The sequence below is a fragment of the Flavobacterium sp. KMS genome (genome assembly GCF_000813005.1).
Taxonomy (GTDB): domain Bacteria; phylum Bacteroidota; class Bacteroidia; order Flavobacteriales; family Flavobacteriaceae; genus Flavobacterium.
This window is the reverse complement of sequence record NZ_JSYP01000018.1, coordinates 57,672-110,583: the sequence shown is the minus strand read 5'-3', so window position 1 is coordinate 110,583 and position 52,912 is coordinate 57,672. Positions and strand designations below refer to the sequence as shown.

The window sequence follows — 52,912 nt, the reverse complement described above, 5'->3', positions numbered from 1 at the left end:
CCTACTACTTTAATGGCGAACTAACCAAAGCCGCCAAATGGTATCAGGCCCTTTTTGAAATGAACCCAGAACAAGAACCCGAGTACTACTACCGCTACGCACAAACCCTAAAAGCCACAGGAGATTATGCCAAAGCAGATAAAACCCTCGATACCTTCAACAAAAAAAAGGCAGCCGACAAAAGAGGAGAACTATTCGAAAACAATAAAAACTACCTCGAGCAAATAAAAGCCAACTCAGGGCGATACGAAATAGCCGACGCAAAAATCAACTCCACCCAAACCGATTACGGAAGCGCCTATTACGACAACAAACTCGTATTTGCATCCGCCAGAGATACCGGAGGCATAGCCAAAAAAACATTCAAATGGACCAATAAATCCTTTACCAACCTATACACCGCCGAAATAAAAGCCGATGGAACACTAGGAACACCAGAGCGATTCCAAAAGAACATCAATTCCAAATTCAATGAATCCACACCCGTTTTCACCAAAGACGGAAAAACAATGTACTTTACAAGAAACAACTACCTGGAAGGAAAAAGAGGCAAAGACAACCAAAAAATCACCCTGTTAAAACTCTATAAAGCAGAACAAATCGATGGCAAATGGACCAACGTAAGCGAACTACCATTTAATAGCGACCAGTACAGCACCGCACATCCCGCACTAAGCAATGACGAGAAAAAACTATACTTCGCCTCCGATATGCCAGGAACCCTGGGCCAATCCGATTTGTATAGCGTAACAATAAACAGCGACAAAAGCTTTGGAAAACCAGAAAACCTAGGAAAAACAATCAATACCGAAGGCAGAGAAACCTTCCCGTTTATAGCAAACGACAACCAGCTATATTTTGCCAGCGACGGACGACCAGGACTAGGCGGACTCGATGTATACGTTGCCAAAATCAATGATAACAACAACGATAACACCTTTACAACAGTACAAAACGTAGGCGCACCAATAAATAGCAAACAAGACGACTTTGCATTTATCATCGATAGCGAAACCCAAAAAGGATACTTCACCTCCAACAGAGAAGGAGGAAATGGTAATGATGATATTTATAAACTAACCCAAACAAGAAAACTAAACTGTGAGCAAACCCTAAAAGGAATAGTAAGCGACAAAGAAACCAACGCTATACTAGACAATGCCAAAGTAACCCTGCTCGACGAGCAATTTAAAACAATAGGCGAAGAAACAACAGCAGCAAACGGAACATATAGCTTTAAGGTAGATTGTAACAAAACCTATCATGTAAGAGTAGCCAAAGAAGATTATGAAACCATAGAAACTCCAGTAATCATAAAAGAACAATCAGGAGAAACAGAGCTAAATATAAAATTAGAAAAACGCATCAAACCAATCACAGTAGGAACCGATTTAGCTAAAACACTAAATATTCCTATCATCTATTTTGATTTAGATAAATCCATCATCCGCAAAGATGCCGCCTTCGAACTAGAGAAAATCCTGGCAGTAATGCAGCAATACCCAAAGATGAAAATCGATATTCGCTCCCATACCGATAGTCGTCAAACAGCCAAATACAACCTGGCATTATCAGACAGAAGAGCTAAATCAACCCAACAATGGTTGATAAAAAACGGAATTAAATCTAATCGATTAACCGCCAAAGGATATGGCGAGAGTCAATTAGTAAACCACTGTTCCGATGGAGTTTCTTGCACCGAAGCAGAACACCAATTGAACAGAAGAAGTGAATTTATCATCATCTCGATGGAATAATATTCAGTACATCTAAATAATAAATACCATATTTAAAAGCAATGCTCTTTTTGAAATTTCAGAAAGGGCATTGTTTGTTTTATATTTAGATAGTTAGTGTTGAGTAAATATTTACTAAATGTGTTATAAAAATAAATAAAACTCTTTATTTTTCTGGTTTTGACAGCTGATTAAATAATTTTTTAAGTTAAAAAGATAAAGTAATGTTATTCGTAACTTGTTTTTTTTTAAATTTATAGTTCTTAAAAATATCAGATATGACTGTTAATCAAATACTAAGCACGAAAGGAAAAGAAGTTTATTCAGTACTTTCATCAACTACCGTTTACGAGGCTTTAAAAGTAATGGGAGAAAAAAACATTGGTGCCATCTTAGTAATAGATGGAACAGAGCTAAAAGGTATATTGTCAGAAAGAGATTATGCACGAAAAATTGTCTTAAAGGATAAATCTTCAAAAGAGACATTTGTTCATGAAATCATGGAAAGCAATGTGATTACAATAAGTTTGTCTGATAATTTAGACTCCTGTATGGAGTTAATGAGTAGTAAAAGAATTAGACATTTGCCTGTTGTAGATAATGGTATTGTGGTAGGAATTATTTCTATAAGTGACGTTGTGAAATCAATAATAGAAATTCAAAAGGACACCATTAATCACTTAAATTCCTATATATCACAATAGAATATGGTATGAAAGAATAGCAAAAAATAGCCTAATTAATTTCAGGTTATTTTTTTTGGATTAAAAATAAAGCTGGTTTTTTGAAAAAAGAGTAATATAAAAGAATAAAAGAATAATATAAAAGCTTCCTTTTTAAGCCAAGTCTTATATCTTTGTAAGCTAGAATAAAATCTAAAAACAATGAATAAAGATAGTAAAAGAAGCGAGGCGTTATTGTACCATTCAAAGCCTACTCCAGGTAAGATTCAAGTAGTTCCAACCAAAAAATATGCAACCCAAAGAGATTTATCTTTGGCATATTCACCAGGTGTTGCCGAACCATGTTTAGAAATTGCAAGAGATGTAAACGAAGTATATAAATACACTGCAAAAGGGAATCTTGTTGCTGTAATCACTAATGGAACCGCGGTTTTAGGCTTAGGAGATATTGGTCCTGAAGCATCAAAACCAGTAATGGAAGGGAAAGGATTGTTATTTAAAATATTTTCTGATATCGATGTTTTTGATATTGAAATTGGAACAAAAGATATTGAAGAATTCATTCAAACCGTAAAGAATATTGCTCCAACTTTTGGGGGTATTAACTTAGAAGATATTAAGGCACCAGAATCTTTTGAAATAGAAAGAAGATTGGTAGAAGAGCTTAATATTCCGGTAATGCATGATGATCAACACGGAACTGCAATTATATCTTCGGCAGCTTTGATAAATGCTTTAGAGTTAGCAGATAAAAAAGCAGAAGATGTAAAAATGGTAGTTTCAGGCGCAGGATCTGCTGCTTTGGCTTGTGCTGATTTGTATGTTTTATTAGGAGTAAAAATTGAGAATATCTTAATGTATAACAGTAAAGGGCTTTTAACTAAAAATAACCCTGCATTATCTGCTTTACAATTAAAATATGCTAAAGATATTGAACCAATTGGTTTAGAAGAAGCTTTAAAAGGAGCGGATATATTTTTAGGATTATCATCAGGAGATATCATGACAGCTGATATGTTATTGGGAATGGCTGAAAATCCAATCGTTTTTGCAATGGCAAATCCTGATCCGGAAATCAATTATAACCTAGCTATTACAACTCGTAAGGATGTTATTATGGCTACGGGGCGTTCTGATTATCCTAACCAAGTAAATAATGTATTAGGATTTCCTTATATTTTTAGAGGAGCTCTTGATGTAAGAGCGACTAAAATTAACGAAGCAATGAAAATGGCTGCTGTTAGAGCGTTAGCTTCATTAGCAAAAGAGTCAGTTCCAGAGCAAGTAAATGTTGCTTACGGAGCGACTAAATTAGGATTCGGAAGAGAATATATAATTCCAAAACCTTTCGACCCAAGATTAATTACTGTAGTTGCACCGGCAGTAGCCAAAGCAGCAATGGAGTCTGGAGTAGCTTTAAATCCAATAACTGATTGGGAAAAGTATGAAGAAGAACTTTTGGCTCGTTTAGGAAATGACAATAAAATGGTTCGTTTGATTACAAACAGAGCAAAAATGGATCCAAAAAGAATCGTTTTTGCCGAAGCAGACCATTTAAATGTATTAAAAGCGGCCCAAATTGTATATGAAGAAGGTATTGGTTTTCCAATCTTATTAGGAAATAAAGAAATCATTCTAGAGCTTAAAGCTGAATTAGGATTTGATGCAGATGTTGAGATTATTGATCCTAAAACGAAAGATCAAGAAGAAAGAAGAAACCAATTTGCATCTTCTTACTGGTCAACAAGAGAGAGACGTGGAATATCTTTGCTAGATGCTCAAAAATTAATGCGCGAAAGAAACTATTTTGCTGCAATGATGGTTAATGAAGGAGAGGCAGATGCATTGGTAACAGGTCATTCTAGAAGTTATCCATCGGTTGTAAAACCAATGTTACAGCTTATAGAGAAAGCACCTGGTGCTTCACTTGTAGCTACGGCAAACATGATGATGACGAATCGTGGGCCAATGTTCTTATCAGATACTGCGATTAATATCAATCCATCAGCAGATGATTTGGCTAAAATAGCTGTTATGACAGCTAAAACAGCTAAAATGTTTGGAGTAGAGCCTGTAATTGCAATGGTTTCATATTCTAATTTTGGTTCTTCGACAAATCCAGGAGCTGCCAAAGTGAGAGAAGCAGTAGCTTACTTGCATAAAAATCATCCTGAATTAGTTATTGACGGAGAAATTCAAGCTGATTTTGCTTTGAACCCAGAAATGCTACAAGAAAAATTTCCTTTTTCTAAATTAGCAGGAAAGAAAGTTAATACACTTATTTTCCCTAACTTAGAATCGGCAAATATTACTTATAAATTATTGAAAGAATTGAATAAAGTAGATTCAATAGGACCAATAATGTTAGGTATGGGTAAACCAGTACATATTTTCCAATTAGGGGCAAGTGTAGAAGAAATGGTTAATATGGCAGCTATTGCTGTTATTGATGCTCAGGAAAAAGAAATTAAAAAGAATAATTTGATTAAATAATTTCAGGTAAAAAAGTATTGTTTAAAAATTGTGGTATTTTTACTTCAAATTTTACTATATTTGGCGCTGTTAACATTATATTATGATTGCACATTTGCAAGGAAAATTAGTTGAAAAGACGCCTACCGAAGTTGTTATCGATTGTGGTGGAGTAGGATATCATGTAAATATATCTTTACACACTTATTCGTTAATACCAAATAGTGATTTTATAAAATTGTATACGCATCTTCAAATAAAAGAAGATGCGCATACATTATTTGGTTTTATAGAAAAATCCGAAAGAGAAATCTTCAGGATGTTGTTATCGGTATCTGGAATTGGAGCTAATATTGCCAGAACAATGTTATCTTCATTAGATCCGAAACAAATTATTAATGCAATAGCATCGGGAGATGTGGGTGTAATTCAGTCAATAAAAGGAATTGGGAACAAAACTGCCCAACGAGTTATCCTTGATTTGAAAGAAAAAATTGTTAAATTGTACGATTTAGATGAAGTTTCAATGCTTCAAAACAATACAAACAGAGATGAAGCGTTATCTGCTTTAGAAGTTTTAGGATTTGTCAGAAAAACATCTGAAAAAGTGGTTGAAAAAATCATAAAAGAAGATCCTGAGGCGACTGTTGAGTCAATAATTAAGAAGGCTTTAAAAAGTTTATAAAAAAAACGTACTTTAAAACACACGGACTATATGCATAAAATTTGTATTTTTTTGCTGGTTTTATTTTGTGGGTTTGTATCGGAAGCTCAGGTAAAACAGGAAGCTCAAGATACAACTAAAACAGGGTATTCTGTTGGTAAAATACAAATAAAAGATCCACAAAGTATTCTTTCCGCATATACTTACGACCCTATTACAGATCGCTATATCTATACCAATAGCGTAGATGATTTTTCGATTAATTATCCTATTATTTTAACGCCAGAAGAATACGAAGCTTTAATATTAAAAGAGTCTAGAAGAGATTATTTTAAGAAAAAAGCAGATGCTATTGATGGTAAAAAAGATGGAAGTGAATTAGCCAAAAAAGATTTACTACCTAGATATTATATTAGATCTGGACTTTTCGAATCTATTTTTGGAAGTAATACCATCGATGTAAAACCAACTGGTTCTGTCGAAATAGATTTAGGAGTTCGTTATACCAAACAAGACAATCCTTCCTTTTCTCCTAGAAACAGATCAAATCTTTCTTTTGATTTTGATCAGCGTATCAGTATGAGTTTACAAGGGAAAGTGGGTACTCGATTAAATGTAAATGCTAATTATGATACTCAATCAACATTTGCATTCCAAAATTTAATAAAATTAGAATACACACCATCAGAAGACGATATCATTCAGAAAATTGAGGTTGGTAACGTAAGTATGCCGCTTAATAGTACTTTAATAAGAGGAGCACAAAGTTTATTTGGGGTAAAAGCTCAATTACAATTTGGTAAAACTACAATTACGGGAGTTTTCTCAGAGCAAAAATCTCAAAGTAAAAGTGTAGTAGCCGAAGGTGGAGGTACAGTTCAGGATTTTGATTTGTATGCTTTAAATTATGATAATGACAGGCACTTCTTTTTATCTCAATACTTTAGAGGTAAATATGATTCGTCTTTAAGAAAATACCCTTTTATAGATAGTAGAGTTCAAATAACAAGATTAGAAGTTTGGATTACTAATAAACAAAATAGAGTAAGTACTACAAATAACAATTTAAGAAACGTTATAGCACTTCAGGATTTAGGTGAGGCACAATTATCAGGAGTTCCAGATAGTGAAGTTGTGGTGCTTAATCCTTCAGCGGGAATGTTTCTTAATCCAATAAATTCACCAGCGAATAATAGTAATAATAAATATGATCCAAAATTAATAGCAGGAGGAACAGGTTATTTGAATAGTAATATTCGTGAAATTGTTACTTCAAGCTCAGGATTTAATGGTATTACAGTAAGTGAAGGACAGGATTATTCGAAATTAGAAAATGCAAGAAAATTAAATTCTAATGAATATACTTTTAATCCACAATTAGGATATTTATCGTTACAACAACGATTGGCAAATGACGAGGTTTTGGCAGTTGCTTATGAATATACAATGGGAGATCAGGTATTCCAAGTAGGGGAATTTGGTAATGATGGTGTAGATGGTACAGTAGTAACAGGTAACAATCCTTCAAATCAAGCAATCATAACGCAAAGTTTGATTTTGAAAATGCTTAAAAGCAATTTGACAAATGTTAAGAATCCGGTTTGGAATTTGATGATGAAAAATATCTATCAAATTCCTGGAGCATATCAAATAAAACAAGAAGATTTCAGGTTTAATATTTTATATACAGATCCGTCTCCTATAAATTATATCACGCCAGTTTCAGGAACACCATTTCCTCCAAATCCTATACCAGATAATAAAGTAGAAGAAACACCTTTGCTTAAAGTGTTTAATTTGGATAAATTAAACTACAATAATGACCCACAAACGGGTGGTGATGGTTTTTTTGATTTCTTACCAGGATTAACAATGGATGCTCAAAATGGTAGAATTATATTTACAACTAAAGAGCCTTTTGGAGAATTGTTATTCTCTAAATTATCAAATAGTACAGGAGAGGACTATCGTAATACAAGTACTTATAATCCTAATCAAAGTAAGTATGTATTCCGTAATATGTATGCTAGTACACAATCTGCAGCTTTACAGGATAGTGATAAAAATAAATTCTTATTAAGAGGTAAATATAAATCAACAGGAGGTGACGGAATTCCTATCGGAGCTTTTAACGTTCCTCAAGGTTCTGTAGTTGTTACTGCTGGAGGACGTGTTTTGGTTGAGGGGATTGATTATAGTGTAAACTATCAATTAGGAAGAGTTCAGATTTTGGATCCTTCGCTTCAGGCATCAAATACACCAATAGAGATTTCATTAGAGAATAATTCTATTTTCGGACAACAAACCCGAAGATTTATGGGAATAGATGTACAACATAAAATTTCAGAGAATTTTACTGTAGGAGGTACTTTTTTACAAATGACAGAGAAACCGTTTACACAAAAATCGAGTTATGGACAGGAATCTGTAAATAATATGATTTATGGTTTTAATACAAATTTCTCTACCGAGATTCCTTTCTTTACCCGATTAGTAAATAAATTACCATTTATAGATACGGATGTTCCTTCTAATCTTTCGTTAAGAGGAGAAATAGCCTTCTTAAAACCAGGTACTCCAAAAGCGGATAATTTTGAAGGAGAATCAACTATTTACGTAGATGATTTTGAAGGGTCGCAATCAACAATAGATATGCGTTCGGCATATGCATGGAGTCTTGCATCTACGCCAGAGGAGAATGCTGTAAGTACCTATAATTTTAATGCCAAAGCCAATGATATGAGTTATGGTTTTAAAAGAGCAAAACTAGCATGGTACACAATTGATCCGGTTTTTTATTCTTCTAAACCATCAGGGATAAGTAATGATGATTTATCATTAAACTCGACCCGTAGAATTTATAGTGATGAGTTGTATCCATTAACTGATATTGCACAAGGACAATCGCAAGTGGTAAACACATTGGATTTAACTTACTACCCATCAGAAAGAGGACCTTATAATAATAATTTAAATTATGCCACAAACCCAAAAGATAATTTTGGAGGGATAATGCGTGCTTTGAGCTCAACCGATTTTGAACAAGGAAATGTTGAATATATTCAGTTTTGGGTATTAGATCCATTTGTGGGAGCAGGAGAAACAGATCAAACCAATACAGGTAAGGTTTACTTTAACTTAGGAGAGATTTCAGAAGATATTTTAAAAGATGGAAGAAAACAATATGAAAATGGTTTAGGACCAGGTCAGATTGTGGTTAATCCTCAGCCTATGTGGGGAGATGTTCCAGCATCGCAATCTTTAATTTACGCATTTGACAACGATAGCGGTAATAGAGCCAATCAGGATGTAGGTCTTGATGGTTTACCAGATGCTAGAGAAGGGGCAGTTTATAATAATTTTGCCTCAACAAATGACCCAGCCGCGGATAATTATACCTATTACTTAAATGCTGATGGTGGTGTTTTAGATCGTTACAAGAATTATAACGGTGTTGAAGGAAACTCGAATGTAAATATAAACGACGCAAATAGAGCTTCGACAACACTTCCTGATGTTGAGGATATCAACAGAGATAATACCATGAATACGATTAATGCTTATTATGAGTATAGCATCGATATTAAGCCAAATATGGAAATAGGGCAAAATTATATTACAGATATAAAAAATACCCAAGTGACTATGGTAAATGGAGCAGTAACTGCTGCTAGATGGATTCAGTTTAAAATTCCAGTTTCGCAACCTCAAAATACAATTGGTAATATATCAGATTTTAGATCAATCCGTTTCATGAGAATGTTTATGACAGGATTTGAAAGTGATGTTACAGTTCGTTTTGGAGCATTAGATTTGGTAAGAGGAGAGTGGAGAAGATATACAAATACATTAGATCCTGCTGATGTTAATGTAGAAGATGATAATACGACTTTCGATGTTTCTGCTGTAAATATTGAAGAAAATAGTACTAGATGTCCAGTAAATTATGTTTCTCCTCCAGGAGTAGCGCGTGAGCAATTATATAATAATAATACAATTATTAATCAAAACGAACAGGCATTAGCATTACGAGTTGCTGGAAATGGATTGCAACCAAAAGATTCCAGAGCTGTATTTAAAAACGTAAGTGTTGATATGCGTCAATACAACAGATTGAAAATGTTTTTACATGCTGAATCATTACCAAATGAACAGGTGTTGCAAAATGGACAAATGGTAGGTTTTATCCGTTTTGGAAATGACTTTACTCAGAATTTCTACCAAATAGAAATTCCTTTAAAAGTTACTATTCCGGTTTCTACGTCAGGTTCAGATTGTTCTCCTTTAAGCCCAGAAGTTGTTTGGCCAGAAGAAAATAATATTGATTTGGCATTGTCATTATTGACACAAATGAAAATTGAGGCGATGAAAATTGACCCAAATACACTTCCTCTTGATGGAATTTATTATCCGGATGATGATATAACCAAGCCAGATGGTGATGGAGATAGTACTTTGCGATTAGGGATAAAAGGAAATCCGAACTTTGGATTGGTTAGGAATTTAATGGTTGGTGTGAAGAATACAGAAACACATCAGGATATTAAAGGAGAAGTTTGGTTTAATGAGTTGCGTCTTGCCGAGATGGACAATAAAGGAGGTATGGCCGCAATCTTAAATTTAGATACTAATTTTGCCGATTTTGCTACGGTTTCTGCAACAGGTAGAAAAAGTACTATAGGATTTGGATCTCTGGAACAAGGACCGAATGAAAGAAGTAGAGAGGATATACAACAATACAATATCGTAACTAATTTGAATTTAGGTAAGTTATTACCGCCTAAATGGGGAATTAATTTACCATTTAATTATGCTGTTGGAGAAGAAGTAATTACGCCAGAATATGATCCATTTAATGAAGATATTAAATTGAAACAGTTATTGGATGTAACGACAGATGCTGCCGAAAGAGATAATATAAAAAACCGTGCAATTGATTATACAAAGCGTAGAAGCATCAACTTTATTGGAGTTAGAAAAGATAGAGCGCCAGAGCAAAAACCACACGTTTATGACCCTGAAAACTTTACATTCTCGCAATCATATAATGAAGTGCAACGTCATGATTATGAAATTGCGAGTTACCGAGATCAACAGTCTAGTACAACTGTAAATTATGCATACAGCTTTCAGCCAAAGACAATTGAACCGCTTAAGAAAAATAAATTCTTTAAGAAGAGTGACTATTGGAAATTGTTAAGCGATTTTAATTTTAATTATTTGCCATCTAATATCTCGTTTAATACTAATATTATAAGACAATATAATCGTCAGGAATTTAGACAAGTAGAAAATGTTGAAGGTATTGGATTGGATCCAATGTATAGAAGAAACTTTGCTTTTAATTATCAGTATGGTTTTAATTTTAATCTTACGAAATCATTAAAAATAAATTATACAGCATCATCTAATAATATTGTTAAAAATTATATGAATGCTGATAATGAGCCAATTGAGAACTTTAGTATTTGGGATAGCTATTGGGACATGGGTACGCCAAATCAGCATATGCAACAATTGATTTTAAATTACGAAATTCCATTATATAAGATTCCTGTATTAGGATTCTTAAAAGCAAATTATTCCTATACGGGAGATTATAGCTGGCAACGTACTTCAGAGGCATTGTCTAGTTATGAGGATGGAAGTGGTAATTTTTATGATTTAGGGAATACAGTTCAGAATGCAAATTCGAATACATTTACGGCGACCATGAATATGAATACGCTTTATAAGTATTTGGGGCTTAATAATAAGGGAGGTGCAAAAGTTCCTAAGGCTAAACCAACTGTACCAAAACCAGGAGAGAAAGTAGTAAATACAAACCAACCATTGGTTGTAAATAGTGCATTTCATGATGGTTTAATGGGAGTACTAACTAGTATAAAAAATATTCAGGTAAACTATACTATTAATAGCGGAACTGTTTTACCAGGGTATACACCAAGCGTTGGATTCTTAGGTTCATCTCGACCATCTTTAGGTTTTATTTTCGGAAGTCAGGATGATGTGCGTTATGAAGCTGCTAAAAATGGTTGGTTAACAAACTATCAGGATTTTAATCAGAACTTCTCGCAAGTAACAAACAAGATGTTTAAAGCTACTGCGAATATTGATTTATTGCCAGATTTAAAAATTGATTTGAGTGCAGATCGTGCCTATTCAGCAAATTTCTCTGAACAATATGATGTTGATGAAACAGGATTATATCATGCAAGATCGCCGTATAATTATGGTATTTTCTCAATCTCGACGATTTTAATAAAAACATCATTTGCTACAAGCGATGAAAATTCATCATCGGCATTTGATGATTTTAGAAGTAATCGTTTAATAATTGCAAATCGTTTGGCAGAGGGCTACTATGGTTCAGGAGTTGAAATTCCAAGATATGGAGATGCAAATAATCCTATTCCAACTAACCCAACAGATCCTAAATATCCTTTGAGGAATATTTATATGTCAAATGAGGGATATCCAATAGGATATACAAAAAGTAATCAGGCAGTTTTACTTCCTTCGTTTTTGGCAGCCTATTCAGGAGGTGATGCATCAAAAAGCTCGACGGGTATTTTTAGAAACTTTCCACTTCCAAACTGGAGTATAAAGTACAATGGATTGATGCGTTATAAGTACTTTAAAGATAAATTTAAGCGTTTCTCTTTACAGCATAATTATAGAGCATCTTATACGATTAACCAATATCGTTCTAATTTTAAATATGATCAACATCCAGGAGAAAAAGATCCAGATACTGAGAATTTCTATAATTCGACAATTATGTCTAATGTCAATTTAGTAGAGCAATTTAGTCCGCTTATTAGAATGGATTTTGAGTTGAAAAGTTCGTTGAAAGTACTTACTGAAATTAAAAAAGACAGAGCATTGTCGATGAGTTTTGATAACAATCTATTGACCGAAGTTAAAGGGATGGAGTATATAATAGGTTTAGGATATCGTATTAAAGATGTGATTTTTTCATCGACATTGGCTGATAGTCCTACAGGAGTTATAAAAAGTGATATTAATATAAAAGGAGATTTGTCATATCGAAATAACAAGACCATGGTGCGTTATCTAGATTATGATAATAACCAACTTGCTGCAGGACAGAATATTTGGTCTGTAAAAATTACCGCAGATTATTCATTTAGCAAGAATCTAACGGCAATTTTTTATTATGATCATTCATTTTCTAAAGCAGTTATTTCGACCACGTATCCTTTAACGAATATTCGATCAGGATTTACAATTAGATATAATTTTGGAAATTAAATTTCAGATTCTAAAGTGGATTTGATTAGAAGATTGTTACATTTGCCCTATTAAAATTCAATTATCAATTATCAATAAGTATTTATTATGAATATACCAACAAGTTTAAAGTACACAAAGGATCACGAATGGGTTAGCATTGAAGGTGACGTTGCAACAGTAGGAATTACTCATTTTGCTCAAAAAGAATTAGGAGACATTGTTTATGTTGAAGTAGAAACTTTAGATCAAACGCTTGATAAAGACGAAGTTTTTGGAACAGTTGAAGCTGTAAAAACAGTTTCGGATTTATTTTTGCCATTATCAGGAGAGATTATTGCTTTTAATGACAGTTTAGAAAGTGCTCCAGAAACAGTAAATTCAGATCCTTACGGAGCTGGATGGATGATTAAAATTAAAATTTCGAATACATCAGAATTAGATTCTCTATTATCTGATGAAGCTTATAAAGAATTAATAGGTGCTTAAACAAATATTTTTTTTATGTTTGGCTTTATTGTGGACAGGGATTATCGTTTTTCTTTGTTTAACAGAGTCAAGTAATATCCCAACAATAAAAATTCCTTACATAGATAAATTAGTTCATTTTTGTTTTCATTTTGGTTTTACAATACTATGGTTTTTGTTTTTTAAAAAACAATTTAATAGCATAGATAATTATAAGCCGTTACTTGTTTCTTTTGTTTTTTCGATTTTTTTCGGACTTGCAATAGAGATTTTGCAAAGTAGATATACTTTAACAAGAAGTGCCGACATGATGGATTTTTTAGCGAATGCAATTGGAGCAACATCAGCAATAATTGCGGTGCTACTATTTAATAAGCTAATCTCTAAAATAGTAAATTAATAAATCCCACTTCGGTGGGATTTTTTGTTTTTAATGTTTTTGGTAATGTAATATTTATGTTAGTGATTGTACTTTGTTTAGGCTTAATTAAAAGTAACAGTTTATACCAAACTTATCTCAATATAAAATGTATTTTTGCCAACCAGGATTTAATACAATTAATTTATTATACCCATGAATATTAGACAATACTTAGATTCAACATATTTAAAAACTGCTGAGCAAGCTAATTTGACTGAAGCAGAAAATACACAGATAGTTAAAGATGCAATTGAAGAGGCTATAACTGAGCGTTTCAAATTGATAATGATTCGTCCGGATAAAGTTAGTTTGGCGAAAGAAATGATCTCGAAGGCAGAATCAAATCTCTTGATAGGTACTGTGATCGATTTTCCTGAAGGGAAATCAAATTTAGAAGCAAAGCTTGCGGAAGCAAATGTAGCAATACAAAACGGAGCTGATGATTTAGATTTTGTATGTAATTATGAAGCTTTTAAAAACGGGGAAATTGATTTAGTAAAAAATGAGATTTTGCAATGTACACGTTTGGGATTGACCAATAAAAAAGTTGTGAAATGGATTATAGAAGTCGCAGCACTTAACGATACCGAAATTATACAGCTGTCGGCATTAATAAAAAACATAATCATTCAAAATTTTGATGAAAATGATTATTTTTCTGTTTTTGTAAAATCATCAACTGGCTTTTATAAAACAGAAAATAATTTGCCAAATGGAGCAACAGTTCCAACAATTATAATGATGCTTGAAAATGCTTCGCCGCTTCCTATAAAAGCTGCTGGTGGGGTAAGGTCATATAATGAGGCTGTCGAAATGATTAATCTTGGAGTGAAGCGTATAGGAACTTCAAATGCCAAAGCAATTGCAAACGGAGAAACTTCACAAAACCAATATTAAATTCACAACCAAAACCACCGTATGAACAAAGGTTTTTTGACTTTTATTATAGTATTTTACTCTTTAATGGCTGCTTCTCAAGAAGCAAATAATTTAACTGTTAAGTCTAGTTTTACTTCTGAAGAATTTCCAATTTTTCCAACTTGCGAGAATTTAAAATCAAAAGCTTTAGAAAATTGTTTCTATAGCGAGGTTCAGGATTTTGTATTTAAAAATTTTCAAATTCCTTCAAATTTAAAACAGAACAATTATAAAGGTGATGTAAAAGTCCTTTTTGAAGTGGATAGAAATGGAGAATTTAAGGTTATATATGTTAATGCTAATAATGATGAATTAGTTCAGGAAACAAAACGTGTTTTTGCTACATTTCCTAAAATTAAGCCGTCTACTTATGATGGAAAGCCAACGTATTCTAAATATACGATCGTAATTAATATACCATTAAAAACGGCAGGGCAAATTTCTGAGGAAGCGATAGCAGCGTCAAAAATTATTAAACCTGATACTGCACCTATGACAGAATTGGATAGTATTGTTTATAAAAAATATACAAATCCAGAGTTTGAAAGTAATTTAAATATTCCTTTTTCTCATAGTTATTACGCCCAATTTGATGGTGCTTTAAATAAAGTGGGGAGTAATAATCACACAGCTTCAAAGCCATACACATATGCCGAAGTTTCAAAATATTATAATCTTAAAGCGGTGAATGAATCGCTTAAAAAGAATGTTTCTGGTTGGTGGGGGCGTAAACTTTGGAATGAAAGTTTAGTCGAAATAGAAGGAGAGGGATATTGGTTTACATTAAACGCTATTGTAGATTTACAAGTAGGTAAGGATACAAAAAGTGATATTTCTTATACTTATGTAAATACAAGAGCGCTTAATTTTAGAGGTGGTCTAGGTAAGCATCTTAATTTTACTACGACAGTTTTTGAAAGTCAGGGAAGATTTGCAGATTATTATAATAGTTATGCTGAATCAATAAAGCCTTCGGGTGGGAATCCTGCTGTAATTCCTGGAATTGGAATTGCTAAAGCTTTTAAAACAGATGGCTATGATTTTCCTTCTGCGGAAGCAAATTTGACTTATAAGCCAGGTAAAATTTTTGATTTTCAATTAGGTTATGGAAGAAATTTTATAGGAGACGGATATCGTTCTTTATTAGAGAGCGATGGAGCAAGTCCATATCCGTATTTTAAAATGAATACTACTTTTTGGAAAATAAAGTATACCAATACTTATATGTTTCTTAAAGATGTTAGACCCGACGCAACAGTAGATAAAACTTATGCCAGTAAATATATGGCAAACCATTATTTGAGTTTAAATGTTACAAATAGATTAAACTTAGGTTTCTTTGAATCTGTAATCTGGACCAATAGTAATGACCGTGGTTTTGATATGGCTTTTGCTAATCCGATTATTTTTTACAGATCGGTTGAGTTTGCTTCTTCTTCTAGAAGCGGTAATGCTTTACTTGGTTTAACTGCAAAGTATAAATGGAATAATCAAATTAATTTGTATGGACAATTTCTTCTGGATGAATTTTCAGTTGGTGATATGGGAAGTGGAGAAAAAAGCTGGAAGAATAAATTTGGATATCAGTTAGGAGCTAAGTATTATAATGCATTTCATGTGCCTAATTTATTGATGCAATTAGAGTATAATCATGTGCGCCCATATGTGTATTCTCATAGCGCTGTTATAACAAATTATGGTCATAATAATCAAAGTATTGGGCATCAATGGGGAGGTAATTTTAGCGAATTTATAGCTATTGCTCGTTATCATAAAGGAAGGTATTTTGCAGATGCAAAAATTACGGTTGGAACCAGAGGTTTGGATTTTGATACTGCGGAAGATTCATTTAATTATGGATCGGATATTTATAAGAGTTATGATGTAAAAAGACCTTATAATACAGGTGTAGAAGTTGGGCAAGGGAATAAAACATCGGTTTTTATTACCGACATTCAGGCGGGTTATTTAGTTAATCCAGCTACAAACTTAAAATTCTTTGGAAGTTTAATTTATAGAAACTTTGATCCGACTAAAGATACTGCGGCAAATTTTAAACAAAGTACAACATGGTTTACTTTAGGATTAAGAGCAGATGTCTTTAATTGGTATTTTGATTATTAAAATATTTAGTAAGATTTTTTGCAGATGATTCGGTTTTATCGTGAAATTGAAGCATGTTTAGTGCTTTCTATTGAAAAAATGTAATTTTATCGTCCTAAATTCTGCAATCTAATTTGTACATTTGCACCAGTTTTGAAAAAACCAAAATAACAACGCATTGGACGCAACACAAAATACACTTTCACTCAAATCTATTTTTAATGATTTCAAAGAAATCACAAAAGCAGGACTCGCCGTAAGTGTTTTGTTCTCTTCGATAGCTGGTTACCTACTTGGTTTTGATGATCAACATCCATTTCAATGGTCGGTACTTTTAGTTTTAGCAATTGGAGGATATTGTATGGTAGGAGCTTCAAATGCTTATAACCAAGTTATCGAGAAAGACCTTGATGCTTTAATGGACAGAACAAAGAATCGTCCAGTTCCTTCAGGAAGAATGTCGCCTAAAGTTGCTTTGCTTGTAGCGTCTTTACTTACAATTATTGGATTAACTTTACTTTATACAATCAATCCTAAAACAGCAATGTTTGGTGCGATTTCGATTTTTTTATATACCAGTGTTTATACACCATTAAAAACAGTGACTTCTTTGTCTGTTTTTGTAGGTGCTTTTCCAGGAGCGATACCATTTATGTTAGGATGGGTTGCAGCTACAGGAGATTTCGGTATTGAAGCAGGAACATTATTTCTAATTCAGTTTTTTTGGCAATTTCCTCATTTTTGGGCTATTGGTTGGTTCTTGTATGAGGATTACGAAAAAGCGGGATTTTTTATGCTTCCAACAGGGAAGAAAGACAAAGGAACTGTATTACAGGTTATATTATATACGATTTGGCTTATTGTAGCATCGCTTTTGCCATCTTTAGGATATACAGGTAAATTGTTTATTACGCCAATAGCGGCAATTTTAGTGTTCTTATTAGGGCTTTGGATGTTGTTTTATGCAGTTCGTCTGTATAAATTAAGAACGGCTAAAGCAGCTAGAACATTGATGCTGGTGAGTGTTTCTTATATTACCTTGTTGCAGTTGATTTTTATATTTGATAAATTTTTAAGATAGTTATGGAAATGACAATGACAAAAGATGAAGATAGAGCAAGAAGCGCTAAGTCATCTAAATTGATTTTATTGTTCGCAATGGTTAGTATGACCATGATGTTTGCTGGGCTTACCAGTGCGTTTGTGGTTAGTAAGTCAAGAACCGACTGGTTGAAGGATTTTCAGCTGCCTTCAGCGTTTTATTATAGTACTTTAGTGATTATTGGTTGTAGTGTTACTTTTTATTTAGCTAAAAGAGCTATTCAAAAAGACAATAGAAAAGCGACAACTAACTTACTTTTGACTACTTTAGCATTAGGAATTTTATTTGTGGTTTTACAGTTTGCAGGATTTGAACAAATCGTTGCAGATGGCTATTATTTTACAGGAGCGGAGAGTTCTATAACGACTACTTTTCTTTATGTTGTAACGGTTACACACTTGTTTCACCTAGCTGGAGGGATTATTTCTCTTTTAGTTATTATTTATAATCATTTTAAACAGAAATACAATTCGACTCAAACTCTTGGAATAGAACTAGGTGCAATGTACTGGCACTTTCTTGATTTCTTGTGGGTCTATTTATTTTTATTTTTATATTTCTTTAAATAAGAAAAAAACGTAAATTTGGGAACTTTTTAACGAATATCTTTTATGGAAGCGACAGTTACTACTGCAAATAACGAAGAAAAAACTTGGGGAGGCGGCAATGAGCCATTAGGAGCAAGTTATGGTAAAATGATGATGTGGTTTTTTATCGTATCGGATGCCTTAACGTTCTCTGGATTTCTTGCGGCTTATGGTTTTTCTAGATTTAAATTTATTGAAACTTGGCCATTGGCTGATGAAGTGTTTACTCACTTCCCTTTTATGCATGGTGTTCCTGCACCTATGTATTATGTCGCATTAATGACATTTATTTTGATTTTTTCATCTGTAACAATGGTTTTGGCTGTTGATGCAGGACATCAAATGAAAAAAAGCAAAGTTGCAGTATATATGTTTTTAACTATTATTGGAGGTTTGATTTTCGTTGGGTCACAAGCTTGGGAATGGAAAAATTTTATCAAAGGTGAATACGGAGCTGTTGAAACAAAAGGAGGAAGTTTACTTCAGTTTGTTGATAAAGACGGGAAACGTGTTGCTCTTGCAGATTTTGCAGTAAAATTACCAGAAGGTAGAGAAGCATTAACTAGAGACAAAGGAAAATGGTTTATGAGCGATGCAGAAACATTGCCAACATATTCTGTTGCCGAAGTTCAAGCGGGTTTTAAAGCACATCCTGAATTGTTAGTAAGAACAGAAGTCCTTACTAAGGAAAAGAAAAAAACTGTTCTTTCTAGAGAAGAGTCTGAATTGAGATTAAGTCAGGCACATTACGTTGTAGAAGGTGCTAATTTGGTTAGAAACGAATACGGAAATAAATTATTTGCTGATTTCTTTTTCTTTATTACAGGTTTCCACGGATTTCACGTGATTTCTGGGATTATTATCAACATCATTATCTTTTTTAATGTATTGTTAGGTACTTATGAAAAAAGAAAGAGCTACGAAATGGTAGAGAAAGTTGGTTTATACTGGCACTTTGTCGATTTAGTTTGGGTATTTGTATTCACGGTTTTCTACTTAGTTTAATTTTAGATCTATATTATTATGTCACACGAATATGTATCACATACAAAAAGAATCTGGTTCGTTTTTGCACTACTATCAGCTGTAACAACAGTAGAGGTTATTTTAGGAATCTACAAGCCAGGAGTATTAGAGTTTAATCATTTTATAGGTTTAAATTTATTGAATTGGATATTTTATATCTTAACAATATATAAAGCTTATTATATAGTATGGGCATTTATGCACATGGAAGGTGAAAAAAGCAGCCTAAGATGGTCTGTAGTTTCAACGGTTATTTTCCTAGTTTTATATTTATTGTTTATTCTTTTAACTGAAGGACATTATATTTATGGGGTTTTTAAAGATTCTACTATTAAATGGAATTTTTAACATGATATTAATTCAAAAAGAGGGTACGCATTGCGTACCTTTTTTTATTTTTGTACTTTAAATTTTTCCCTTCTATAATGAAAAAAAATATAGTCCTTTTCGTTCTCTTCGTTTTGCCTATAGTTGCTTATCTCTTTTTTGCTTCTGGCGTGAATGGTTTTACTACTTTGCCTGTTATAACACCTAAAGTTGCCGACTTAGGAAACTGGGAATCCTTGAGAGGTGAAAAAGTAAGTCTGGATAACAAAATAACAATACTCGGTTTTTCTGGAACTGAGATTTTAAAAAATCGTGGAAATTATTTTAATTTAAACGAAAAAATTTACCAACGCTATCACACTTTTCAAGATTTACAATTTGTTGTAATTTGTCCTTTGGGAACTGAAGAAGATACTCGTAAAGTAGTAGATGCTTTAGCAGCATTTACAGACGTATCACAATGGCATTTTGTTTTTGCATCTCCAGACGAAATCAATACGTATTATAATCAATTGCATTTAGTTGGAAAACTAGATCAGCATCTAGGTACGCCTAATGTCTTTATTGTTGATAAGGGACGTAATTTAAGAGGTAGAAAAGAAAAGAAAGATTACAAGGAAGGATATAATACTTTTCATCCATCTGAACTAAGTAACGAAATGCTCGATGATTTTAAGATAATCCTTTACGAGTATCGTGCGGCCCTTAAGAAGAATCATAATGCAACCAAACAACTTTAAAATTATATTGCCATGTTTAAAAACAAATCATATATCGGAATCTCATTTATAATATTGATTTTTGGTATTTATGCTATTCCTAAAATTATCGATAGAGTAAAAAATGATACTGTTGTAAAAGGGAGTCGTTTGGATAGTGTTAATGCAAAAGAAGTGAAGGATGATGGTAAATTAGTAAAAATTGGACCAGCTCCTAAATTTGAATTAACAAATCAGGATAACGTTAAAATTTCAAATGAAACGTATAAAGGAAAGGTATATGTTCTGGAGTTTTTCTTTACCACTTGTCCATCAATTTGTCCTAAGATGAATTTGAGTATGTTAGAAATCGAGAAAAAGTTTTTCGGGAATCCTAACTTCGGAATAGTATCTATAACTATTGACCCTGCTCATGATACGCCGCAAGTATTAAAAGATCATGCTAAAATGCTTGGAGTTAAATCTTCTAATTGGAATTTTTTGACAGGAGATAAAAATGTTATCATGGATTTATCTAATAAAGGATTTAATCTATATGCTGGAGCAAATAGTAAAGTAAGCGGAGGATTTGAACATTCTGGTTTATTTGCTTTGATTGACAAAAACGGTAATATTCGTTGTCGTAAAGATGATTTTGGAAATCCAATTCTTTATTATGACGGATTAGATAAAAAAGGAGTTAGAGATATACAACAAGACATTAATATATTATTAGAAGAGTAAGATGGAGGATAATTCATTAGAAAAAAAATACAATAAGTATATCATACTTGTTTCAATCGTAATTCCAGTTGTAGTTGCTATTTTATTTGGAGTTAAACTTAAAGATTTTGGATATAATGTTGAGCCGCTTTCTTTCTTGCCGCCTATTTATGCTACAATAAATGGTATTACAGCATTAGTTTTGATTATTGCTGTAATGGCTATCAAAAAAGGAAATCGTAAGCTTCACGAACGTTTAATGACTATGGCAATTGCACTTTCGTTAGCGTTTCTGGTAATGTATATTGCATATCATATGACATCAGATTCTACCAAATTTGGTGGAGAAGGTGCAATTCGATATGTATATTTCTTTATTCTGATCTCACATATTTTATTATCTATTGCAATTGTTCCATTGGTTTTAATAACGTATGTTCGTGCAATCGCAAATACATTTGACAAGCACAGAAAAATTGCAAGAATCACATACCCGCTTTGGTTATATGTTGCTATTACCGGAGTAATTGTTTATTTAATGATTTCCCCTTATTATGTTTAATATAAATACAAACAACAAGAAACAAGGTGTTTCTAGACTAGCAAAGATTAGTTTCTTGTTGGTTATTTTTTTCTTTAATTTATCTGTCAATGCACAATGCGCAATGTGTCGCGCTGCTCTGGGCGGAGATGAAAATACTAAGCAAGCTGAAGCAGTAAATGATGGAATTGTTTACCTTATGGTAGTTCCTTATTTACTTGTTGCTGTAATTGGCTATTTGATTTTCAGAATGTATCAGTCTAAAAAGAAGAACGCGTAAACTAGAATTTATTTCAATCCATTTACTGAAACATTCACAGTTCCGTTAACTTTTATAAAAGCAATAATGGCTTGATTTGTCAGTTCTACTTTTTGGAATTCTATGTCTTCCATTTTCCCATTTACATAAACACCAGGCATAGGCGAATAGTTCTTAAGATAATTAAGCATACTTTGTTTTCCTTCTTCTAAATTAGGTTGAATAGAATAACGGCAGCTTTCTTTCATTTTGTTTAAAATAAATCCTTGTAATAGCCAGTTGGCAGTACGAGTTAGTCTGCTTTTTGTATCAAGAACATAGTCTAGTTGGTCAAAATAAAGTTCCTTAGTTTGCGGGTTGTATTTAGGGAAACCATTTAGATATAAAGTTCCATTTACAGCACCTAGGACATCTAAGGCAATAATCATTTTACCATCTTTGTGCCAGATTTCAACATTCTTAACAGTTATTTTTTTGCTTCCAGTACCAAACTCTTGCCCTGCAAAATTTTTAGTCATAATTTTAGATGCGTCTTTGTAACTAGACACAGCAGCAATATTAGCTGTAATTTGCTTGGGGATTTTAGATACTGGTTTTAAAACTATTTTAGAAGCACTAAATTTGGTTTCAGGTTGTTTACCAATTATAGTCTCCATATTACATTTCATTCCCATTTCTAGTAAAAAAGAATCATTTTTTAGCTTAGCGTCAGAAGAATATATTTCGACAGGTACAATTCTTAGCCAGCTGTCATATTCTTGATTCATCTGGAATGGAGTACATATTTTTTCTAAGGCAGCCAAAACATTTGGTTTAAAGTCCATAGACTTTTCTATTGCAGCATCGATACTTTTTTCTAATTTTGATTTGAAAATAGAAATGGCTGGATTTATAAGATAAGTTACAGGCATATTCTTTCCAAAAACACTCATAGTTGGGCTCTCATTCCAATCTAATGATTTTAATTCGGTTTTAGTGTTCAATTTCCAATTGGTCAGCCCCACTGAGCTAACTAATGTAATTACCCCATTTAAATTAAATTCTCGAGTATCATATAGTTCTACGCCTAATTGTTTGGTTCCGATTCGATATTTTACAAGTGCTTTTAGAGGTAAAATAGTCTTGATTTTCTTGTCAGGATTTGCAGGATCATTCTCAATTCTTATAGGAGCCAATTTCCATATTTTGATTTCGATATCGTCATCTTCAATATTGTTGTCTTCGTAAATTAAACCAGTAAGTAAAGTATTAGTTTGGTTTTCAATGTCTTTTAGCTTTACGGTAATAGGCAAGTTTATGAATGAAGGAGTGTTATCGTATATTAATGGGCTAGCATCATCGGGCTCAGGCTTTAATGTTGCTAATTTTTGAGAAGAAGAACAGCTAGTTATAAAAGTGATAACTATTGAGAGGGCTAGAAACGATATTAATTTCTTCATTGTATTTTTTTTAAGATGCAAAATTAAGAAAACAAATATATTTTAAGATTAAAGTGTAACATTTTGATAGAGATTTAGTCTTATTAGTGTAATAGGTTAAAACTATTAACATTTCGTTATATTGAATTACTTGGCAAAATAAGTATTATTGTTTTAAAATTAACAAACCATGATTGAAATTAAAGACTTACATAAATCCTATAAAATGGGAAAATCTGAATTACATGTGTTGAAAGGAATTAATTTCAATATTAAAGAAGGAGAGTTGGTTGCTATAATGGGGTCATCTGGTTCGGGAAAATCAACATTGCTAAATATTTTAGGAATATTAGATGAAGCCGATTCAGGAGAATATATTCTGGATAATGTGCCAATTAAAAATCTTAATGAAACAATTGCATCTAGATACAGAAATAAATTTTTAGGTTTTGTTTTTCAATCCTTTAATTTAATTAATTATAAAACGGCATTAGATAATGTTGCTATGCCATTATATTATCAGGGTATAAAAAGAAAAGAACGTTATGAAATTGCCTTGGCTTATTTAAAAAAAGTTGGTTTGGATTCGCATTCACACCATTTACCAAGCGAACTTTCAGGAGGGCAAAAACAGCGTGTGGCAATAGCCAGAGCATTGGCTTCAAACCCTAAAGTATTATTGGCAGATGAACCAACCGGAGCTTTGGATACAAAAACATCATATGAAGTAATGGAACTGATTCAGGGAATCAATGACGAAGGAAAAACAATTTTGATTGTAACACACGAGCCAGATATTGCAGCAATGTGTAAAAGGAATGTAGTCTTGAAAGATGGACTAATTATCGATGATAAATACGTAGAACAAGTAAGAGCATCAGCTTATGTTTAATATTGAGCGTTGGCAGGAAATATTTGAAGCAATTTCCAAAAACAAATTAAGAACCTTTCTTACAGGGATTTCTGTAGCTTCAGGAATTTTTATATTGGTTATTCTTCTAGGTGCGGGTAAAGGACTTCAGAACGGAATCGAAAAACAATTCGAACGTGATGCTGCAGGTATTATTGAGGTTTGGACAGGTGTTACTACAAAACAATATAAAGGACTAAACCCAGGAAGACAAATTCAGTTTAGAAATAGCGATTATTCACAATCAGTTCAAAAATTTGAAAATCAGTTAGATAAACGAGCTTCAACTTATAATTTTTGGGGTGCATCTGTAACTTATGGTAAAGAATCTTCAAGTTATCAGTTTAGAGGTGTAGATCCGGATTATTTAGGAATCGAAAATGCTACCATTGTAATGGGAAGATTCATAAATAGCAAAGATTTGGCTAATTATGAAAAAGTCGCAGTAATTGGGATGAAAATAAAAACAGACTTATTTAAGGATAAAAACCCGCTTGGAGAACAAATTTCTATAAACAATATCAATTTTAAAGTTGTTGGAGTTTTTACTGATCCGGCTGGAGAAAGAGAGGAAACCAGAGTTTATTTGCCAATGACTACAACTCAAAGAGCTTATGGAATTGGTGACAAAGTAAGTAATTTGTTTTTTACATTAAACAAAAAAGCTTCATATGAAGAAGCATTGGCAGAATCTGAAAAATTTACTGCGGATTTAAAGCAACTTTTAAAGACTAAAAATGTTGTAGCTCCAGATGATGATAATGGTATTGGGGTTTACAACTCAGTTAAAGATGCAAAACAAGTTTATGACTTGAATCTTTATATCAGACTGTTTTTTTGGTGGGTAGGGATTTGTACTATAATAGCAGGTGTTGTGGGAGTTAGTAATATTATGCTAATTATAGTAAAAGAAAGAACGAAAGAAATTGGGATAAGAAAAGCACTTGGAGCTTCGCCAATATCGATAGTTGGAATGATATTACATGAGTCTATTTTTATCACTACAATTGCAGGTTTTATTGGTTTATTGGCAAGTTTATTATTGCTAGAAGTAGTAGGGCCAATGATAAAAAGTGAATTCTTTTTAAATCCAGAAGTTGATTTTAATGTGGCGTTGACCACTTTAGTTTTGCTCGTATTTGCGGGAGCAATGGCTGGTTTTTTTCCAGCATACAGAGCAGCAAAAATAAGACCTATTGTAGCACTTAGAGACGAATAATTATGTTTGATAGAGATAATTGGGAAGAGATTTTAGAAGCTTTAACGGCTAATGTGTTTAGAACAGTGCTTACCGCTTTTGGTGTGTTTTGGGGAATATTTATTTTAGTAATCTTACTCGCAGCAGGAAATGGTTTAGAGAATGGTGTTAAAAAAGGATTTGATGGTATTGCAACAAATACCATGTTTATGTGGAGTCAAACTACATCAAAACCCTACAAAGGATTGCCTAAAACACGACGTTATGATTTTAAAAATAGTGATGTCGCAGCTTTAAAAGAAGCTTTGCCAGACTTATTATATGTGTCTCCTCGTAACCAATTAGGAGATTCTAATGATGGTGTTAATAATGTTGTTCGAGGTACAAAAACTTCTGCTTTTACTATTTTTGGTGATTATCCTGAGCTTATTAAACAACAGCCTATGGATATTATAAAAGGGCGTTTTATAAACCAACAAGATATTAAAGAAAATAGAAAAGTTGCCGTTATCGGGAAAGGAGTTATAAGTGGACTTTATGGAAAAGCCGAAGAAGTTATAGGAACATACATTAAAGTGAATGGTGTAAATTTTATGGTAGTAGGGGTTTATTATTCTAAAAATCAAAATAATGGAAACGCTGAAGCGGAACAAAAAAATATATTTGTGCCATTTACTACCTTTCAGCAAGCCTTTAATTACGGAGATAAAGTAGGATGGATGGCGCTTACCGCAAATGATAAAGCCTCTATAACTGATTTAAAACCAAAGATTATAGAAATAATAAAAGAAAGGCATTCTATTAATCCTATTGATGATAGAGCAGTTGGGAATTTCGATTTGTTTGAACGATTTAATCAAGTGCAAGGATTGTTTACAATCTTAACATTCATTGCTTATTTTGTAGGTACCTTAGTTTTAATTTCTGGAGTTATCGGAATTTCTAATATTATGCTTATCGTGGTAAAAGAGAGAACCAAAGAAATAGGAATACGTAGAGCATTGGGGGCAACACCTGGAGCTATTCGCAGACAAATACTTTCGGAATCTATATTCTTAACTATTATATCTGGAATGTTAGGTATTGCTGTTGCAACTGGAGTTATTGCAATTCTTAATATGGTATTGGCTTCGATGCCTCAAGAAGGAGAAACGATGTTTGCGAATCCAACGGTAGATTTAAGAGTTGTTTTTGTGGCATTATTAATATTAGTAGGGTCAGGTTTGCTGGCAGGATTTATTCCGGCACAAACTGCAATAAATGTAAAGCCAGTAGATGCTTTGCGAGCAGAATAAATTATCAATCAATAAAATAATCGATTAAACAAAAAACAAAATGAAAAAAGGAGTAACCATAACCGTTTTAATTTTTATCGCAGTAGTTTTCTTCGGGGCTTTGTATTACTTGTATGCAAAAAATCAAGAGTCGCCAATTGTTTATCAAACAGAAAAAGCTGAGATAAAAACGATAGTTAAAAATACAATTGCGACAGGGAATATTCAGCCTGATGAAGAGGTACTTATCAAACCTAATATTTCGGGAATTATTGAAGCTGTTTATATAAAAGCAGGAGAGACTATAAAAGCAGGAGACATGATTGCTAAGATTAAAGTTGTTGCAAATGTTTCGAATGTAAGTAACACTCAAAATCAAGTTCAGACAGCTAAGATTGCATTGGATAATCAAGAAAAATTATATCAAAGACAAAAAACATTGTTTGATAAAGGGGTAATTTCTGCAAATGATTTTGATGCTGCACAAGTGGCTTACAAACAAGCAAAACAAACTTATTTATCTTCTAAACAAAGTTTTGATATTGTAAAAACAGGAACTACATCTGGATTAGGAAATTATGCTAATACTTTAATTCGTTCAACAGTAACGGGAATGGTACTAGATGTGCCTGTAAAAGTAGGTAATCAGGTTATCGAAAGTAATAACTTTAACGAAGGAACTACAATTGCAAGTGTGGCAGATGTGGGAAGAATGATTTTTGTTGGAAAAATTGATGAATCTGAAGTTGGAAAAATCAAAGAAAAAATGCCAATTGAAATTACCGTTGGAGCCATAGAAAACAAAAAATTTGATGCAATTTTACGTTATATTGCACCAAAAGGAGTGGTAGAAAATGGAGCAATTCAGTTTCAAATAAAAGGGTCGCTTGAAAATAGAGATGATACATTTATTAGAGCAGGTTTAAGTGCAAATGCATCGATTATATTAGATAAAGCAGAAAAAGTTTTGGCTATAAAAGAATCATTGGTACAATTTGATAAAAAAACTCAAAAGCCATATGTTGAAGTAGAAACTGCGCCACAAAAATTTCAGAGAAAAGACCTTGTTTTAGGCGTTAGTGATGGAATTTATGTTCAGGTGAAAAGTGGTATTACAGCTACAGATAAAATAAAAATTTGGAATCAAGGCTTGATAAAAGAAGAAGAGAAAAAATAAGTAGCAGTTAGAAAAAAAGAATTTTTGGTTTTTAAAGAATGTTAAATTTGTATAGTATCTTTGCTATGCTTTGATTCAAAGTTTATGAAAAATAATAAATATATTTATTTTGTTTTTGTCTTGCTATTTGGAGCGTCAATTCAGGCGCAATCTAAAAAATGGACGTTAGAAGAATGCGTAAAGTATGCATTGGATAACAATATTTCGATTAAACAATCGGAATTAGATACCAGAAGTGCTACTATTGATAAAAAATCTGCTATAGGAAATTATTTGCCTACAGTAAATGCCAATGCTTCACACTCCTGGAACGTCGGTTTAAATCAGAATATTACAACGGGATTACTTGAAAATCAAACCACACAATACTCTTCTGTTGGAGCAAGTGTAGGTGTTGATATCTATAAAGGATTACAAAATCAGAATACATTACGTAAAGCTAATTTATCTATTGTTGCATCAAAATATCAATTGCAAAAAATGCAAGAAGATATTTCTCTTAATGTAGCAAATGCATTTTTGCAAGTACTTTTTAATAAAGAAAATTTAAAAGTACAACAAGAGCAACTTGCAATTAGTGAAAAACAATATACACGTTCAGACGAATTGGTAAAAGCAGGAACAATCCCAAGAGGAGATTTATTAGATATTAAAGCTACTGTTGCAACTGGTAAACAAAATGTTATCATTGCAGAGAATACGTTGCTAATTTCTAAATTAAGTTTGGCACAGTTGTTACAACTAAAACAATTTGAAGATTTTGATGTTGTTGACGATACCAATATAAATGATGGAAATTCTATTTTGTCACAGTCGGCAAGTACAATTTATGAAAAAGCAAAAGAAGAAAGAACAGATTTAAAAATTGCTAAAACGAATCTGGAAATTGCAGAGAAAAATGTCTCTATTGCCAGAGGTGCTTATCAGCCTACTTTAAGTGCATTTTATAATTTTAATACCAGAGCAAGTTACTCAGATATTGTTACAGGGGCAGTTCCGGATGCAAATAATCCTACCAAGCAAATTGGTTTTGTACAAGGGACAAATCAAAGTGTATTGCAAAATAATTTTTCGCCAGTTTTAGGAAATGCAGCGCCAATTTTGGATCAGTTTAAAGATAATAAAGGACAGTCGTTTGGTTTCCAGTTATCAGTGCCAGTTTTTAATGGTTTCTCTGCAAGAAATAACGTAGAACGTTCAAAAGTAAGTTTAGAGAAATCTAAGATCGAATTAGAACAAAAAAACTTAGATTTACAGCGTAATGTTTATACTGCTTTTACAGATGCAAAAGGAGCGTTAAATGCACATGAAGCATCGGTTGTGGCATTAGAATCAAGACAAGGAGCCTATGATTATGCTAAAGAAAAATTTGCAGTAGGATTAATGAATGCATTTGATTTTAATCAATCACAAACATTACTTACTAATGCACAGTCGGAAGTTATTAGAACGAAGTACGACTATATATTTAAAATTAAAATATTAGAATTCTATTTTGGAATTCCAATTGTTAAAAACTAGTTCATTATGTCAAAAAAAACAATTTATTTCTTATTAGGCGGCGTAATAGTTGTCATTGCAGCATTAGTTTGGTTTAAGAAAGAAGGTGTAATAGGAAATAAAGATGCTGGTACAGAAATAGAAGTTGCAAAAGTAATGGCATCGACTATTGTAGAAACTGTTTCGGCAACAGGAAAAATTCAGCCAGAAATTGAAGTAAAAATTTCATCAGAGGTTTCAGGAGAAATTATTGCACTAAATGTAAAAGAAGGGCAAGTTGTTAAAAAAGGAGATTTATTGGTAAAAATAAATCCAGATTTATATACATCCAGTTATGATCGTACCGTTTCTAATTTATCTGGAGCCAAAGCTGGTTTAAGTCAATCAGATGCTTCTTTTAAAGAGGCAAAGGCTAGTTATGAAAGAAATAAAAAGTTATTTGAAAAAGGAATTATTTCCAAGTCAGATTGGGATAAAGCAATAGCTTCTTTTGAAGTTGCCAAAGCAACCAAGCAAAATTCTTATTTTGCTGTACAAAGTGCTTCAGCATCTGTAAATGAAGCTAAAGATAATTTAAGACGTACTACTATCTATGCTCCTGCAGATGGAACAATTTCTGTGCTTAATGTAGAGCTTGGAGAGCGTGTTTTAGGAACCCAACAAATGGCTGGAACTGAAATTTTAAGAGTTGCCAACCTGAACAATATGGAAGTTGAAGTTGATGTAAACGAGAATGATATTGTAAAAATAAAAGTTGGAGACGAAGCAAATGTTGAAGTTGATGCTTACTTAAAAAAACAGTTTAAAGGTGTTGTAACAAGTATCTCTAATTCAGCGAGCAGTACATTAACATCTGATCAGGTAACAAACTTTAAAGTTAAAGTAAGAATTTTAAAAGAATCTTATCAGGATTTATTGGAAGGGAAGCCAGAAGCATATTCGCCTTTTAGACCAGGAATGACAGCAACAGTTGATATTATAACAAACACAAAAAAGAATGTGTTGGCGGTGCCAATAAGTGCTGTAGTTGTAAAATCTGATACTACAGCTGTAAAAGAAATTAAAATTGAAGATCCAAATGATAAAAAAGTAGCTCCTAAAAACGACAAAAAATTCGAATGTGTTTTTGTAAAAGTAGGAGATAAAGCTAAAATTAGAATTATCAAGACAGGAATTCAAGACGATACAAACATCGAAGTAATGTCTGGACTGAAAGCCGGAGATGTGGTAATTACAGGGCCATACACAACAGTTTCGAAAGATTTGAATTCAGGAGATAAGGTTAGCCTTAAATCCGATAAAGAAAAAAAATAATAATGACAAGACAATCTAGTTCTATAGTAGAATTAGATTGTTTTTTGTTTCCATAAAATATAAAATTAGTTTGGCTTACATTCTTAATATTGAAACCGCTACAAAGAACTGTTCTGTTGCTTTAGCAAAAGAAGGAAAAATTATTCTGCACAAAGAAATCTCTGAAGAAGGCTATTCTCACGCCGAAAGATTACATGTTTTTATCGAAGAATGTATTCTGGAAGCTGGAATTACTTATAAGGATTTATCTGCAATTGCAGTTAGTCAGGGACCTGGATCTTACACAGGATTGCGTATAGGTGTTTCGGCTGCAAAAGGGTTGTGTTTTGCCCTGAATATCCCATTAATAGCTGTAGATACATTACAAACATTAGCTTCTCAGGCAAATGTTACAAATGGCTTAATTGTTCCGATGCTGGATGCTAGACGAATGGAAGTGTATAGTGCTGTGTTTAACTCAAAGTTAGAAAAGCAAAGAGAAATTTTGGCTGAAATTATTACCGAAAACTCTTTTGAAGAATATGCCGAAACAATTTATTTTGTTGGAGATTGTGCAGAAAAATGCAAACCAGTTTTAACAAAAGAAAATTTTATTTTTCTAGAAGAAGTTAAATACCCATCTGCGAAAGAAATGAGTACTATAAGTTTTGATAAATTCAAAATAAACGACATTGTAGATATCGCTTATTTTGAACCTTACTATTTGAAAGATTTTATGGTTACAACTCCCAAAAAGCAATAAAAACTATTTTATTTTTGAAGAGTATAAGGCTGAACAGAAATTCCTGCTTCGTCTAAAGCAATTTTGCAATTTTCTAAAGTCTGAGAAATAACAGTTCCGAAATTTTCATTTTTTGCCCAAGGACGCACTGCAAATTCTACAGAACTAGTTGTTAGGTTTTTTACAAAAACTTCTGGCGCAGGATTCTTAAGCACATTAGGATTGTCTACTAATATTTTTTCAAGAATATCTTTTGCCTTTTTAATATCAGCATCATAAGCAATTGCAAATGTTAAGTCAGCTCTACGTTGACCTTGCATAGAATAATTAATAATTGTGCCATTAGATAAAGCTCCATTTGGTACAAATACAGTTTGATTGTTTGCGGTAAGCAACTTAGTTACAAATATTTGTATTTCAGAAACGGTTGCAATAATACCTTGTGCTTCAATTGTGTCACCAACTTTAAAAGGTTTAAATACAATTATAAGCATACCTCCTGCAAAATTAGAAAGGGAACCTTGTAGTGACAAACCTACTGCAAGACCCATGGCACCAAGAATAGCTACAAATGAAGATGTTTCAATTCCTAGTTTAGAGATAAATGATACAAATAGTAATATTCGTAATGCCCACAATAAAATATCTGCAAGGAATTTAGATAAGGTAGGGTCGAGGTTACGTTTTACCATTATTCGACGCATTACTCTATTTACAACACGAATAATGTAGAGTCCTACAAATAAAATAAGAAAAGCTGAAATTAGTTTTGGAGAATAATCAACTAATATTTTTATAAATTGATTAACGTACTCACTAATTTGTTCTGGATTTAGATTCATTTTTTTTTAATATAAAAAAACCTTCTCATAGAGAAGGTTTGAATTAGTTTGACAAAGATAAAAATTAATTATTTTATTAATTAAAAATCGAGATCATCTTTAACTATTTATTTAATGCTTTATCCGAAGCTTCATCGACAGCGTCAGTTGCATCGGCAGCAAGTGATTTTGTTTCTTCAGTAACAGTTTCTGCTGTTGTTGAAGCAGTTTCTTTAACCGAATCAACTGCTTTTTCGATAGCATCCGAAGCTTTTCCAGCATATTCGCTCACGGTATCTTTTGCTTGATTTACATAATCTTCAGCGCTGTCTAGTATTGGGGCAGAAACTTCTTTAACCTTTTCGAAAGTTTCTCCAGCAAATGTTTCCGCTTTTTCAAGATATGGAGCCGATGCTTCTTTAACCTTGCCTATGGTTTCTTCGGCAAATGTTTCGGCTTTTTCAAGATAAGGAGCAGCAGCTTCTTTTGCTTGTTCAAATGTACTTTCGGCTTGGTCTGCTAATTCTGTAGCAGACTCCTTGGCAGTGCCGAACAAATTCTTAAAAAATGTTGATAATCCCATAATAGTTCTTGTTGATTAATTTAGATTACAATATTAATCTTTTTTTTAAGAAATATATTATTTGAGGAGTAATAATTTATTGATAATAAGTAGTTTGTGTTTTTGGTTTTGTTTTTTTGCGACAATAAAAAAGCGCTCCGATTGAAGCGCTTTTTTAAATTTTTTATAGAAATGAAGGGTTATGCATTTACAGCTTCTACTTTTATGTTATCATCATTTAGCATACTTTTTAGCATATTTTCGATACCACTTTTAAGTGTAAACGTTGATGACGGACAACCGCTACAAGCCCCTTGTAAAATCACTTTTACAGTTTTATCCGTTTCATTATAAGAATCAAAAGCAATATTTCCACCATCGGCAGCTACCGCAGGTTTTACATACTCTTCTAATATATTGATAATTTGTTGTGATGTTGTATCCAGTTTATCAAAAGCTTCATCTTTAGTAACATCATTTTTAGTTGCTACTTCTATTAGACTTTCGTCTAAAACTGTTCCTCCGTTTTCAATATATTGTTTAATGAAAGTTCTTAGCTCAAGAGTAATTTCTTGCCAATCATTAATCTCATATTTAGTTACCGAAATATAATTTTCATCTATAAAAATCTCTTTTACATAAGGAAATTTAAATAATTCTTGTGCTAATGGAGAAGATGCAGTTTGGTCAATATTTTTGTATTCTATTGCATTTTTAGTCAACATTCTGCTTACTACAAATTTTAGGGCTGCAGGATTAGGAGTCGATTCACCATAAACAGTTATTGGCTGCTTTTTAGGTTTATTTTCGTCAATACTTATTATTACTCCACCATCGTTTACAAAAGCTTCGATTTGTTCCGCTACAGCATCTTTTACATCATCCCATTCAACAATGCTATATCTTTCGATAGCAATAAAATTACCTGAGATATATACAGTTTTTACAAATGGTAAATGAAAAAGTTTTTGAGCTAATGGAGAGTTTTTGGCTTCATCAATATTTTTAAATTCAAAGCTCTCATTCTTAGTTATAAAGTCAGGAAATTCGAATTTTAGTATAGTAGAATTTTGTGTTTCTTTTATAGTGAGTTTTGTCATGATCTAGTAATTTTTTACAAATTTACTAAAGTTATTTTCTACTAATAGTTATATTTGATATTTAATATGAAAATAGCGTATTATTTCCTCAATCTTAGGAATTTTTACCATATTTTAATACTAAAATAAAATTTTAACACCTACTTTAATAAACCTGCCCCCAATGTATAGTAAAATTAAATATTCAGTTTTTCTATTATTTATATTTTCTTATTCATACTCTCAAGAAGGGATTCCTGTTTATTCAGATTATTTATCGGATAATTATTATTTGATACATCCTTCGATGGCTGGTGCGGCAAATTGTGCAAAACTTAGATTAACAGCGCGTAAGCAATGGTTCGGTCAAGATGATGCGCCAACATTGCAAACTTTAAGTTTTAATGGTCGAATTGGAGATAGTAGGTCAGGAGCTGGAATTATAGTTTTTAATGATAAAAATGGTTACCATTCTCAAAAAGGAGTTAAACTCACTTATGCGTATCATATTCTTTTTTCTAGAGATGAGATTGATTTAAATCAGCTTTCATTTGGTATGAATGTAGGTGTAATTCAGAATCAGTTAGACGAAACAGCTTTTGAAGCATTTGATCCAATTGTTGTTGGAGATATTCAAAAGGATACTTATTTTAATGTAGATTTTGGAGCATCATATAACTATCTTAACTTTTATGCCCATGCCACAGTTCAAGGAGCTGTTGAATCAAGACGAGAAATATATACAGAATTTGAAAGTGATAATCTGAGAAAATATCTTTTGAGTGCAGGATATGTCTTTGGAAATAAAAAGAAATTATTGTGGGAACCTTCAGTTCTTTTTCAATTATTTGATAAAACCAAAGAGAAGTTAGTCGATATTAATCTGAAAGCATATAAGAATATGGATTTTGGTAGTCTTTGGGCTGGGTTATCATATAGAAGAAGTTTTGATGGAGCTCAATATTATAATGGTTCCGGAATATCTACTCAAAAATTACAATACATAACTCCTATTTTAGGGGTTAATTATAAAAACTTCATGTTTGCTTACACATATTCGCAAGTTACGGGTAATGTAAAGTTTGATAACGGAGCATACCATCAAATTACTTTGGGACTTAACTTATTCTGTAAGCGTGAAAGATATGATTGCGATTGTCCTGCAATAAACTAATTATAATTCATTTTAAAAATAAATTTCATGTTGATAAAATCTGTAAACGGAAAAACACCTAATATTCCAGAGGATTGTTATGTAGCCGAAAATGCAACGATTGTAGGAGATGTTTCTTTTGGAGATTCATGCAGCGTTTGGTTTAATGCTGTGATTAGAGGAGATGTAAATTTTATTAAAATCGGGAATAAAGTAAATATTCAGGATGGTGCTGTTATTCATTGTACGTATCAAAAGCATCCAACGATTATAGGAAATAATGTTTCAATAGGGCATAATGCAATTGTACATGGTTGTACGATACATGATAATGTATTAATAGGAATGGGAGCAATCGTAATGGATAATTGCGTTGTAGAGAGCAATGCTATTGTAGCTGCTGGCGCTGTAGTAACACAAAATACAGTTGTAACCTCTGGTAGTATTTATGCTGGAGTTCCTGCAAAGAAAGTAAAAGATATAGACCAATCTGATTTTGCTGGCGAAATAGAACGTATCTCTAATAATTACGTAATGTATTCCAGCTGGTTTAAAGAAGAGTAGAGGTAGTTACAAATTTATTTTTTCGAAGAAAGCATTTTTATAGCTTTCGCTGATAGGAATTCTTTTATCTCCAATCAAAGCTTTGTTTTTTTGAATTGATTTTACGTGTTTGATATTAATAATGTACGATCGGTGAATTCTGGAAAAACCTTTATTCGAAAGTAAATTTTCAAGCTTTATAAGGCTTATTAATGTTAAGGTGTACTTATTGTCTGTGGTATAAATTTTTACATAATCTTTTAATCCTTCGATAAATAAAATATCCGAAAAGTTTAGTTTTACATTCTCATATTCGGCTCTTACAAACATGAAATCATGGTTAATTTCGGGAGCCGAAATAGGATTTACACTTGCAGGAATATGCAACGGATTAAATAATTGTTGTGCTCTTACAACCGATTTTAAAAAACGATGAAACGGAATTGGTTTTACTAAATAATCTACAGCACCAAGATTAAATCCTTCAACAGCATAATCAGAATAAGCTGTTGTGAAAATGACTAAAGGTTTCTTTTCGATAGCATTTAAAAAATCTATTCCTGAAAAATGAGGCATTTCAATATCCAGAAAAATTAGATCAATACTCGTTTGATTTATAATAGAAATAGCATCAATTGCGTTATTGAAAGTACTTACTAACTCTAAAGAATCGACTTTACTCACAAAATCCTTAAGTAACTCGACTGCCAGAGGTTCATCATCTATAATTACACATTTCATTTGTCGTCTTTTTTAGATAAATTTATGATGCGAAAATATAACTTGACCTCTAAAGACAAGTTAAAATTAGATTTTCAATAGTTAATTTCCTGTTATAGTTTATTGCTATCTAGACCATTATTAACTTAATCTTAAGTGATAGCAGTTTGTATTTCGTCTAGTTTTAAGTTGAGATGTACGTTATAAAACTTCTTTGTTTCGGTTATTTTAAGTTCGTGTGCATCTGGATAAAGAAGGTTCAGGCGACTCTGAATATTAGTTAATCCAATTCCAGAATTTTCAGGGTCTTTTTTATAGTTTTCTACTTTGTTTTCTACCCAAAAATCCAAGCTGTTTTGTCCGATAACTATTCTAATTTTTACAAAAGCAGCTCCTTTATAATCTGTTCCATATTTAAAAGCATTCTCTACAAATGAGATTAACAATAACGGTTCTATAAATTTGTTTTTGGGTTCACCATGTACATTAATAGTAATGTTCTCGATGTTGTTTAGTCTTAATTTTTGTAACTCAATGTAATTCTGAATGTAGTTTATCTCTTTCTCGAGAGCTACCGTTTTATTGTCAGTCTCATACAACATATAGCGCATCAATTCAGACAATGTTACGATTGCATCTGGAACTAAATCAGATTTTTTATGTGCTAGAGAATAAATACTATTTAATGAATTGAACAAAAAATGAGGATTTGTCTGTTTTCGCAAATAAATCAACTCAGTAGTTGTACGATGTGTCTCGGCTATTAATTTATTTTGTTGGTTATTATAAAACTCTGATAATGTCTTAATAATGGCGCTTATAGTTACTATTAAAATATAAAAAAACGAAGGAGCTATTTTAAAAAACAAGGGCTGAGTAACCATTGTAGTTCTAAATTTAATATTCTTAAAATGCACAGGAGGTCCTTCACTAGGAACTGTTTTCATCGGAGGCATTCTCCTGGCTAGTTGTATATCGGGTATGAAATAGCTATCCCGAATGATTATAAAAGTGACTATTAGAGCTATAATAAATACGGAATAGAGCCAGTACTTTTTTTGTAAAAGCAATGCTGGAACTAAATAGAAATAGTTTAGATAAAATAATATAATTCCAGTAATCCATTGTACATAAAAATCAGGTGTTATCTGGAACGGGCTTTCGTAAAATTGAATCAATGAGGTTAGGATAAAGAAAGTCCATATAACACTATGAAATAGTATTTTGTTAGAACTAGTATTCTTGATTATTTCGACGTTCATTTAGATAGTTATATCTAATAAAATTAAATCTTTTTTTGTTACCGTTGGTGATAAATTAGCTTCAAGCTTTTTTACTACCAAATTCCCAGTTTTTAAGGCTTCTTTTTCGGTAGTAAAGCTCTTGTTATTATCAATAACAGGAATTATGGTTTGCTTGATTATGATTTTTTCATCATTAGCAATTGTGTATCCCCAACCAGTAGCGGTTTTTATAGATTCTACATGATATTTCTCTTTTTTATTGCAAGCTACAAGTAATAAAATAGTAATTACTGCAATGATTTTTGAGACCGAAGAATAAGAATTCTTCTGGATTTTTGCCCAGAAGAATCGATTTTTGATATTAATTGTCATCATCATTTTGTTCTTCCAGAGGTTTAAATTCCCATGCATCATCATAATAAGACGAACCAGATCTGCCTAATAAAACAAACCCTCTATCATTAATAGCGAAACCAACAGCATCAGTTCTTGAAGCACCTTCTAGGGAGGTTCTTTCTTGCCATAAATCAGTAATTGGGTTGTATTCCCAGATTGTTTTTGAGCCTTCTCCACAAACAATATATCCTAAACCATTCATAGTAAAACTAGAGGAATTTGAGCGCATTATTGAGTATGTTTCATGGTCATCTTCGCTATCGTCGAGATTTCTTTTTTTAGTCCAAAGATCAGTGCTTGGATCAAACTGCCAAAAATCATTTTGATTCGAACCGCTATTTACTCCTGTTCCTAAATATGCTTTGTTATTAATTACAAAAACGGTTGCATTTCTTCTTTTGTTTCCACTAAAACCATTTACTTGAGTCCAGGTATTAGAGTTTTGATTGTACTGATAAAAATCTTTTAGATAATTACCATCGTAACCTGTGCCGAAATAGGCTTTTCCGCCAACTTGAAATCCTACTGCCGAATAACGTGCCGTACCTGCAAATTCTGCTTTTTGTTCCCAAACATTCGTTGCAGGGTTGTACTCATAAAAGTCTTTTAATTTATTGGTACCATCATAACCAAGACCAATGTAGCCTTTTCCGTTTAACTCAAAAGCAGATGCAGAGCTTCTGGCAACTCCTGGAAATTGTGCTTTTTGCTCCCAATAATCACCTATAGAATTGTACACCCAAAGATCCTTTAGATACTCATCTCCAGTATATCCTGTTGCTACATAAGCATATGCTCCAATTACAAAACTTGCAGCACTAGATCTTGCAGGACCATCAAAAGCAGATTTTTTGATCCAGTTTCCCATCAATTCGTCATCGGAATTATCATTACTACAGCCTACAAAAGAGAGACTCGTAATAAATGTTGCGAATAATATTCCTTTTTTTAAACTATTCATAATGTATTATATTTATTAGTGTTTGTATTTTATACCAATGTTAAGAATGTAGCTGTTGCCGATATTAAAATCATAAACGTTATCGTTATCATGATTTGATAATTGATATTTTTTATTAAAATCATACCCGGCTTTAAAATTTACAAACCAATTTCCATCCATGTTTCTCTCATATTCTAATGCAGTAGTAATTTGAGATAAACTCGCTTTTGTGGCTGTATTACCGTCTAAATATTTAGTGTTATCCAGATTAAAAAAATCTCCATTAAAACTATTTGTCAGCCTAAATACATTTCTTTCATTGTTAGAATATGTTATTGCTGAATTAGGAAAACCAATAGTCATTGTAGCAGCTTCACTTATTTTATGATAAAAAGAAAATGTGGGAGTTATTTTGGGTAATCCTAAGGTATTAGTCCTTTTTACTCCAATATTTATAGTGTTGTTTTTGTTAATAACCTGATTAATTTCTAGTCCTCCTAAAACCGATAAATCGGAAAGATTAAGGTTTTCCTGAAAATTTAATGTTGGTTCTATTTCTAGGTTCAACGTTGTTTTTTGTGTTAATAGATGTGTAACTACTAATGTATTTTTAATACTGTTATATGGATTATAATTGTACTTAAAATCATAGTTTTCTATGTCATACTTAACTCCGATATTTTTGTATTGTAATGTATTTGTAATCTTGTTTTTGGTATCAATGTTTTTATAAGCCGAAATTCCGATGCTTGTTTCGTTTAATGTGATTTTATCAGCAGGTTCTGTCTTTATGTTCAAATCCACGCTATAGCCATTTTGAGCATAAATTGTAAACATCGGAACCATAATAAGTAAGGATAGTAAAGTTTTTATTTTCATTATTTATTTATTGGTTCAAAAGTAGTTATGATATTATTTTTAAAAAAAGAAGATATATATATCGGCACTTCCAATAGACTAAATGGCAAATTTTAGTGTCGAATGATGTATTTGTTAGCGCTTAGTGCTTATAGATTGTTTTGTTCTATTTATAGATACAAAAGTCTAGACTGTATATGTTATGATGTTCTCTAGAAAAGTGCATTTTATATTTGTTCAAAAAATATTTATGTACAAGTTATTGTTACCGTTGTTTCTGGGAGTTTTTATGACTTCCTGTAATTCGGATAGAGATGCCGGAGAATTTGTAGTTGGGTCGGATTATTTATCGATAGGGAATAAAGTAATTTTAATCGATACCTTGACTGTTGATATGTCTACTATCAATTTTGATTCATTGGTTACATCTAGTCAAAAAAGGATTTTGGTAGGGAACTATGTAGATCCTATTTTTGGGAAGGTAAAATCGGATAGTTACCTCCAATTAATTGCAAATAATTATGACTTAAATACAGGAGGTTCAGATACGAATTTGCCAAATTATGTTTTTGATTCCATTGCAATGGTTCTGAGGTATGATAACTATTTTTTTGGAGATACAACCCAAACTCAGACATTCGATATTCATCGATTAACTCAAAAAGTAAAGCCAAATAAGGAGGATAAAAATTTCTACAATAATTCGACTTTAACTTATGCTCCTGAAAGTTTGGGGATGATTTCATATAAACCCCGACCAACTGAAAAAGATTCTATTAATATAAGAATGAGTGATGTTTTTGGTTCAGAGCTCTTTCAGAAATTAAAGAAAAAGGAAGTTACCAATTTTGATGAATTTACAGAATACTTAAAAGGAATGGTTCTTACATCATCTACTGCAAATTCATCGAGTGTTATCGGGTTTAATCAAGCAACAAGTGTAGTGCGGCTTTATTACTCAATATATCAAGGGCAATCTGAAACTTCTCTAATAAAAGATTTCTCTATTCTGGATGCTTCCAAGCAGTTTAATAATATCTCATTAGACAGGACAGGTACACTTATTGAAAACTTGCCAGTTTCTTCAAGTAAATTGCCAAGTTCCCAAACGGAGAATAAGGGCTTTATTCAGTCAGGAACTGGAATTGCCTGTAGAATTGATTTTCCAGGTATAAAGAAACTTAAATATATAGCCGAAAAAGGAGCAATTGTAGACGCTCAATTGATAATAAAACCAGTTGCCAATTCCTATTCTAAGATATATCCATTGGCAGATTCATTGCGTGTGTATGTAGGTGATAATTTAAATAGAATTAGCGGTACACTTAATAATTCGTCGGGTGCGGCCATGTATGCCTTATTAAATAAAGCTAGTGATGAGTTTAATGAAAATGTAGCATACAAAATTGCGATAGGAGGTTTTTTACAAAAAGAAATGTTGAAACAGTCTGACCTGAAATCCTCATTAATCATTACGCTGCCTAATATAAATAAAGCAGTTAATCGACTTGTTTTGGGAAATCAGAAATTACAAAGCAATAAAATGGAATTGAAAATTTATTACATCACTTATTAAATGAAAAATAAAATAGCGTTTGCAAGTTTACTAGTTTTAATGTCGTTGACATCGTTTTCTCAAAGTATTTCTAGTTCTCCATATTCACTTTACGGATTGGGTAGTTTGTATGATTCAGATTTTGGGTCAATTCCTTCTATTGGCTCTTCGGGAATTGCATTACCATCTAATGAATTTATTAATAATCTTAATCCAGCTTCATTAGGATTTATGTATCAAAACCATTTTTTGTTTGATGTTGGAGGTAAATTTATTGAAACTACATATCAAAATAATTCAAAATCTGAGAACCGTAATAATGCTCAGTTTTCTCATATTGCATTTGCTTTTCCACTTACACAAAAGTCGGCTTTTAGTGTAGCTTTACGACCTTATTCGAGTGGAGCATTTAAGATTTCAAATTTAAAAATTCCAATAGAAAATAGTCAGGATAAGTATAATTTAGATGTAACAGGAACTGGAGGTTTAAATAATTTTGATTTCTCGTATGCCTACAAAATCAATAAAAAACTGTCTTTGGGGCTTTCTGCGGCTGTACTTTTTGGTAGCACTACAGATGATAGGTATTATACGGTAATGAACTCTATTACTAACATTAACAAAAAAACTAATTACAACGGGCTAAGACCAACTCTTGGAGTTCAATATCAAATAGATTCTACATTAACAATTGGCTCAACTTTTAAATCACCATCAAGAATAAAAGCTTCTAAAGTACAAAGTGTAACAATAGTTGGAGATTCGGGCACGATAACCACAGATTCTGATACGGCTTCAGACGTTGATGATTTTTATTTGCCTACAGAAATTGGAGTAGGGGTTAGCAAGGTTTTTAAAAATAATTTGACCATGTCTTTTGATTATGAAAAGAGCCTCTGGAACGACACTAAACAATCAGAATTGTATGGGGATTTTGTAAATCAAGACCGATTTGCATTCGGAGTTTCTTATAAGAGTAAAAAGAATGCTCGTAAATACGTAGATCGTATTGGGTATGGAACAGGAATAAATTATGATACCGGTTATCTGGAAGTCGACAATCAGAGGGTTAAAAACGTGTCTTTTTCGCTTGGATTAACGCTTCCTTTAGAGAGCAACTCTTTTTCTACTTTAAATATTTCGTACTCTTACGGACAAAAAGGGAAAATTGGCGATGGACTTATAAAAGAAAATTACCATAAAATATCACTCAATTTATCATTGGATGGTTTATGGTTTGTTAAGAGAAAAATTGATTAATAGTTAAAAATTTTTCTTTTCAACTTTGTATTTATTCTCTAGTATATCCAATAAAACTTTTGGATTACCATTAGTGTAAAATATTGGTTCATCTACAGAGCCATTATTAAATCCTGTTTTTTCGCGTAATATATTTTGTGTTTGTTTTGCGACAGCTTCTCCTGAATCAATAATATGAATGTGTTCGGGTAATATTTTTTTTATCTGAGGTATTAAGTATGGATAATGACTACATCCTAATACCAAATAATCAATATTAGCCTCAATCATTGGTCTGAGGTAAGATTCAAGAAGTTGAGCCATCTCAGGAGAATTTAAATCTCCATTTTCAATTAATTGTACTAAACCATGACCTACTTGTTCAATAATTTTGGTGTCTTGGTACATTTCGGTTGCCTTATTAAAAAGCTCACTGTTTAAAGTACCTTGAGTAGCCAGGATTCCAATAGTTTGTGTTTTTGAGTTTGTGGCAGCAGGTTTTATTGCAGGTTCGATCCCTATAAATGGAACAGTGTATTGTTCTCTTAATTCTTTAATAGCATTTGTAGTTGCGGTATTGCATGCAACAACAATTAGTTTACAACCCATATCTAGTAAAAAATCTACATTTTTTTTACTTAAGTCCACTATTTCCTGTTTAGTCTTTTGACCATAAGGAGCATTTTTAGTATCTGCTAAATAGATTGTCTTTTCGTTAGGGAGTAACTGATGAATTGCAGTCCAAATAGAAGTACCACCAATGCCTGAATCGAAAACGCCTATGGGATTATTGTTTGTCATAAAAACAAAGTTAAGTATTTTTTGGAATCAAAAAAAAGCCTTTAACTAGGATTTTTGAGTGGAATAAAATTAATTTTTATGTATAAAAAAAAACTGCTCAAACCATTTTATTGGCGAGCAGTTTTTTATTTTTTATAAGACAGTTTTTTAGAAACCTAAGTCTTTTTTTACATCAGCAGTTACGTTTGGACCGTCAGCTAACAAAAGAGTAGAACCATCTAAAACATATTGGTATCCTTTTGCTTTTCCAACTTTTTGGATAGAAGCTCTCACTTTTTCCATTAATGGTTTAACGATATCAGATTCTTTTTGTTGTAATTCTTTTTGAGCGTTATCTCTAAAGTCTACAATTCTTTTTTGCATGTCTTGAACTTCTTTAGAACGTTCTCCGTTAACTGCATCAGTAACTGTAGCTGATTCTGCTTCGTATTTTTTTAATTTTGCTTGGTATTCTTCTACCATTTTTTTGTAATCTGCATCATATGTACCGCTTAATTTCTCAAGTTGTTTTTGTGCGTCTATCATTGCTGGCATTTTAGACATAATTTCGCTTACATCAACGTGAGCTACTTTTGCTTGAGCATTCATTTGGTTTGCTCCTAAAACTAGTATTGCAGCAATTAGTAAAGTTTTGATTTGTTTCATCATCATTTTAAAATATTAATTAATTATTGGTCGTATTTCCTTGTTTTTCTTTGTCCTCTTTAGCCTTTTGCTCTCTTGCTTTTTTGGCAGCTTCTCTTTCTTCTAAAATCTTATTTCTTCTTTCTTCTAAAGCTTTTTTGCGTTCGTCATACAGTTTTTGTCGGTCATCAACCATTTTCTGTTTGTCTTCGGCTAATCTTTGTTTGTCTTTAGCTTCATCAGTTGCAGCTGTTTTTGCTGCTTCCGTTGTAGGAGTCGCAGTTGTTGAAACACCTTCTTTTTTTACTGTTTCAGAAACCGTGCCATTTTTTTTAGCTTCTCTTGCGTCTCTAATTGCTTTTTTATTCTCTTCGTATACTCTTATTTTTTCTTCCTGAGCTGCTTTCCTGTCTTCCAGTATTTTATCTCTTGCAGCTTTTCTTTCATCTAAGACTTTTTGTCTTTCTTGTAAAGCTGGACTTTCATCGATTGCAGCTTCTTTATTCTCTTTAGCTTCTTCTATAGCGAGTTGTTTTTTCGTAAGCTGTTCTCTTTTGTCCGTTCTGGTAATAACTCGTAAAACCTGATCGCTAACATCGTATCGCTTTGCTGCAAAAAGCATCGTTAAATCAGATGATCTATCAAAGATAAAATCATATTTTTTAGCTTCAGCAATATCTTGAACAGCAGTAAAAACTTGATCTTGTATTGGTTTTGCCAACGACGATTTTTGTCTAATTAAATCACCATTAACACCAAATCGTTGTTGTTGATAATTTAACATTTCAGTTTCAAGAAACTTAATCTCTGTTTCTCTTTCGTCAATTAGCTCATTCGTTAATAAAGCTTTTTCGGCTTTCAAAGCATCTTTAAGTTTATTGATGTCTAATTTCTTAGTCTCAATTTCTTGCTTCCACTTTTCTGCTTTTTGCTCTAATTGCGTTTGAGCCTCTTTATAGTCAGGGACATTTTGTAAAATATACTCCATGTCGATGTACCCTATTTTTGTCGATTTGGTTTGTGCCTGACTTGTAATTCCTACAATCAGGGCCAAAAATATAAATAAAAATTGTTTTCTCATAACATTAATTTATTTGAAATTTTTAACCAATACGATTAAAATTGTTGTCCAATAATAAAGTGTGTGCGTAAACCGCTTGGTTTTGTTTGTCCTGGCAATTCATCAAATCCGTAACCAAAGTCAATTCCTAATAATCCAAATGCAGGCATGAATACACGTAAACCAGCACCGACAGAACGGTATAAATCAAATGGATTATAATCTCTAAAGGTTGGATAAGATGAACCCGCTTCTGCAAATGTAAGCACATAAATTGATGCCGATTGCTTCAGTGTTATTGGGTAACGTAATTCCATAGAGAATTTATTATATATCGTTGCTCCAATTTGTTCACCATATCTAGGATTGGTTCTGTCTTCAATTATAGGTGTTAATGAGTTATTTTCGTAACCTCTTAACGCTACTGTTTCTCTACCATCCATAGAGTAATTAGCCATTCCATCACCTCCCATATAGAATCTTTCAAAAGGAACTACACCTCTAGCTTGGTCATAAGCTCCTAAGAAACCAAATTCAGTTAGCGTTCGGAGTACTAATTTACCATAAATTTTCGTGTACCAATCAGCTTTGAACTTAATTTTGTAGTATTCTAACCAATTAAATTTCTTTTGATCCACTTTTCCTTGGTCTGTAGCGGCAAGAGTATAGTCGCTAACCTTGTTTCCGTTTGCATCAATATAGTCACCTATTTGTACAATGTTTCCATTTGCATCAGGAACATTTGATCTGTCAACAGTATTTTGTAATTTATATTCTTTCTCATTTCCTAAGTTAGCATAGTCTATTCCGTTGAATAAAGAATAAGGCGGAGTTACTTTTGCCGAAATACTAAATTCAGAACCGTATGTTGGGAATATTGGGTTAACCCCTTTATTACTTCTTGTTAGTCCAATAGTATATGCTAAGTTTCTTGATGTTCCGTTACCGAAAGTAAATAATCCAGTGTTGTAATTATGTAAATCATAATGTTGGTAACTAATAGATTGTGATAGTACAAAGAAATCATCTGGTACAGATAATCTTTTGGCTTTACCAACAGATAATGTCAAGATGTTAAAACTCTTGCTCTTATCTACTTTTTGTGTAACATAGTTATTTAAAAACTGTGTACTGTAAGATATCGATGTGCTAAATTGTACTGGTTTTTTTCCTCCAAACCAAGGCTCAGAAAACGATACACTATAAGTCTGGAAATAAGTACTTCCTTGTAAACGAAGGGCTACTTTTTGTCCATCACCCATTGGTAGTGGTTTGTAAGCGCTTTTGTTAAATAAATTTCTAGCAGAGAAGTTGTTGAATGAAAGCCCTAAGGTTCCAATAAAACCTCCACCACCATAACCTCCTTGAAGTTCTATCTGGCTAGATCCTTTTTCTACAAGATGATATTCAATATCTACAGTTCCTGCGGCAGCATCAACATTTTTGAATTTTGGATCAATTGCTTCTGGATCAAAGAATCCTAATTGTCCAATCTCACGAATAGTTCTTACTAATAAGTCTTTACTGTATTTTTCACCTGGCTTAGTTCTTAGTTCACGGTAAATTACTTTATCGTTTGTTTTGTCGTTACCTACAACTGAGATTTTATTAAAATATGCAATTGGACCTTCAGTAACTCTAATTTCAAAATCAATGGTGTCATTTACGGTTTTTACCTCTACAGCATTAATGTTAGAAAATAAATACCCATTGTTTTGGTATAAATTGGTGATGTCTTCTGCATCAGGTTTCGTCTTATCAGCAATCCTTTTTTCTAAAAGGACACCATTATAAGTCTCTCCTTTTTTAATACCTAAATAACGATTTAATTGTTGGTCTGAGTAAACGGTATTTCCTAAGAATTTGATATCACCAAAGTAGTATTTGTTACCTTCTTCAATATCTACTTTTATCGCTAATGTGTTTTTCTTTTTATCGTACGTAATAGAGTCATGCAATATCCTTGCATCTCTATATCCTTTTTCTTTGTAGTTAGCGATAACTTTATCTAAATCAGCTTTGTATTTGTCTTTAATGAATTTTGAAGCTTTAAAAATACGGATAGGATTTTTTTGCTTGGTGTCTTTCATTGCACCACGTAAAGACGCATCAGATAATGCTTTATTGCCTTCAAATTCGATTTTGCTAATTTTCACCTTATCACCTTTATCTACACGCACCAGCATGTTTACTTGGTTTGTTGAGGTTGTATCGGCAGTAGTAGTAATAGTTACTTTTGTATTAAAGTAACCTTCTTTTTTGTATTTATTTTCAATATAATTCTTGGTTGTCGTAATTAAATTTTCGTTTACAATTTTGTTTTTTGTTAAACTGTTGTCTTTAATTAATGCTTCGACTTTACCTTTCTTAATACCAACAAATTTTACTTCGTTTAATTTAGGAAGCTCTACAATGTCTAAGTCCAGGTATATACTATCGTTTTCTATCCTATTTACATAGAATGAAATTTCATCGAAAAGACCAAGCTTTCCCAGTTTTTTGATGGCTCCACTTATTTCTTCTCCAGGAACTGTTATTTCTTGTCCTTTCTGTAGGCCAGAAAAGGTAACAACTGTTTGTTCATTGAAACTTATTTTACCAATTACAGATACGTCGGCAAGAATATATTTTTTCCCTTGGTCAAAAGGAATTCTTTCTTGCGCTTTTATTTGTGAAAAACTACCAAAAACCAATAGGGTAAGTACTATTTTTATTCTTTTTTGTAACACTAAAAAATCATTTAATTTGTTCACTTGTTTTTCCAAATCTACGTTCTCTTTTTTGATAACTAATGATAGCCTCATATAAATCCTTTTCTTTAAAGTCTGGCCATAAGACATTAGTAAAATATAATTCTGCATAGGCAATTTGCCACAACAAAAAGTTACTTATTCTATGTTCTCCACTTGTTCGTATTAATAAATCTACATCTGGTAAATTTTGCGTGTAAAGATGCTCATTTATAATTGAATCGTCAATAGTGTCTATTGAAATTATATTATTTTTAACTTTATTACTGATGATTCTAACAGCGTTTACAAGTTCTTCTCTAGAACCGTAACTCAAAGCTAATGTGAGCGTAAGCCTTGTGTTATTTTTTGTTTTATCAATAACATCCAAAAGTTCTTTTTGAGCAGATTGAGGTAACTTTTCTAAGTTTCCAATTGCATTAAGTTTGATGTCGTTTTTTTGTAATGTACCAAGTTCTTTCTTTAATGAGTTTATAAGTATCTTCATTAAAGTTTCGATCTCTAACTTAGGTCTGTTCCAATTTTCTGTAGAAAAGGCGTATAATGTTAAATATTCGATTCCTAGCTTGGCGCAAGATTCAATGGTTTCTTTTACTGATTTTGTTCCGTTTTCATGACCAAAAGCTCTTAGGAAACCTTGTTGTTTTGCCCAGCGTCCATTTCCATCCATAATAATGGCTAAATGTCGTGGTAAGTTTGTTTTATCTAATGTGTCTAAATTCATTTTTTTTAATAAGGGCAATAGCAAGGTTTGTTTCCAAAGGTATACGTTAAAGTTACTCCCGAGAAAACATACCAGTCATTATTATTTAAGTTTCCAAAACGTAATGATTTTAAATTATCATTATCTGGATTACTACCATCAAGGTTATCTGTAAAGGTATATCGCGCTCCAACCTCTAATCCTAAGATAAAATTAGTGGTTAAATTTGTTTTTACACCTAATATCATAGGAATTGCAAATGAACCCGAATTCTTTTCTTTTTCTGTTTCCCCCGATTGAATGTATAACTGTTCGTATCTAAAATAGTTAATCCCTGAAAACACATACGGAGTAACCTTTCTTTTGGAATCATGTAAATTGAAGTCAAAAAAATTGAATTCAAGTCCCGCAGAAAGTTCTCGAATTGTGTTATCAAAACGATATCCTCTTTGTTTTCGACCACCTTCTTTTGAATCTGAATCATTTCCAGTGATTGTTGATTGTGTGTACGAAAAGCGATATGCATGTCTCGGACTTTGATTCCATCGGTACAATACGCCAAAGGCAAGCTTTTCTGGCGCAATATACGTCGTGCTTCCCACATCTCCAACATAGTTACTACCTCCTAAAAAAACACCTACCTCATGTATCTGAGCGTTCATGCTTACAAAGGAGAAGAAACATAACAATAAATTAAAAATTTTGTTCATTTAATTAAAAATTGCGTGCAAATATAATAATTATCAATACGAATCAATGCTGATTAAGTTAAATCTGTCTTTTTTTGAATTAAAGATGAAATATCTCAACAATTACTGGATATTCGATACTTGCAAAACGAGAAAAAAACTACAAAAGTATGTCGTATGTTTAAAAAGAACTTAATTTCTTTTGTCTTCGCCCCAAAGTAGTTTGTTACGTAAGGTCTTCAAAAAGGTTTCTCCTGGGATTTCGACCATATTTATTTTAAAATCTGTTTTCTTTATGGTTAAAATAGACTCGTTTTTAACCGATGCTATTCTTGAATCTAAAGAAATAAGATAATGATCCTCTCTTCCTGATACGCGAAGTTTAATTTCTGTATTATCTGGAATTATAAGCGGTCTGGCTGTTAAATTATGGGGTGCAATAGGCGTAATTACAAGACTGTTTACATCTGGAGTTAATATTGGGCCACCACAACTTAGTGAATATCCCGTTGAACCTGTTGGTGTTGATATAATTAATCCGTCTGCCCAATAAGAATTTAAGTATTCACCATTTAAATAAGTGTCTACTGTTATCATCGAAGTAGTGTCTTTTCTGCTTACTGTTACCTCATTCATTGCGAAATTAAGTTCTTCGATAGCTTCATTTCTTGGCTCAGTTGTTAAACTTAATAAAGTTCTTTCGGATACAGTGTATTTTTTGTCAATTACAAATTGCATAAAAGCAGCTATGTTTTCTTTTTGTACAGTAGCAAGAAATCCTAAGCGTCCTGCATTAATTCCTAAAATAGGAACTCCAGAATTGCGAATTAAGGTTGCTGCTCTTAAAATAGTTCCATCACCACCAATGCTTATAAGCATTTCAAAGCTACTGTCTAATTCTGTATGAGATGAAAAAGTTTTGTATTCTTTTTCGATTATCTTTTTTTCGTGAAGCATCTTCAGGAAATTGGCTTCGATAATCATTTCGACATTATTAGAAGTAAAAAAAACAAATATGTCTTTAATAATTGGGTCTGTACTATTTAGATAGTATTGTCCGTAGATAGCTACTTTCATTTGTTGCGTGGTCTTTATTGTCTTATCGTAAACGATTTTAGGTCTAATTTCTTTGTGCAAATTTCTATTAAGTGATCTTGATTAGGGTCTAAATAAAAATTTAAATTATTGTAGACTAAGATATAGCTGTCAATCGCATAGTCAAAACCTCCATGAGATAAATCATCAATTAATTCGTAATCCGGTTTTCCGTGATACTTAATTATATTTTCTCGATTAAAATTAATTATTGGTTCAATGTATTTTTTTGTTAATGTAAAATTCGAAATTTTTTGATCTTTAACACTGCAAGAAAGTCCGCCAGCAAAATGTATGTATCCGTTTAGTGTTTTGAGTTTTTCTAGTCTTTCTTTAAATGTAAGATTTGAATTTTCAAAATTATAACCTTCAATGCCAGGGTCATTAATGTAAATTTCGATGATTTCAAAGATGTCAATAGTACTGTAATGATTTCCTAGTTTTATAAAGTCAATTTCTAATTCTTCAACCGAAATTTCATTTTGCACTAGTTTTGTTAGTTGGCTATTGTCAAATGCTATCATCCCGCTTTTTTCTATAGCTATATATTAAGGTACTTGTCTAAATAATCAGAGCGTTCCTTTAAATTATTGATATATGTGTCTTCTTGGTGTTCTGATATAATTTCGTAATTGTATCTTCGGAAGGTTTGAATAATTTCATTCATCGCTCCTAAACTAATTTTAATGGTTATCTGAACACTATCTGCACTAGCATCAGAAACAAATATACCTAAAAGCCTGCCGTTGTTACTTTCTACAATTTGAGTAATCTCACTCATAGAGTAATCCAGAAGTCCTTTTTTTACAATTATAATTCCTCCTGGTTCTTTTAAAAAAGGGGTTTCGTGAAAAAACTTAATGATGTCGGTTATTTCATAAAAACCAAGATAGGTGTTGTTTTCGTCTAAAACAGGAATTAAATTGGTGTGGTTTTTAGCAAAAACCTCCAATACATCTAGCCAGATCATGTTGCTTCGAGCAAAAAAATGTTCGAGAGTATATTTATAATCAATTACTTTCTTGTCGCTATCAAAGGTTTCAATATCGTCGGATGCGATACTACCAATGTAAACACCATCTTCCAGAACTGGAAAATGAGAGAAACTCAAATCGGCAAAGAAATCCTGAACCGAAGCTATGGTTTCCTGGCTATTGATTGCTCTAAAGTCATTGGTAATATAATTTGTAATGTCTGTCATAAATTAATCAGCAATATTTGATGCAAAATAATCAAAAAATAGCAAAAACTCCTAAGTTTTACTTTGTATTTTTGTCGTAACAAATATAGTGTTACTAGAATTAATATCCATTTATATGACAAAGTTAAGTGTAAATATCAATAAAATTGCAACGTTGCGTAACGCGCGAGGAGGAAATGTACCTGATTTATTAAAAGTTGCTACCGATATTCAGAAGTTTGGAGGAGAAGGAATCACAATACATCCTCGTCCAGATGAGCGCCATATCCGTTATCAGGATGCACGTGATTTAAAAACTATTGTATATACCGAATATAATATTGAAGGGAATCCTCAACATAATTTTATCGATTTGGTTTTAGAATGTAAGCCAACACAGGTAACATTAGTTCCTGATGCTATTGGAGCAATTACATCTTCTGCAGGTTGGGATACTATAAAAAATCAATCATATTTAACCGAAGTTATTCAGGAATTTCAGCGTAACGGAATCAGAACATCGATTTTTGTCGATCCAGTTTTAGAAATTATTGAAGGTGCTAAGAAAACAGGAACGGATAGAATTGAATTATATACCGAAGCTTTTGCACATCAATACAGTTTAGGGAATAAAAATGGAATAGATCCATATGTTGCTGCTGCAAAACTGGCAAACGAACTTAATTTAGGGATTAATGCAGGCCATGATTTAAGTTTGGATAATATTGAGTTTTTTAAACAAAATATCCCAGGTTTATTAGAAGTTTCTATCGGACATGCTTTGATTTCGGAAGCTATTTATCTTGGTTTAGATAATGTAGTTAATATGTACTTACGTAAACTAAAATAACATAGTAATTAAAACAATTATAACCTGATGTAATTGGGTTATAATTGTTTACTTTCGCACTTTTCTTATTAAAATTAAGTGTTGAGACTAATTATTTTATTTTGTTTACTCTGTTTTTCTAACCTATTTTCACAATCTAAAGCTACAATAGCAGGAACTGTGAAAACATTAGAAAATGAAAGCCTAATTGGAGTAAACATTTCTTTTGAAGTTAATAATAAATATTACTATTCTACGAGTGATACTTTGGGTCACTTTACCCAAAATCTTCCATTGGGATTAGTTAAACTTAAGGTTAATCATTTTGGATATCTGGAAAAATCTATCAGTTTTGATTGTAAGAGCGACACAATAATCATTATTGAGTTAAAAGGAGATATTTCTCTTTTAAAAGAAGTAGTGATAGCTAATGATAAAAAAAAGGCAATTACAAATCTTTCTGGCAGTAAACTATCTTTTAGCCCTAAAGAATTATCTACGGTTCCAACTGTTTTGGGAACAACTGATATCGTTAAGATTTTGCAGCTAACACCTGGAGTGCAGAATTCTGGTG

At 32.3% G+C, this 52,912-nt stretch carries 48 protein-coding genes (1 of these 48 running past the window's edge); 30 read left to right on the top strand and 18 right to left on the bottom strand.

The window, feature by feature from the left end; all coding sequences use genetic code 11:
• The 17 genes from OA93_RS17555 to OA93_RS17475 form a co-directional block, all read left to right on the top strand.
• Positions 1 to 1,757 (top strand): OmpA family protein (locus OA93_RS17555; RefSeq protein WP_039114894.1); only part of this gene is annotated, 1,757 nt, incomplete at its 5' end.
• Between the two features lie 257 nt (positions 1,758 to 2,014).
• Positions 2,015 to 2,440, top strand: coding sequence for a CBS domain-containing protein (locus tag OA93_RS17550; RefSeq protein WP_039114892.1), 426 nt, complete (start codon positions 2,015 to 2,017; stop codon positions 2,438 to 2,440).
• Positions 2,441 to 2,620: 180 nt separating this feature from the next.
• Positions 2,621 to 4,912 (top strand): NADP-dependent malic enzyme, encoded by a 2,292-nt coding sequence (locus OA93_RS17545; protein ID WP_039114890.1) that lies wholly within the window; start codon positions 2,621 to 2,623, stop codon positions 4,910 to 4,912.
• A gap of 82 nt (positions 4,913 to 4,994) precedes the next feature.
• Positions 4,995 to 5,576 (top strand): Holliday junction branch migration protein RuvA, encoded by a 582-nt coding sequence (gene ruvA / locus OA93_RS17540; RefSeq protein WP_035617819.1) that lies wholly within the window; start codon positions 4,995 to 4,997, stop codon positions 5,574 to 5,576.
• Positions 5,577 to 5,606: 30 nt separating this feature from the next.
• The gene (gene sprA / locus OA93_RS17535; RefSeq protein ID WP_039114888.1) at positions 5,607 to 12,830 is read left to right on the top strand and encodes a cell surface protein SprA; all 7,224 of its coding nucleotides are present in this window, start codon (positions 5,607 to 5,609) and stop codon (positions 12,828 to 12,830) included.
• Between the two features lie 87 nt (positions 12,831 to 12,917).
• Entirely contained in the window at positions 12,918 to 13,298 is a 381-nt protein-coding gene (gene gcvH / locus OA93_RS17530; protein ID WP_039114886.1) for a glycine cleavage system protein GcvH, read from the top strand.
• The gene (locus OA93_RS17525; RefSeq protein ID WP_240474753.1) at positions 13,291 to 13,677 is read left to right on the top strand and encodes a VanZ family protein; all 387 of its coding nucleotides are present in this window, start codon (positions 13,291 to 13,293) and stop codon (positions 13,675 to 13,677) included. Before gcvH ends, OA93_RS17525 begins: the two co-directional genes overlap by 8 nt.
• A 174-nt stretch (positions 13,678 to 13,851) precedes the next feature.
• A complete protein-coding gene (gene deoC / locus OA93_RS17520) occupies positions 13,852 to 14,595 on the top strand; it encodes a deoxyribose-phosphate aldolase (RefSeq protein WP_039114884.1) in 744 nt (247 codons plus the stop codon).
• A gap of 21 nt (positions 14,596 to 14,616) precedes the next feature.
• The gene (locus OA93_RS17515) at positions 14,617 to 16,740 is read left to right on the top strand and encodes an energy transducer TonB (RefSeq protein ID WP_039114883.1); all 2,124 of its coding nucleotides are present in this window, start codon (positions 14,617 to 14,619) and stop codon (positions 16,738 to 16,740) included.
• A gap of 157 nt (positions 16,741 to 16,897) precedes the next feature.
• Positions 16,898 to 17,800, top strand: coding sequence for a heme o synthase (gene cyoE / locus OA93_RS17510; RefSeq protein WP_039114881.1), 903 nt, complete (start codon positions 16,898 to 16,900; stop codon positions 17,798 to 17,800).
• Between the two features lie 2 nt (positions 17,801 to 17,802).
• Positions 17,803 to 18,390: a cytochrome c oxidase subunit 3 gene (locus OA93_RS17505; RefSeq protein WP_039114879.1), complete on the top strand. Its 588-nt coding sequence runs from the start codon at positions 17,803 to 17,805 to the stop codon at positions 18,388 to 18,390.
• A gap of 42 nt (positions 18,391 to 18,432) precedes the next feature.
• A complete protein-coding gene (locus OA93_RS17500) occupies positions 18,433 to 19,413 on the top strand; it encodes a cytochrome c oxidase subunit 3 (RefSeq protein ID WP_039114878.1) in 981 nt (326 codons plus the stop codon).
• Positions 19,414 to 19,431: 18 nt separating this feature from the next.
• Positions 19,432 to 19,782, top strand: coding sequence for a cytochrome C oxidase subunit IV family protein (locus OA93_RS17495; protein WP_039114877.1), 351 nt, complete (start codon positions 19,432 to 19,434; stop codon positions 19,780 to 19,782).
• 77 nt (positions 19,783 to 19,859) lie between these two features.
• Positions 19,860 to 20,501 carry a hypothetical protein gene (locus tag OA93_RS17490; RefSeq protein ID WP_039114876.1) on the top strand — a complete coding sequence of 214 codons (642 nt, stop codon included), beginning with the start codon at positions 19,860 to 19,862 and terminating at the stop codon, positions 20,499 to 20,501.
• A gap of 12 nt (positions 20,502 to 20,513) precedes the next feature.
• Complete coding sequence (locus tag OA93_RS17485; protein WP_039114874.1) at positions 20,514 to 21,203, top strand: SCO family protein; 690 nt, start codon at positions 20,514 to 20,516, stop codon at positions 21,201 to 21,203.
• A gap of 1 nt (position 21,204) precedes the next feature.
• A complete protein-coding gene (locus OA93_RS17480; protein WP_039114873.1) occupies positions 21,205 to 21,744 on the top strand; it encodes a DUF420 domain-containing protein in 540 nt (179 codons plus the stop codon).
• The gene (locus OA93_RS17475) at positions 21,737 to 22,003 is read left to right on the top strand and encodes a hypothetical protein (RefSeq protein WP_039114872.1); all 267 of its coding nucleotides are present in this window, start codon (positions 21,737 to 21,739) and stop codon (positions 22,001 to 22,003) included. The genes OA93_RS17480 and OA93_RS17475 overlap by 8 nt, the downstream gene beginning before the upstream one ends.
• 8 nt (positions 22,004 to 22,011) lie before the next feature.
• Here OA93_RS17475 and OA93_RS17470 read toward each other — a convergent pair whose 3' ends face one another.
• Entirely contained in the window at positions 22,012 to 23,421 is a 1,410-nt protein-coding gene (locus OA93_RS17470) for a DUF4403 family protein (RefSeq protein ID WP_052259507.1), read from the bottom strand.
• Between the two features lie 169 nt (positions 23,422 to 23,590).
• On the opposite strand from OA93_RS17470, the gene OA93_RS17465 reads away from it, so the two are divergent.
• The 7 genes from OA93_RS17465 (at position 23,591) to tsaB (ending at position 31,515) form a co-directional block, all read left to right on the top strand.
• Positions 23,591 to 24,292, top strand: coding sequence for an ABC transporter ATP-binding protein (locus OA93_RS17465; RefSeq protein WP_035617842.1), 702 nt, complete (start codon positions 23,591 to 23,593; stop codon positions 24,290 to 24,292).
• Positions 24,285 to 25,529 carry an ABC transporter permease gene (locus OA93_RS17460; RefSeq protein WP_039114869.1) on the top strand — a complete coding sequence of 415 codons (1,245 nt, stop codon included), beginning with the start codon at positions 24,285 to 24,287 and terminating at the stop codon, positions 25,527 to 25,529. Before OA93_RS17465 ends, OA93_RS17460 begins: the two co-directional genes overlap by 8 nt.
• A 2-nt stretch (positions 25,530 to 25,531) precedes the next feature.
• A complete protein-coding gene (locus OA93_RS17455; RefSeq protein WP_039114867.1) occupies positions 25,532 to 26,803 on the top strand; it encodes an ABC transporter permease in 1,272 nt (423 codons plus the stop codon).
• Positions 26,804 to 26,843: 40 nt separating this feature from the next.
• Positions 26,844 to 27,959: an efflux RND transporter periplasmic adaptor subunit gene (locus tag OA93_RS17450; RefSeq protein ID WP_039114865.1), complete on the top strand. Its 1,116-nt coding sequence runs from the start codon at positions 26,844 to 26,846 to the stop codon at positions 27,957 to 27,959.
• Positions 27,960 to 28,043: 84 nt separating this feature from the next.
• On the top strand, positions 28,044 to 29,480 hold the full coding sequence (locus OA93_RS17445) for a TolC family protein (RefSeq protein WP_039114863.1): 1,437 nt from the start codon (positions 28,044 to 28,046) through the stop codon (positions 29,478 to 29,480).
• Between the two features lie 6 nt (positions 29,481 to 29,486).
• Positions 29,487 to 30,773 carry an efflux RND transporter periplasmic adaptor subunit gene (locus OA93_RS17440; RefSeq protein WP_039114861.1) on the top strand — a complete coding sequence of 429 codons (1,287 nt, stop codon included), beginning with the start codon at positions 29,487 to 29,489 and terminating at the stop codon, positions 30,771 to 30,773.
• A 70-nt stretch (positions 30,774 to 30,843) separates the two neighbouring features.
• Entirely contained in the window at positions 30,844 to 31,515 is a 672-nt protein-coding gene (tsaB, locus tag OA93_RS17435) for a tRNA (adenosine(37)-N6)-threonylcarbamoyltransferase complex dimerization subunit type 1 TsaB (RefSeq protein ID WP_039114859.1), read from the top strand.
• A gap of 8 nt (positions 31,516 to 31,523) precedes the next feature.
• Here tsaB and OA93_RS17430 read toward each other — a convergent pair whose 3' ends face one another.
• The 3 genes from OA93_RS17430 to OA93_RS17420 all read right to left on the bottom strand — a co-directional run bounded on the left by OA93_RS17430 (position 31,524) and on the right by OA93_RS17420 (position 33,977).
• Positions 31,524 to 32,336, bottom strand: coding sequence for a mechanosensitive ion channel domain-containing protein (locus OA93_RS17430; protein ID WP_039114858.1), 813 nt, complete (start codon positions 32,334 to 32,336; stop codon positions 31,524 to 31,526).
• A 103-nt stretch (positions 32,337 to 32,439) separates the two neighbouring features.
• Positions 32,440 to 32,898, bottom strand: coding sequence for a hypothetical protein (locus OA93_RS17425; RefSeq protein WP_039114855.1), 459 nt, complete (start codon positions 32,896 to 32,898; stop codon positions 32,440 to 32,442).
• Between the two features lie 179 nt (positions 32,899 to 33,077).
• Complete coding sequence (locus OA93_RS17420) at positions 33,078 to 33,977, bottom strand: NifU family protein (protein WP_039114853.1); 900 nt, start codon at positions 33,975 to 33,977, stop codon at positions 33,078 to 33,080.
• Positions 33,978 to 34,140: 163 nt separating this feature from the next.
• Here OA93_RS17420 and OA93_RS17415 point away from each other — a divergent pair, with 163 nt between their 5' ends.
• Complete coding sequence (locus OA93_RS17415; RefSeq protein ID WP_039114851.1) at positions 34,141 to 35,130, top strand: type IX secretion system membrane protein PorP/SprF; 990 nt, start codon at positions 34,141 to 34,143, stop codon at positions 35,128 to 35,130.
• A 27-nt stretch (positions 35,131 to 35,157) separates the two neighbouring features.
• Positions 35,158 to 35,673: a gamma carbonic anhydrase family protein gene (locus OA93_RS17410; protein ID WP_039114849.1), complete on the top strand. Its 516-nt coding sequence runs from the start codon at positions 35,158 to 35,160 to the stop codon at positions 35,671 to 35,673.
• Between the two features lie 6 nt (positions 35,674 to 35,679).
• Here the strand turns inward: OA93_RS17410 and OA93_RS17405 are convergent, their stop codons facing one another.
• From OA93_RS17405 to OA93_RS17385, 5 genes are all read right to left on the bottom strand, one after another.
• Positions 35,680 to 36,393: a LytTR family DNA-binding domain-containing protein gene (locus OA93_RS17405; protein ID WP_039114847.1), complete on the bottom strand. Its 714-nt coding sequence runs from the start codon at positions 36,391 to 36,393 to the stop codon at positions 35,680 to 35,682.
• Between the two features lie 131 nt (positions 36,394 to 36,524).
• Positions 36,525 to 37,634: a sensor histidine kinase gene (locus OA93_RS17400; protein ID WP_039114845.1), complete on the bottom strand. Its 1,110-nt coding sequence runs from the start codon at positions 37,632 to 37,634 to the stop codon at positions 36,525 to 36,527.
• Entirely contained in the window at positions 37,635 to 37,994 is a 360-nt protein-coding gene (locus tag OA93_RS17395; protein WP_240474752.1) for a DUF4907 domain-containing protein, read from the bottom strand.
• Positions 37,978 to 38,973 (bottom strand): galactose oxidase, encoded by a 996-nt coding sequence (locus OA93_RS17390; RefSeq protein WP_039114843.1) that lies wholly within the window; start codon positions 38,971 to 38,973, stop codon positions 37,978 to 37,980. The genes OA93_RS17395 and OA93_RS17390 overlap by 17 nt, the downstream gene beginning before the upstream one ends.
• Positions 38,974 to 38,988: 15 nt before the next feature.
• Positions 38,989 to 39,834: a DUF6268 family outer membrane beta-barrel protein gene (locus OA93_RS17385; protein ID WP_039114842.1), complete on the bottom strand. Its 846-nt coding sequence runs from the start codon at positions 39,832 to 39,834 to the stop codon at positions 38,989 to 38,991.
• 229 nt (positions 39,835 to 40,063) lie between these two features.
• Here OA93_RS17385 and OA93_RS17380 point away from each other — a divergent pair, with 229 nt between their 5' ends.
• Complete coding sequence (locus tag OA93_RS17380) at positions 40,064 to 41,389, top strand: DUF4270 family protein (RefSeq protein ID WP_039114840.1); 1,326 nt, start codon at positions 40,064 to 40,066, stop codon at positions 41,387 to 41,389.
• On the top strand, positions 41,390 to 42,628 hold the full coding sequence (locus OA93_RS17375; RefSeq protein WP_039114839.1) for an aromatic hydrocarbon degradation protein: 1,239 nt from the start codon (positions 41,390 to 41,392) through the stop codon (positions 42,626 to 42,628).
• Positions 42,629 to 42,631: 3 nt separating this feature from the next.
• On the opposite strand, the gene murI is transcribed toward OA93_RS17375, so the two are convergent.
• From murI to OA93_RS17330, 9 genes are all read right to left on the bottom strand, one after another.
• Positions 42,632 to 43,408 (bottom strand): glutamate racemase, encoded by a 777-nt coding sequence (gene murI, locus OA93_RS17370; RefSeq protein ID WP_039114837.1) that lies wholly within the window; start codon positions 43,406 to 43,408, stop codon positions 42,632 to 42,634.
• A gap of 147 nt (positions 43,409 to 43,555) precedes the next feature.
• Positions 43,556 to 44,053 carry an OmpH family outer membrane protein gene (locus OA93_RS17365; RefSeq protein ID WP_035617878.1) on the bottom strand — a complete coding sequence of 166 codons (498 nt, stop codon included), beginning with the start codon at positions 44,051 to 44,053 and terminating at the stop codon, positions 43,556 to 43,558.
• A 19-nt stretch (positions 44,054 to 44,072) separates the two neighbouring features.
• Positions 44,073 to 45,113 (bottom strand): OmpH family outer membrane protein, encoded by a 1,041-nt coding sequence (locus tag OA93_RS17360; RefSeq protein ID WP_039114835.1) that lies wholly within the window; start codon positions 45,111 to 45,113, stop codon positions 44,073 to 44,075.
• A gap of 35 nt (positions 45,114 to 45,148) precedes the next feature.
• Positions 45,149 to 47,896, bottom strand: coding sequence for an outer membrane protein assembly factor BamA (gene bamA, locus OA93_RS17355; protein ID WP_039114833.1), 2,748 nt, complete (start codon positions 47,894 to 47,896; stop codon positions 45,149 to 45,151).
• Positions 47,829 to 48,566, bottom strand: coding sequence for an isoprenyl transferase (locus OA93_RS17350; RefSeq protein WP_039114832.1), 738 nt, complete (start codon positions 48,564 to 48,566; stop codon positions 47,829 to 47,831). Before OA93_RS17350 ends, bamA begins: the two co-directional genes overlap by 68 nt.
• A gap of 5 nt (positions 48,567 to 48,571) precedes the next feature.
• The gene (locus tag OA93_RS17345; protein ID WP_039114829.1) at positions 48,572 to 49,255 is read right to left on the bottom strand and encodes a DUF6089 family protein; all 684 of its coding nucleotides are present in this window, start codon (positions 49,253 to 49,255) and stop codon (positions 48,572 to 48,574) included.
• Positions 49,256 to 49,426: 171 nt separating this feature from the next.
• Positions 49,427 to 50,311, bottom strand: a complete 885-nt coding sequence (locus OA93_RS17340) for an NAD kinase (RefSeq protein WP_039114827.1) — start codon at positions 50,309 to 50,311, stop codon at positions 49,427 to 49,429.
• Positions 50,312 to 50,325: 14 nt separating this feature from the next.
• Complete coding sequence (locus tag OA93_RS17335; protein ID WP_039114825.1) at positions 50,326 to 50,853, bottom strand: hypothetical protein; 528 nt, start codon at positions 50,851 to 50,853, stop codon at positions 50,326 to 50,328.
• Between the two features lie 17 nt (positions 50,854 to 50,870).
• Entirely contained in the window at positions 50,871 to 51,530 is a 660-nt protein-coding gene (locus tag OA93_RS17330; RefSeq protein WP_039114823.1) for a CBS domain-containing protein, read from the bottom strand.
• Between the two features lie 115 nt (positions 51,531 to 51,645).
• On the opposite strand from OA93_RS17330, the gene OA93_RS17325 reads away from it, so the two are divergent.
• Both OA93_RS17325 and OA93_RS17320 read left to right on the top strand, forming a co-directional pair.
• A complete protein-coding gene (locus OA93_RS17325) occupies positions 51,646 to 52,359 on the top strand; it encodes a pyridoxine 5'-phosphate synthase (protein WP_039114821.1) in 714 nt (237 codons plus the stop codon).
• Positions 52,360 to 52,518: 159 nt separating this feature from the next.
• Positions 52,519 to 52,912, top strand: the start of a protein-coding gene (locus OA93_RS17320) for a TonB-dependent receptor (protein ID WP_240474751.1). 1,802 nt of this gene lie beyond the right edge of the window; only the first 394 of its 2,196 coding nucleotides appear in the window; its start codon is at positions 52,519 to 52,521; the stop codon falls past the right edge of the window.

Excerpts from the sequence above, each read along its gene's own strand:
- OA93_RS17550 (WP_039114892.1), top strand. The coding sequence starts at position 2,015 with ATGACTGTTAATCAAATACTAAGCACGAAAGGAAAAGAAGTTTATTCA.
- OA93_RS17545 (WP_039114890.1), top strand. The coding sequence starts at position 2,621 with ATGAATAAAGATAGTAAAAGAAGCGAGGCGTTATTGTACCATTCAAAG.
- ruvA (WP_035617819.1), top strand. The coding sequence starts at position 4,995 with ATGATTGCACATTTGCAAGGAAAATTAGTTGAAAAGACGCCTACCGAA.
- sprA (WP_039114888.1), top strand. The coding sequence starts at position 5,607 with ATGCATAAAATTTGTATTTTTTTGCTGGTTTTATTTTGTGGGTTTGTA.
- gcvH (WP_039114886.1), top strand. The coding sequence starts at position 12,918 with ATGAATATACCAACAAGTTTAAAGTACACAAAGGATCACGAATGGGTT.
- deoC (WP_039114884.1), top strand. The coding sequence starts at position 13,852 with ATGAATATTAGACAATACTTAGATTCAACATATTTAAAAACTGCTGAG.
- OA93_RS17515 (WP_039114883.1), top strand. The coding sequence starts at position 14,617 with ATGAACAAAGGTTTTTTGACTTTTATTATAGTATTTTACTCTTTAATG.
- OA93_RS17505 (WP_039114879.1), top strand. The coding sequence starts at position 17,803 with ATGGAAATGACAATGACAAAAGATGAAGATAGAGCAAGAAGCGCTAAG.
- OA93_RS17500 (WP_039114878.1), top strand. The coding sequence starts at position 18,433 with ATGGAAGCGACAGTTACTACTGCAAATAACGAAGAAAAAACTTGGGGA.
- OA93_RS17495 (WP_039114877.1), top strand. The coding sequence starts at position 19,432 with ATGTCACACGAATATGTATCACATACAAAAAGAATCTGGTTCGTTTTT.
- OA93_RS17490 (WP_039114876.1), top strand. The coding sequence starts at position 19,860 with ATGAAAAAAAATATAGTCCTTTTCGTTCTCTTCGTTTTGCCTATAGTT.
- OA93_RS17485 (WP_039114874.1), top strand. The coding sequence starts at position 20,514 with ATGTTTAAAAACAAATCATATATCGGAATCTCATTTATAATATTGATT.
- OA93_RS17480 (WP_039114873.1), top strand. The coding sequence starts at position 21,205 with ATGGAGGATAATTCATTAGAAAAAAAATACAATAAGTATATCATACTT.
- OA93_RS17475 (WP_039114872.1), top strand. The coding sequence starts at position 21,737 with ATGTTTAATATAAATACAAACAACAAGAAACAAGGTGTTTCTAGACTA.
- OA93_RS17470 (WP_052259507.1), bottom strand. The coding sequence starts at position 23,421 with ATGAAGAAATTAATATCGTTTCTAGCCCTCTCAATAGTTATCACTTTT.
- OA93_RS17465 (WP_035617842.1), top strand. The coding sequence starts at position 23,591 with ATGATTGAAATTAAAGACTTACATAAATCCTATAAAATGGGAAAATCT.
- OA93_RS17460 (WP_039114869.1), top strand. The coding sequence starts at position 24,285 with ATGTTTAATATTGAGCGTTGGCAGGAAATATTTGAAGCAATTTCCAAA.
- OA93_RS17455 (WP_039114867.1), top strand. The coding sequence starts at position 25,532 with ATGTTTGATAGAGATAATTGGGAAGAGATTTTAGAAGCTTTAACGGCT.
- OA93_RS17450 (WP_039114865.1), top strand. The coding sequence starts at position 26,844 with ATGAAAAAAGGAGTAACCATAACCGTTTTAATTTTTATCGCAGTAGTT.
- OA93_RS17445 (WP_039114863.1), top strand. The coding sequence starts at position 28,044 with ATGAAAAATAATAAATATATTTATTTTGTTTTTGTCTTGCTATTTGGA.
- OA93_RS17440 (WP_039114861.1), top strand. The coding sequence starts at position 29,487 with ATGTCAAAAAAAACAATTTATTTCTTATTAGGCGGCGTAATAGTTGTC.
- OA93_RS17430 (WP_039114858.1), bottom strand. The coding sequence starts at position 32,336 with ATGAATCTAAATCCAGAACAAATTAGTGAGTACGTTAATCAATTTATA.
- OA93_RS17425 (WP_039114855.1), bottom strand. The coding sequence starts at position 32,898 with ATGGGATTATCAACATTTTTTAAGAATTTGTTCGGCACTGCCAAGGAG.
- OA93_RS17420 (WP_039114853.1), bottom strand. The coding sequence starts at position 33,977 with ATGACAAAACTCACTATAAAAGAAACACAAAATTCTACTATACTAAAA.
- OA93_RS17415 (WP_039114851.1), top strand. The coding sequence starts at position 34,141 with ATGTATAGTAAAATTAAATATTCAGTTTTTCTATTATTTATATTTTCT.
- OA93_RS17410 (WP_039114849.1), top strand. The coding sequence starts at position 35,158 with ATGTTGATAAAATCTGTAAACGGAAAAACACCTAATATTCCAGAGGAT.
- OA93_RS17405 (WP_039114847.1), bottom strand. The coding sequence starts at position 36,393 with ATGAAATGTGTAATTATAGATGATGAACCTCTGGCAGTCGAGTTACTT.
- OA93_RS17400 (WP_039114845.1), bottom strand. The coding sequence starts at position 37,634 with ATGAACGTCGAAATAATCAAGAATACTAGTTCTAACAAAATACTATTT.
- OA93_RS17395 (WP_240474752.1), bottom strand. The coding sequence starts at position 37,994 with ATGATGATGACAATTAATATCAAAAATCGATTCTTCTGGGCAAAAATC.
- OA93_RS17390 (WP_039114843.1), bottom strand. The coding sequence starts at position 38,973 with ATGAATAGTTTAAAAAAAGGAATATTATTCGCAACATTTATTACGAGT.
- OA93_RS17385 (WP_039114842.1), bottom strand. The coding sequence starts at position 39,834 with ATGAAAATAAAAACTTTACTATCCTTACTTATTATGGTTCCGATGTTT.
- OA93_RS17380 (WP_039114840.1), top strand. The coding sequence starts at position 40,064 with ATGTACAAGTTATTGTTACCGTTGTTTCTGGGAGTTTTTATGACTTCC.
- OA93_RS17375 (WP_039114839.1), top strand. The coding sequence starts at position 41,390 with ATGAAAAATAAAATAGCGTTTGCAAGTTTACTAGTTTTAATGTCGTTG.
- murI (WP_039114837.1), bottom strand. The coding sequence starts at position 43,408 with ATGACAAACAATAATCCCATAGGCGTTTTCGATTCAGGCATTGGTGGT.
- OA93_RS17365 (WP_035617878.1), bottom strand. The coding sequence starts at position 44,053 with ATGAAACAAATCAAAACTTTACTAATTGCTGCAATACTAGTTTTAGGA.
- OA93_RS17360 (WP_039114835.1), bottom strand. The coding sequence starts at position 45,113 with ATGAGAAAACAATTTTTATTTATATTTTTGGCCCTGATTGTAGGAATT.
- bamA (WP_039114833.1), bottom strand. The coding sequence starts at position 47,896 with ATGAGGCTATCATTAGTTATCAAAAAAGAGAACGTAGATTTGGAAAAA.
- OA93_RS17350 (WP_039114832.1), bottom strand. The coding sequence starts at position 48,566 with ATGAATTTAGACACATTAGATAAAACAAACTTACCACGACATTTAGCC.
- OA93_RS17345 (WP_039114829.1), bottom strand. The coding sequence starts at position 49,255 with ATGAACAAAATTTTTAATTTATTGTTATGTTTCTTCTCCTTTGTAAGC.
- OA93_RS17340 (WP_039114827.1), bottom strand. The coding sequence starts at position 50,311 with ATGAAAGTAGCTATCTACGGACAATACTATCTAAATAGTACAGACCCA.
- OA93_RS17335 (WP_039114825.1), bottom strand. The coding sequence starts at position 50,853 with ATGATAGCATTTGACAATAGCCAACTAACAAAACTAGTGCAAAATGAA.
- OA93_RS17330 (WP_039114823.1), bottom strand. The coding sequence starts at position 51,530 with ATGACAGACATTACAAATTATATTACCAATGACTTTAGAGCAATCAAT.
- OA93_RS17325 (WP_039114821.1), top strand. The coding sequence starts at position 51,646 with ATGACAAAGTTAAGTGTAAATATCAATAAAATTGCAACGTTGCGTAAC.